This is a genomic window from Collinsella aerofaciens, from assembly GCF_039758815.1.
In the GTDB taxonomy this organism is placed as follows: domain Bacteria; phylum Actinomycetota; class Coriobacteriia; order Coriobacteriales; family Coriobacteriaceae; genus Collinsella; species Collinsella aerofaciens_BP.
The window spans coordinates 1-47,120 of the sequence record NZ_JBDMSK010000017.1 but is presented as its reverse complement, the minus strand read 5'-3'; the positions used below and the strand labels follow the sequence as shown (position 1 = coordinate 47,120).

General features: G+C 61.1%; 45 protein-coding genes. 35 read left to right on the top strand and 10 right to left on the bottom strand.

Features of this window, described 5'->3' with window-relative positions:
• Nucleotides 1-320: 320 nt before the first annotated feature.
• The 3 genes from ABHT90_RS07850 to ABHT90_RS07840 form a co-directional block, all read right to left on the bottom strand.
• Entirely contained in the window at nucleotides 321-1,361 is a 1,041-nt protein-coding gene (locus ABHT90_RS07850; RefSeq protein WP_117655361.1) for a Gfo/Idh/MocA family oxidoreductase, read from the bottom strand.
• Nucleotides 1,362-1,430: 69 nt separating this feature from the next.
• On the bottom strand, nucleotides 1,431-2,687 hold the full coding sequence (locus ABHT90_RS07845) for an MFS transporter (RefSeq protein WP_346982136.1): 1,257 nt from the start codon (nucleotides 2,685-2,687) through the stop codon (nucleotides 1,431-1,433).
• A gap of 85 nt (nucleotides 2,688-2,772) precedes the next feature.
• Nucleotides 2,773-3,654: an SDR family NAD(P)-dependent oxidoreductase gene (locus ABHT90_RS07840; protein ID WP_117734887.1), complete on the bottom strand. Its 882-nt coding sequence runs from the start codon at nucleotides 3,652-3,654 to the stop codon at nucleotides 2,773-2,775.
• A 233-nt stretch (nucleotides 3,655-3,887) separates the two neighbouring features.
• On the opposite strand from ABHT90_RS07840, the gene ABHT90_RS07835 reads away from it, so the two are divergent.
• Complete coding sequence (locus tag ABHT90_RS07835; protein WP_346982135.1) at nucleotides 3,888-4,766, top strand: LysR family transcriptional regulator; 879 nt, start codon at nucleotides 3,888-3,890, stop codon at nucleotides 4,764-4,766.
• 305 nt (nucleotides 4,767-5,071) lie between these two features.
• On the opposite strand, the gene ABHT90_RS07830 is transcribed toward ABHT90_RS07835, so the two are convergent.
• The 3 genes from ABHT90_RS07830 to ABHT90_RS07820 are packed head-to-tail and all read right to left on the bottom strand — an operon-like array spanning nucleotide 5,072 to nucleotide 9,324.
• Complete coding sequence (locus ABHT90_RS07830) at nucleotides 5,072-6,991, bottom strand: ABC transporter ATP-binding protein (protein WP_118267191.1); 1,920 nt, start codon at nucleotides 6,989-6,991, stop codon at nucleotides 5,072-5,074.
• Nucleotides 6,984-8,828, bottom strand: a complete 1,845-nt coding sequence (locus ABHT90_RS07825) for an ABC transporter ATP-binding protein (RefSeq protein ID WP_346978713.1) — start codon at nucleotides 8,826-8,828, stop codon at nucleotides 6,984-6,986. The genes ABHT90_RS07830 and ABHT90_RS07825 overlap by 8 nt, the downstream gene beginning before the upstream one ends.
• Nucleotides 8,821-9,324 carry a MarR family winged helix-turn-helix transcriptional regulator gene (locus ABHT90_RS07820; RefSeq protein ID WP_117800283.1) on the bottom strand — a complete coding sequence of 168 codons (504 nt, stop codon included), beginning with the start codon at nucleotides 9,322-9,324 and terminating at the stop codon, nucleotides 8,821-8,823. Before ABHT90_RS07820 ends, ABHT90_RS07825 begins: the two co-directional genes overlap by 8 nt.
• 326 nt (nucleotides 9,325-9,650) lie before the next feature.
• Here ABHT90_RS07820 and ABHT90_RS07815 point away from each other — a divergent pair, with 326 nt between their 5' ends.
• A complete protein-coding gene (locus ABHT90_RS07815) occupies nucleotides 9,651-10,475 on the top strand; it encodes a PfkB family carbohydrate kinase (protein WP_161194442.1) in 825 nt (274 codons plus the stop codon).
• Complete coding sequence (locus tag ABHT90_RS07810; protein WP_192934508.1) at nucleotides 10,468-10,797, top strand: TIGR04076 family protein; 330 nt, start codon at nucleotides 10,468-10,470, stop codon at nucleotides 10,795-10,797. The genes ABHT90_RS07815 and ABHT90_RS07810 overlap by 8 nt, the downstream gene beginning before the upstream one ends.
• A 132-nt stretch (nucleotides 10,798-10,929) precedes the next feature.
• Here the strand turns inward: ABHT90_RS07810 and ABHT90_RS07805 are convergent, their stop codons facing one another.
• A complete protein-coding gene (locus tag ABHT90_RS07805) occupies nucleotides 10,930-11,376 on the bottom strand; it encodes a low molecular weight protein-tyrosine-phosphatase (RefSeq protein ID WP_199574594.1) in 447 nt (148 codons plus the stop codon).
• A gap of 51 nt (nucleotides 11,377-11,427) precedes the next feature.
• Nucleotides 11,428-12,672: an MFS transporter gene (locus tag ABHT90_RS07800; RefSeq protein ID WP_346978709.1), complete on the bottom strand. Its 1,245-nt coding sequence runs from the start codon at nucleotides 12,670-12,672 to the stop codon at nucleotides 11,428-11,430.
• A gap of 152 nt (nucleotides 12,673-12,824) precedes the next feature.
• Between ABHT90_RS07800 and ABHT90_RS07795 the strand changes: the two genes are divergently transcribed.
• From ABHT90_RS07795 to prfA, 12 genes are all read left to right on the top strand, one after another.
• Nucleotides 12,825-13,772 carry an isopentenyl-diphosphate Delta-isomerase gene (locus ABHT90_RS07795; protein ID WP_346978708.1) on the top strand — a complete coding sequence of 316 codons (948 nt, stop codon included), beginning with the start codon at nucleotides 12,825-12,827 and terminating at the stop codon, nucleotides 13,770-13,772.
• A gap of 245 nt (nucleotides 13,773-14,017) precedes the next feature.
• Complete coding sequence (locus ABHT90_RS07790) at nucleotides 14,018-15,475, top strand: SLC13 family permease (protein ID WP_346978707.1); 1,458 nt, start codon at nucleotides 14,018-14,020, stop codon at nucleotides 15,473-15,475.
• A gap of 143 nt (nucleotides 15,476-15,618) precedes the next feature.
• A complete protein-coding gene (locus ABHT90_RS07785; RefSeq protein WP_117582984.1) occupies nucleotides 15,619-17,106 on the top strand; it encodes a UbiD family decarboxylase in 1,488 nt (495 codons plus the stop codon).
• Between the two features lie 33 nt (nucleotides 17,107-17,139).
• Nucleotides 17,140-17,718: a UbiX family flavin prenyltransferase gene (locus ABHT90_RS07780; protein WP_346978706.1), complete on the top strand. Its 579-nt coding sequence runs from the start codon at nucleotides 17,140-17,142 to the stop codon at nucleotides 17,716-17,718.
• A 92-nt stretch (nucleotides 17,719-17,810) separates the two neighbouring features.
• Nucleotides 17,811-18,674 (top strand): MerR family transcriptional regulator, encoded by an 864-nt coding sequence (locus ABHT90_RS07775; RefSeq protein WP_346978705.1) that lies wholly within the window; start codon nucleotides 17,811-17,813, stop codon nucleotides 18,672-18,674.
• A gap of 201 nt (nucleotides 18,675-18,875) precedes the next feature.
• Entirely contained in the window at nucleotides 18,876-19,745 is an 870-nt protein-coding gene (locus ABHT90_RS07770; protein WP_346978704.1) for a hypothetical protein, read from the top strand.
• Between the two features lie 79 nt (nucleotides 19,746-19,824).
• Nucleotides 19,825-20,718, top strand: coding sequence for an aldose 1-epimerase family protein (locus ABHT90_RS07765; RefSeq protein ID WP_346978702.1), 894 nt, complete (start codon nucleotides 19,825-19,827; stop codon nucleotides 20,716-20,718).
• Between the two features lie 278 nt (nucleotides 20,719-20,996).
• Nucleotides 20,997-21,923 (top strand): transporter substrate-binding domain-containing protein, encoded by a 927-nt coding sequence (locus ABHT90_RS07760; protein ID WP_346978701.1) that lies wholly within the window; start codon nucleotides 20,997-20,999, stop codon nucleotides 21,921-21,923.
• Between the two features lie 9 nt (nucleotides 21,924-21,932).
• Nucleotides 21,933-23,081, top strand: a complete 1,149-nt coding sequence (locus ABHT90_RS07755; protein WP_346978699.1) for an amino acid ABC transporter permease — start codon at nucleotides 21,933-21,935, stop codon at nucleotides 23,079-23,081.
• Between the two features lie 22 nt (nucleotides 23,082-23,103).
• The gene (locus tag ABHT90_RS07750; protein WP_346978698.1) at nucleotides 23,104-23,889 is read left to right on the top strand and encodes an amino acid ABC transporter ATP-binding protein; all 786 of its coding nucleotides are present in this window, start codon (nucleotides 23,104-23,106) and stop codon (nucleotides 23,887-23,889) included.
• Between the two features lie 72 nt (nucleotides 23,890-23,961).
• Nucleotides 23,962-25,377 (top strand): M20/M25/M40 family metallo-hydrolase, encoded by a 1,416-nt coding sequence (locus ABHT90_RS07745; RefSeq protein ID WP_346982134.1) that lies wholly within the window; start codon nucleotides 23,962-23,964, stop codon nucleotides 25,375-25,377.
• A 302-nt stretch (nucleotides 25,378-25,679) separates the two neighbouring features.
• Nucleotides 25,680-26,747, top strand: a complete 1,068-nt coding sequence (gene prfA, locus ABHT90_RS07740) for a peptide chain release factor 1 (RefSeq protein ID WP_346978695.1) — start codon at nucleotides 25,680-25,682, stop codon at nucleotides 26,745-26,747.
• A gap of 247 nt (nucleotides 26,748-26,994) precedes the next feature.
• Here the strand turns inward: prfA and ABHT90_RS07735 are convergent, their stop codons facing one another.
• Nucleotides 26,995-27,321, bottom strand: a complete 327-nt coding sequence (locus ABHT90_RS07735) for a hypothetical protein (protein WP_346982133.1) — start codon at nucleotides 27,319-27,321, stop codon at nucleotides 26,995-26,997.
• A gap of 36 nt (nucleotides 27,322-27,357) precedes the next feature.
• Between ABHT90_RS07735 and ABHT90_RS07730 the strand changes: the two genes are divergently transcribed.
• From ABHT90_RS07730 to ABHT90_RS07655, 17 genes are all read left to right on the top strand, one after another.
• A complete protein-coding gene (locus ABHT90_RS07730; RefSeq protein ID WP_346982131.1) occupies nucleotides 27,358-28,608 on the top strand; it encodes a N5-glutamine methyltransferase family protein in 1,251 nt (416 codons plus the stop codon).
• Between the two features lie 68 nt (nucleotides 28,609-28,676).
• Nucleotides 28,677-28,862 carry a type II toxin-antitoxin system HicA family toxin gene (locus ABHT90_RS10020; RefSeq protein ID WP_368156890.1) on the top strand — a complete coding sequence of 62 codons (186 nt, stop codon included), beginning with the start codon at nucleotides 28,677-28,679 and terminating at the stop codon, nucleotides 28,860-28,862.
• On the top strand, nucleotides 28,829-29,320 hold the full coding sequence (locus ABHT90_RS07725; RefSeq protein WP_346978691.1) for a type II toxin-antitoxin system HicB family antitoxin: 492 nt from the start codon (nucleotides 28,829-28,831) through the stop codon (nucleotides 29,318-29,320). Before ABHT90_RS10020 ends, ABHT90_RS07725 begins: the two co-directional genes overlap by 34 nt.
• A gap of 134 nt (nucleotides 29,321-29,454) precedes the next feature.
• Nucleotides 29,455-30,198, top strand: a complete 744-nt coding sequence (locus tag ABHT90_RS07720; protein ID WP_346978690.1) for an L-threonylcarbamoyladenylate synthase — start codon at nucleotides 29,455-29,457, stop codon at nucleotides 30,196-30,198.
• 13 nt (nucleotides 30,199-30,211) lie between these two features.
• Nucleotides 30,212-31,753, top strand: coding sequence for a glycerol kinase GlpK (glpK, locus tag ABHT90_RS07715; RefSeq protein WP_346982129.1), 1,542 nt, complete (start codon nucleotides 30,212-30,214; stop codon nucleotides 31,751-31,753).
• 123 nt (nucleotides 31,754-31,876) lie between these two features.
• Entirely contained in the window at nucleotides 31,877-32,524 is a 648-nt protein-coding gene (gene upp / locus ABHT90_RS07710; RefSeq protein ID WP_346978687.1) for a uracil phosphoribosyltransferase, read from the top strand.
• A gap of 282 nt (nucleotides 32,525-32,806) precedes the next feature.
• Nucleotides 32,807-33,118, top strand: coding sequence for a hypothetical protein (locus ABHT90_RS07705; RefSeq protein WP_118376864.1), 312 nt, complete (start codon nucleotides 32,807-32,809; stop codon nucleotides 33,116-33,118).
• Nucleotides 33,119-33,121: 3 nt separating this feature from the next.
• Nucleotides 33,122-33,925, top strand: a complete 804-nt coding sequence (atpB, locus tag ABHT90_RS07700; RefSeq protein WP_022094263.1) for a F0F1 ATP synthase subunit A — start codon at nucleotides 33,122-33,124, stop codon at nucleotides 33,923-33,925.
• 124 nt (nucleotides 33,926-34,049) lie between these two features.
• A complete protein-coding gene (locus ABHT90_RS07695; protein WP_022094262.1) occupies nucleotides 34,050-34,244 on the top strand; it encodes an ATP synthase subunit c family protein in 195 nt (64 codons plus the stop codon).
• Nucleotides 34,245-34,259: 15 nt separating this feature from the next.
• Complete coding sequence (atpF, locus tag ABHT90_RS07690; RefSeq protein WP_346978685.1) at nucleotides 34,260-34,862, top strand: F0F1 ATP synthase subunit B; 603 nt, start codon at nucleotides 34,260-34,262, stop codon at nucleotides 34,860-34,862.
• The gene (locus tag ABHT90_RS07685) at nucleotides 34,852-35,328 is read left to right on the top strand and encodes a F0F1 ATP synthase subunit delta (RefSeq protein ID WP_006235713.1); all 477 of its coding nucleotides are present in this window, start codon (nucleotides 34,852-34,854) and stop codon (nucleotides 35,326-35,328) included. Before atpF ends, ABHT90_RS07685 begins: the two co-directional genes overlap by 11 nt.
• Nucleotides 35,328-36,926 (top strand): F0F1 ATP synthase subunit alpha, encoded by a 1,599-nt coding sequence (atpA, locus tag ABHT90_RS07680; protein WP_035138794.1) that lies wholly within the window; start codon nucleotides 35,328-35,330, stop codon nucleotides 36,924-36,926. The genes ABHT90_RS07685 and atpA overlap by 1 nt, the downstream gene beginning before the upstream one ends.
• A gap of 5 nt (nucleotides 36,927-36,931) precedes the next feature.
• Nucleotides 36,932-37,840 (top strand): ATP synthase F1 subunit gamma, encoded by a 909-nt coding sequence (atpG, locus tag ABHT90_RS07675; protein WP_006235716.1) that lies wholly within the window; start codon nucleotides 36,932-36,934, stop codon nucleotides 37,838-37,840.
• The gene (gene atpD / locus ABHT90_RS07670; protein ID WP_346982128.1) at nucleotides 37,840-39,294 is read left to right on the top strand and encodes a F0F1 ATP synthase subunit beta; all 1,455 of its coding nucleotides are present in this window, start codon (nucleotides 37,840-37,842) and stop codon (nucleotides 39,292-39,294) included. Before atpG ends, atpD begins: the two co-directional genes overlap by 1 nt.
• A gap of 3 nt (nucleotides 39,295-39,297) precedes the next feature.
• Nucleotides 39,298-39,690, top strand: a complete 393-nt coding sequence (gene atpC, locus ABHT90_RS07665) for an ATP synthase F1 subunit epsilon (protein WP_006235718.1) — start codon at nucleotides 39,298-39,300, stop codon at nucleotides 39,688-39,690.
• A gap of 88 nt (nucleotides 39,691-39,778) precedes the next feature.
• A complete protein-coding gene (murA, locus tag ABHT90_RS07660) occupies nucleotides 39,779-41,062 on the top strand; it encodes a UDP-N-acetylglucosamine 1-carboxyvinyltransferase (protein ID WP_040359596.1) in 1,284 nt (427 codons plus the stop codon).
• A 12-nt stretch (nucleotides 41,063-41,074) separates the two neighbouring features.
• A complete protein-coding gene (locus tag ABHT90_RS07655) occupies nucleotides 41,075-42,310 on the top strand; it encodes an LCP family protein (RefSeq protein WP_346982127.1) in 1,236 nt (411 codons plus the stop codon).
• A 253-nt stretch (nucleotides 42,311-42,563) separates the two neighbouring features.
• On the opposite strand, the gene pepT is transcribed toward ABHT90_RS07655, so the two are convergent.
• On the bottom strand, nucleotides 42,564-43,811 hold the full coding sequence (gene pepT, locus ABHT90_RS07650; protein WP_346982126.1) for a peptidase T: 1,248 nt from the start codon (nucleotides 43,809-43,811) through the stop codon (nucleotides 42,564-42,566).
• A 120-nt stretch (nucleotides 43,812-43,931) separates the two neighbouring features.
• Here pepT and ABHT90_RS07645 point away from each other — a divergent pair, with 120 nt between their 5' ends.
• The 3 genes from ABHT90_RS07645 (at nucleotide 43,932) to ABHT90_RS07635 (ending at nucleotide 46,817) form a co-directional block, all read left to right on the top strand.
• Nucleotides 43,932-44,354: a metal-dependent transcriptional regulator gene (locus ABHT90_RS07645; protein ID WP_040359600.1), complete on the top strand. Its 423-nt coding sequence runs from the start codon at nucleotides 43,932-43,934 to the stop codon at nucleotides 44,352-44,354.
• A 10-nt stretch (nucleotides 44,355-44,364) separates the two neighbouring features.
• Entirely contained in the window at nucleotides 44,365-45,258 is an 894-nt protein-coding gene (locus ABHT90_RS07640; protein ID WP_346982125.1) for a homocysteine S-methyltransferase family protein, read from the top strand.
• A gap of 158 nt (nucleotides 45,259-45,416) precedes the next feature.
• The gene (locus ABHT90_RS07635) at nucleotides 45,417-46,817 is read left to right on the top strand and encodes a phosphoglucomutase/phosphomannomutase family protein (RefSeq protein ID WP_346982124.1); all 1,401 of its coding nucleotides are present in this window, start codon (nucleotides 45,417-45,419) and stop codon (nucleotides 46,815-46,817) included.
• The last annotated feature ends 303 nt before the right edge of the window (nucleotides 46,818-47,120 follow it).

Sequence of the window (47,120 nt, the reverse complement as noted above, 5' to 3'; positions counted from 1 at the left end):
TATTACGAGCTCCTGTGCGAATTGGAGAGAGCGCTCCCGCAAACTGCCTCTTGACAACTTATAGGAGCGTCGGTTTTTTATTTCGCGAAATTCGGTATGGTTGAGGGTGATCGGTTAAACGTAGTAGATAGGCACATTTCGTGGCGAACGAATCAAGCTAAGGTGCAAAAAGTCCCCCGTCCCAGAAAAATCATTGGCAACGTAGCAAAATGCCCCGCGGGCAGGAGGCTGCTCGCAGGGCAAAGAAGAGGGGTTTATTTGTGGCGGACCGAGGGGCAGGGGCCCGGCATGGGGTTTCTGCCGCGGCCTGTCCTAAGGTGCTACAGCTCGACGAGCTGGCCGGTCTCGGCGGCCTCCTTGATGGCGTTGAGAAGCGTGAGCGTCTTGACGTTGTCGGCGGGGGTTACGACGGGCTCGACCTCGCGGCGGACGACCTTCACAAAGTGCTTGAGCTGCATCTTGTGGGGAAGCGCCGGGTCGACGGCCGGGATCTCCATCTGCAGCGGCTTGTGCCAGTTGGAGGCGCCGTCGTAGGAGAACTGGTGCAGGCGGGGCAGCGATAGAGCGCCCAAGGTACCGCCAATAAAGTAGGCATCGGCGTCGAAGGGGCGGTACTGCGGGTCCTCGCGAGCGGTGGCTTCCCAGTTCCAGGGGCTGGCGGTGGCGTCGGAGATGGTCATGCTCGCAAGCGCGCCATCGGCAAAACGGACGTTGACCACGGCGGAGTCCTCGGTCTCAAAACCGCGGGCGGCGCTGGACTGCATGCCCTGGACGGCGACGGGCTCGCCCAGCAGGTAGCGGAGCAGGTCCACGTCGTGAACCAGGTTGACCAGAATCGGGCCGGCACCCTTCTTGCGGCGCCACTCGACATCGAAGTACTCGTCATTCTTATAGATCATGTAGTGGAAGCTCGACACGGTGAGCTTGCCCAGCTCGCCGGACTCGATGATCTCCTTGGCCTTGTTGACGAAGGGGTTGTGGCGACGGTGCTGACCCACGAGCACGGGCACGCCGGCGGTCTCGGCCTCGGCGGCGAAAGCCTGGGCATCCTCGAGGTCGTTGGAGATCGGCTTTTCGACCAGCGGCACGATGTTGCGCTTCACGGCCTCGCGGGCAACGCCCAGATGCAGGTCGTTGGGGGTGGCGATGATGACGGCCTCGGGCTTGACCTCGTCCATCATCTGGGCGGGATCGGTGTAAAACGGCACGCCGGCGGCCTCGGCCGTGGCACGGGCGCCCTCAAAGGCGTCGGCGATGGCGACGAGCTCGGCCTCGGGCTCCTCGGTGACAAAGCGGATGTGGTTGCGGCCCATGGCGCCGGCGCCGATAACGGCAATGCGGACGGGGTTGAGCTCAGACATTTCGACTCCTTAATACTGGTGACCGGTGGAATGCGACAAAGGGACTGTCCCTTTGTCGCATCGGTAAAACTAGGCGGACTTCTTCTTGCTGTCGGAGACCATCATGTAGACGGTGAGCACGACGGCGATGGCGGCAATCACAATGGCGCCGTAGAAGGACTGCTGGTAGGCGGCGCTGCCGGCCTCGGCGTGATACAGCACGGCGGTGATGGGCTGGCTGATCCAGGTGGAAGCGGCATAGCCCAAAAACATGATGCCGTAGTTGACGCCGATGTTGCTGGTGCCAAAGGCGCCACCGGTGAGCGGCGGGTAGATGACGAGCAGGGCGCCAAAGCTAAAGCCGAGCAGGGCGAGCGCCACAAAGAACATGCTCTGCGTAAAGCTCATCGACATGATGACGAGCGCGACGATGGTGACGACAAGGCTGATGAGCAGCGACTTGTAGGCACCGAGCTTGTCGATGATCTGGCCAAAGGACAGACGGCCGACCAGGTTGGCGCAGGTGTTGACGGAGACGACCACGCCGCCGAGGGCGACGGCCGCGGCGCTCGTGGGGTCGGCGAAGAGCTGGACAGCGGCGATGGAGGCAACCTTGCCCACGAGCAGGGTGCCCGCGGTGGCGGCGAAGGCGAAGGTGGCGATGAGGACCCAGAAGCGCGGGGTTTTGACCATCTCGCCCGGGGTGAGGTCGCCGAAAGTGCCGGCGTGCGCGCCGCCCTTGGGGGCCTCGAAGCCCTCGGGCAGCCAGCCGGCCTCGGGGGCCTTCAGGAACAGGGCGGAGGCGGCGATCGTCACAAAGAAGATGACGCCGAGTGCCTTAAGGGCGCCAAAGATGCCCAGGCTCGGGATGAGCAGCGAGGCGAGCACCGGGGACAGCACGGCGGGGCCGTCGGTCGAAGCGGCCAGGGTGATGCCGGAGGCGAGGCCCTTTTTGTCGATGAACCACTTTTGGCCGGTGGTGAGCGCGGGGTTGTAGCCCAGGCCGTTGCCGATGGCGGCGACGAGCGAGAACCACAGGTAGAACTGCCACGGCTCGGTGACGGTGCCGGACATGAACCAGCCCACGCCGTAGCACACGGCGGCAGCGATCACGACGTTGCGCGGGCCGATCTTATCGGAGATGCGGCCGGCGAAGATGCCCGTCACGGCCATGATGGTCTGAAAGACCGGGAAGGCCCAGGTAAGGGCGCTGGACCACTCGGGGTAGACGGCGAGCAGGTTCTTGGACACGACGGAGTACAGCGCGATGGAGCTGATGAAGAACATGGTGACGCACGCGGCGGAAAGCACGACGGCGCGACCCTTGTTGGAGTTGGTGGAAGCCATGGGACTCTTTCTAATCGATGCGGGGGGAGGGGAGGGGCAAACGCCGCTGAGGTGCTTGCCCCGCGCCCCTTTCTACCGGGTTGGTTTACTGGTCGGTCGGCTTGGCGACGCCGGACTCATCGGACCAAAGCTCGACACCCTTGTTCTTGAGGTAATTGTCGGCAAAGGCGCGGCGGCCGCCGGGCTTGGCGGTGAGGTCGCCCATCATGTTGGAGAAGCCGCCGTCGACCTTGATGGCGTCGCCGGTGGTAAAGTCCGAGCGCTTGGACGCCAGGAACATGACGGCGTTGGCGATATCGCTGACCTCGCCGATGCGGCGCGTGGCGATGAGGCGGCTGCGGCTCTTCTCGACCTCGGGATCGGCGTAAAAGCTTGCCGACATGGGTGTCTTGACAAAGCAGGGCTCGACGCAGTTGGAGCGGACGCCGTAGGGGCCCCACTCGGCGGCGAGCATCTTGGACATCATGTTGACGCCCGCCTTGGTGGAGCTGTACACGCCCGAGAACGTCTCGGGGGAGTGGCTGGCAACGGTCGAGATGTGCACCAGGCGGCCCTGGCCGGCCTTGATCATCTCGCGACCAAAGCGCTGCGAGGTGATGAAGTAGCCGGTGAGGTTGACGTTGAGCACCTGCTCCCAGTCGCTTAGCGGCAGGTCCTCCATGGCGGCGAAGCGCAGGATGCCGGCGGTGTTGACGAGAACGTCGACGCGGCCGAAGTTGGCGATGGTGGCGTCGACGGCAGCCTGAACCTCGGCCTCGTCGGTGGCGTTCATCTTGTAGCCCTCGGCGTGGATACCAAACTCGGCGGCGAGGTCGGCGGCTGCTGCCTTGACCTTCTCCTCGTCTAGGTCGAGCAAGACGACGTTGGCGCCGTTGCGGGCGAACTCGCGGCAAATCTCGACGCCCATACCGCCGAGCGCGCCGGTCACGGCGCAGACATCGCCCTCGAGCTTAAGCCAATTGCTCATAGGAACTTCCCTTCTTGTGCCTCCCGGTGGGTCGCTCCCATTAATCGACCCACGTGGTTTTCGCTGGTTATCGTATGCTTTGCATTTGCGCAGGTGAATTGCATATTTGTTAGAATGGCGTTAACCATAGGTTTACACTGTGCGATGCAGTTTATTCTCAATTGAGCGCATGACCTGCGAAAACAACCTCCTGTGGCACCATGTGGCCACGGGCGCGAAAACGGGAGATTGACGTGTACGATCGACGACTTGAGGCCATATCGGCCGCCGCGGAGCTGGGAAGCTTCTCGCGCGCGGCGGCAAAACTACGTGTGTCGACCCCGGCTCTCGTCAAACAGGTGTCGGGGTTCGAGGCCGAGTTTGGCATCACGTTGTTCGAGCGCTCGCATTCGGGCGTTAAGGTGACGCCGGCGGGTGCGCTGCTGGTAGACGATGCGCGCTCGATCATGCGTCAGTCCGAGGATGCGTTGCGCCGTGCCCGACGCGCAGCGGGCGATGGCGGCGCCGTGCGTCTGGGCGTGTCGATGATGTGCCCGGGGTGCCAAACGCTGTCGATGTGGCCGAGTGTGCACGAGCTGGAGCCGTCGCTGCGCTTTGAGATTGTGCCGGTGAGTGACCTCTACGATGAGCGCGAGACCGTCATGCGCAGTCTTGGTCGCGAAGTGGATGTAGTGCAGTCGAGTTTTTCGACCCCGCGCTGGGGCGACGCCTGCCAAAAGCTCCTTATCGTCAACGTACCGTTTTATATTGATGTGCCGCGCACGAGCCCGCTTGCGCGCAAGACGCGCATCACGGTTGCCGACCTGGAGGGCATGCGCCTGCGCGTGCTCCGTCACGGCAACGACGCTATGGACAGCCTGCGCATCGACCTGTTGGCCGACGGCGGCGTGGACGTGATCGACGTGGATAGCTTCGACTTTGCGCTCTTTAACGAGGCGGAGGAAAAGGGCGATGCGGTGCTCACCTGCGGAGCGTGGTCGGGCGTGCACCCGGCCTTTGTGGGCGTACCGTTTCTATGCGGTCGCGAGGTGCCGGTCTATTTGCACTACCCGCTCGAGCCCACCCTCCAAGTCCAAAAATTCGTCAACGCCATGGCCCAACTCCTCAACTAGCTCATTTGGCGCGGGTAGTCTTTTTGGGACGGGGCTTTTTTAGCTACTTTCGCCGCCCTGCCTGCGCACCCTCAAAGTAGTCAAAAAGCCCCGTCCCAAAAAGACTAACAAAACGAGGCCCTGGCCAAACGGCCAGGGCCTCACTAACCTTTATTCCGTTTTAAACAACGGGCTGATTGCGCGCAGGAGGGTGCCCCGGGGCGGCGGGGTATTTCCTCCGCGCGCAGTTTCGCAGCGAAGCGAGAATGTTTGAGCACGGAGGAATTACCCCGACGCCCCGGGGCACCCTCCGTCAGTAACCGTTCCTACTCCAGCTCAAACGCACCCGTGTACAGCTGGTAGTAGTACCCGCGCTTGGCGATCAGCTCGTCGTGGTTGCCGCGCTCGATGATACGGCCGTGGTCCAGACAGATGATCGCGTCGGAGTTGCGCACGGTGGACAGGCGGTGTGCGATGACAAACGTCGTGCGGCCCTCCATGAGCTTATCCATGCCCGCCTGCACGATGGCCTCGGTGCGGGTGTCGATGGAGCTCGTGGCCTCGTCTAGAATCATCGCCGGCGGATCGGCGACGGCGGCGCGGGCGATCGAGATCAGCTGGCGCTGGCCCTGCGACAGCTGTGCGCCGTTGCCGGTGAGCATCGTGTCGTAGCCGTCGGGCAGGCGGGTGATAAAGTCGTCTGCGCCCGCGAGCTTGGCCGCCGCGATGCACTCCTCGTCGGTCGCATCCAGGTTGCCGTAGCGGATGTTGTCCATCACGGTGCCGGTGAACAGGTTCACGTCCTGCAGCACGACGCCCAGCGAGCGGCGCAGATCGGCCTTGCGGATCTTATTGACGTTGATGCCGTCGTAGCGAATCTTGCCGTCGGCGATGTCATAGAAGCGGTTGATGAGGTTGGTGATGGTCGTCTTACCGGCACCGGTGGCGCCGACAAACGCGACCTTCTGACCCGGCTTGGCAAACACGGACACGCCGTGCAGGACCTCGTGGTCGGGGGTGTAGCCAAAGTCGACGTTGTCCATGACCAAGTCGCCGCGCAGCGGGACGTACTCGATCTCGCCGGTTGCGCGGTGCGGATGTTTCCACGCCCACATGCCGGTGTGGTGGTCAGCCTCCTCGAACTCCCAAGTCTCGGGGTTCACCTGTGCGTTGACGAGCGTCACGTAGCCTTCGTCGGCCTCGGGCTTCTCGTCGATGAGCTCAAAGATGCGGTCGGCGCCGGCGAGGCCCATGACCACGGCGTTGATCTGCTGTGAGATCTGGCCGATCTGTCCGCAGAACTGCTTAGTCATGTTGAGGAACGGCACCACGACGGCGATGGACAGCGCCATGCCCGAGATGCTCAGGTTGGGCACGCCCAGCGCCAGGAAAATGCCGCCCGCCAGTGCGACCAGCACGTAGAGCAGGTTGCCCAGGTTCATAAGGATGGGCATGAGGATGTTGGCGTACATGTTGGCCTTCTGGGAGACCTCGAAGAGCTTTTCGTTGCGCTCGTCAAAATCGGCCTCGGCGGCAGACTCGTGGCAGAACGCCTTGACGACCTTCTGGCCGTTCATGACCTCCTCGATATGGCCCTCGACCACGCCGAGCTCGGTCTGCTGCGCAATGAAGAAGCGCGCGGAGTTGGAGCCGAGCAGCTTGGTCATAAAGGTCATAAAGGCGACGCCGGCGATGATGACCAGGCACATCCACACGCTGTAGTACAGCATGATAAAGAACACCGTGACGATGATGATGATCGTCATGAGCAGGTTGGGCAGCGACTGGCTGATCATCTGACGCAGCGTGTCGATGTCGTTGGTGTAGTGGCTCATGATATCGCCGCGCTGGTGCGTGTCGAAGTAGCGGATCGGCAGGTCCTGCATGCGGTTGAACATCATCTCGCGCAGCTTCTCCAGCGAGCCCTGCGTGACGATAGCCATGGCGCGGTTCCAGAAGAGCGAGGACAGGACGCCGACGCCGTAGATGCAGGCGAGGGTGGTCACGAGCTGTGCGATCTTGGGCTGCGCGGCTTCCCAATCGCCCGACTGCCACGATTCGCCAATAATTTGCAGGGCGCTCTGCAGGAAGGTCGCGCCGATGGAGTTGATGATGGCGCAGAGCACCACGCCGGCGACGACGAGGGGCAAAAGCACGGGATAGAAGCCAAAGAGCGTCTTGATGAGGCGCGACATGGTGCCGCCCTTGCGGTTGAGCGCGCGCTCGGCGGTCGTTGCCTTACTCATGGGCCTCGCCTCCTTCCTGGGTCTGAGCTTGCGTTGCGGTCATGTCGGTGTTGTCTGCCGCCGTGTTCGCGTCGCCAGAGACGTCGTCGGCGTCTTGCGTACCTTCGGCAGACATCTTGTTTTGCGAGGTAAAGGTCTCGCGGTAGATCTCGCTCGTCTTAAGCAGCTCGTCATGGTTGCCGATCTGCGCGATGCGGCCGCCCTCCATGACGATGATGCGGTCTGCATCCTGTACGGAGCTAATGCGCTGGGCGATGATGAGCTTGGTCGTGTTGGGCAGATAGCTTGCCAACCCTGCGCGAATCTTGGCGTCGGTCTTGGTGTCGACGGCGCTAGTGGAGTCGTCCAGGATCAAGATCTTGGGGCGACGCAGCAGGGCACGCGCAATGCACAGGCGCTGCTTCTGACCGCCCGAGACATTGGAGCCGCCCTGCTCGATCCAGGTGTCGTAACCCTTGGGGAAGCCGTCGACAAACTCATCGGCGCAGGCCAGATGTGCCGCCTCGCGGACTTCCTCGTCGGTGGCGTTCGGGTCGCCCCAGCGCAGGTTCTCGGCGATGGTGCCGCTAAACAGCACGTTTTTCTGTAGCACCATGGCCACTTGGTGACGCAGTGCGTCCAGGTCGTAGTCGCGCACGTCCATGCCGCCCACGCGCACGGTGCCTTCGGTGGCGTCGTACAGGCGGGCGATGAGGTTAACGAGCGTGGACTTGGCCGAGCCGGTGCCGCCGATGATGCCGATGGTCTCGCCGCTCTTAATGTGCAGGTCGATATCGTCGAGCGCCTGGCGCTTCGCATGCGCGGAATACTTAAAGCTCACGTGGTCAAAGTCGATGGAGCCGTCGGCAACCTCGAGCACGGGCTCGGCGGGATCGGCGATCGTGGGCTCGGCGGCCAGCACCTCGGTAATGCGGTGCGCCGATTCGTCGGCCATGGTCACCATGACAAAGATCATCGACAGCTGCATCAGGCTCATGAGGATCTGAAAACCGTAGGTAAAGATCGAGGAGAGCTGGCCCACGTCGAACAGCGTGCCCTGGCTCGTGATGATGAGCTTGGAGCCCAGGTAGATGATGACGACAAACGCGCCGTTGACGCAGATGTTCATCATGGGGTTGTTAAAGGCGAGCAGCTTCTCGGCGCGGGTGAAGTCCATCTGGACGTCGCGTGCGGCGGTCGCGAACTTCTCCTTCTCAAAGTCTTCGCGCACATAGCTCTTGACCACGCGCATGCCGGTGACGTTTTCCTCGACGGACTCGTTAAGGGCGTCGTACTTGTGGAACACGCGCGAGAAGATGGGGCGCACCTTAAAGATGATAAAGAACAGTCCAAAGCCCAGTAGCGGAATGATGGCCAGGTAGACCATGGCGACGCTGCCGCCCATGATAAACGCCATGGTAAAGGCGAAGATCAATACCAGCGGCGCGCGCACGGCGATACGGATAATCATCATAAAGGCCTGCTGCACGTTGTTGATATCGGTGGTCAGGCGCGTGACGAGCGAGGAGCTCGAGAACTCATCGATGTTGGCAAAGCTGAACGTCTGGATCTTGTAGAACAGGTCGTGACGCAGGTTCTTAGCGAAGCCGCAGCTCGCATGGCTGCAGGTGACGCCGGCAGCGGCGCCAAAAGCAAGCGATGTCAGCGCGATGAGCACCAAAAAGCCCGCGGTGGGAAGCATCTCGGCCACGGTGGCGCCGTCTTTGATGGCATCGATCAGGTTGGCGGTGATAAATGGAATCAGCATCTCGCAGAGCACCTCGCCAAGCACGAGCAATGGCGTAGCAACGGTGACTTTCATATAGTCGCGGATGCTTCCCATGAGGGTTTTAATCATCCAGTTCCTCCCAGGTTACACGGATTTTCTCGAGCATTTCGGCGAGCTGCTCGCGCTCGTCGTGGGTGAGGGCACTAAAGGCTTGCTCTCTAAAGCGAATGCGGGCCGCCTGGTCGATGCGGGCGTTTTCCCGGCCGGTTTCGGTCAGGCGAATGGTGAGCTGCCGTCGATCCTTGGGGTTACGGCTGCGCTCGATGAGGCCGTTGAGCTCGAGCTTGGACAGGATCTCGGAAAGCGACCCCGGCTTGAGGTCAAAGTGCATGCCGAGTTCCTGCTGCGACATCTCGCCGCCGGGTTGCTTGGCCAGCAGGCAGATGATGGGCGCCTTGCCGGACACGCCTCCGCCATGAAAATGCATGTAATGGCCGCAAAAGCCCAGGCCGCTCAGGATGCGCTTGGCGAGTTTGTCTTCGGCGCTGACCGCTTCGGGTATGTCTACCGGTTGCGACGGGTCACCGCCAGGCTCATGCGGAAGGACGAGTGGTTCAACACACATATCTAAGCTTCGCTCCTTTCTTTAGTTAGGTAGTTGAATTGTTTTGTGCCTAACCAATTTAGGAGCACGGTAAATAAATGTCAAGGTACCAAACTTATTATGTTCGAGCGGCACTTAGGGACGTTCCTTATGTGCCGGCATTTGGGGACACTCCTTGTGTCGACTAGTCATTTAAGAACGTCCCCAACGACCAACTCCCTCCTTCCCGTAACCTTTCCGCAACAATTCGTCCTCTGCGGTGCCAGCGCCCGTTCACAACGTCCCCTGCGCTACACTTAGTCGCACTGTGGCGCTGCCGCGCCGCGCCCGAAACAAGGGAGACCCTCATGAAGAATACTCAGCTGCTGCTGGTTAACGATATGTGCGGTTACGGCAAGGTCGCGCTTTCCGCCATGCTGCCGGTGCTGTCGCACATGGGCTACCGTATCCACAACCTGCCGACGGCGCTCGTTTCTGACACGCTCAACTACCCCAAGTTCTACATCCACGACACCACCGAGTACGTGCGTCAAAGCCTCGCTATCTGGGAGGAGCTCGGCTTTGAGTTCGACGCCATCTCGACCGGCTTTATCGTGACCGAGGAAGAGACGCGCATCATCTCGGACTTTTGCCACCGCCGTGCGCAAAAGGGCACCAAGGTGTTCGTCGATCCCATCATGGGCGACAACGGCAAGCTCTATGCCGGTGTGCCCGAGTCCACGATCGGTCTCATGAGGCACCTGCTCGAGTGCGCCGATTACGCGGTTCCCAATTACACTGAGGCCTGTCTGCTCACCGATACGCCTATTGCAGAGCAAATCACGCCCGACGAGGCTCGCGTTCTTGTGAACGCCGTGCGTGAGCTGGGTGCCAAGTCGGTGGTCATTACGAGCGCCGTAGTCAATGGCACGAACGCGGTTATCGGTTACGACCATGTGGCGGGGGAGTACTTTACGATTCCCTTTGAGCTCATTCCGGTCTATTTCCCGGGCACGGGCGACACGTTCTCGGCGGTGCTCGTCGGCCGCGTTATGGCAGGCTGGAGTCTGCAGCGCGCGACGTTCGATGCCATGCGTGTGGTGGCTGAGCTTATCGAACGCAATGCCGACCAAGAGGACAAGTCGGCCGGCCTTCCCATCGAGGCCTGCCTGGACGTGATCGACCATGAGTAACATTGGCGAGGGCGGCGTCAAGCCTGCGGGCGAGAACAGGCCGCTCGGCGCGCCGCGTGGCAAGCGGCCGCGTATCCGCGTGAGCTGCGTGGACCAGCTGGGGACGTGCCGCTGCCACCACGGTCACAAGCCGGGCGACGTTTTTGACTTTGACCGCGATCGCGGCAAGATGTGCGCCATGGCCTGCCATGTGGGCTTTCCCTATATCGATATCCTGCGCTATGGCGGAACCGTGCCTGGCAACGAGCCCGGCACGGCAAAGTTCTGCTGCCCCGAGGTCGATACTCTGAACGTCTGGCTTGCCGAGATCGTCGACGAATAGGTGAGCGTGGATTTTCTCCCGTTTAGAGCGCACTTGAATGCTCAAAGTGGGAGAAAATCCACGCTCATTTTTCATGCGGGAGATTATCCACGCTCGTTTCGCGCCGAAGGCGTGGCCTGCGACCTCGCTTTCCTACAGCTGCTCGAGCATAGCGGCGCAACCGGCGAGCACGTCGCGGTAGGTGGCATCGAAATTGCCGGTGTACCAGGGATCGGCCACGTCGCCGGGGCGCCCGGTCCAATCGAGCAAGCGCGTAATCTTGCCGTCGGGGTCGTCGCCAAAGATGCGACGCAGGCCACGCGCGTTCTCAGCATCCATATAGACAATGTGGTCCCAGTTGCCATACTCTGCTCGACGCACCTGGCGGGCACGGTGCGCAACGACGGGAATCCCGACTTCGCGCAGCTTGGCGACCGTGCCATGATGCGGCGGGTTGCCGATCTCCTCAGTTGAGGTCGCTGCGGAATCGATGACAAACTCCGCCTCGCGCCCAGCGCGGCGCACGAGCTCGGTAAACACCGACTCAGCCATCGTCGAGCGGCAGATATTCCCATGACAGATAAACAGTACGCGTTGCATATGCGGTTTCCTTTCGATCGCCATCATCGAGCTCGAGTATCGCATCTGCGCTTACGCTCTCGCCCGCTTGCGCTCCCAGCGAGCCAACTTAATCGTCACCAGCGTAAGCGCCCAGGCCACAAGCGAGAACGCGGCACCAACCGCGCCAACGTAGGCAATGCCAACGCTGCTCACCACGGCGCCGCCCACTGCGGTGCCAAACGAAATGCCGACGTTAAACGCCATGGGTTCTACCGAGCTCGCGAGTACCATCGATTTGGGATGGCGGCTGCGCGCCACGTCCATAAAGTGCGTGATGCATGACACCGAGAACAGGTACATGAGCAGCGCTAGGCTAAAGACAAAGACCAGCGCGAGCGGCATGGTGTCGCCCACGGCAAACAGCCCGAGTAACGCCGCAGCTTGCAGCACAAACGTCACAAGCAGTGCCTTCATGCCAAAACGTGCGTCGATCCATCCGCCCAGGATGTTCGAGATCAGGCAGAACACGCCGTAGGCCATAAGCGTGGTGCTCGCCTGAACAGTGCCCATACCCAGCACCTGCTCAAGATAAGGCGTAACGTAGCCGTAGAATACATAGACCGAACCCACGCCAAACAAAAAGATAAGCATGCCGGTGATGATGCTCGGTTCGCGTAGCAGACCCGCCTGCTCGCGGAAGGTAGCGGGTTCGTCGGTCTGTCCGGCGCGCGGCATAAACGCCACGAGCGCTCCGCAGATCAAAACGGCAAAGGTCAGCGTACCGTACATGGCCACGTGCCAATCGAGCGTGTCGGCCACAAACTTGCCGATCGAAGTGACAAAGACCATCGCCACGGAAAACGCGCCGTACACGACCGAGATGGCAAGCGAAGTTTGCTGCGGGGACAGCAGCTCGGGGATGTACGTCACGCCCACGGCGAGCAGCGCGCCCGAGACGGATCCCAGGACAATGCGCGAGATAAAGAGCACCTGGAAGTTGGGCGCCAACGCCATGACCAGATTGCCGAGCACAAAGATAATGCTGTAGCACACGAGCAGCTGGTAACGACGGAAGCGCCCCGTGCTGAGCGCAAGCACCGGCGTCGCGATGGCGTAGACCAGTGCAAAAACGCTGACGAGCTGGCCCGCAGCGGCAAGCGATATGCCGAGTTCCGTCGCCAAGTCACTTTCGATGCCGATGACCACGAACTCGGAGCAGCCGAGCGAGAATCCCAGCAGCACGAGCAGCGCCAGGCAGAGCCTGGTGCGCGCGGGGGAGAGCGCGGCGGCGGTTGACTTACTTTTAGGCGTGGTTGCGGCGGTCAAGGTTGTCACTCCAATGTCGCATGAATAAGCGGGATTCAATCCCTGCAACTCTAACAGAATGTGTCAGGTGCCTGCCTCCTTTGTCGCAGGCTGCGCTTGCCTGTATAGTCGCAATACAGGCGAAGATGGTCTCAGGTACATTGCGGGCGACAGGAGATCCCATGGGTATGCACACGACAAAGGTTGTAGTGGGCGAGGGCAAGTTTGCGCTCGAGGCCCAGTTGACGGTGACGCCGCGAGGCATGGCGGTGTACGCCTGCTCGCCGGAGTTTGCGCACCTGGGCGCCACGGCGCAGGCCATTCCTCGCCCCGAGCCCGGCCGTACGGCGACGGTGAGCATCCTGGCCGTTCCGTGCCATCGAGACGAGATCCCGGCGCACGATATTGCGGCGGCGCTGGCCACGCGCTTTGGCGTGCCGGTAGTTGCAAGCACGGGTTTTCATGTGGAGAACGCGACCGCGGACGACTTGCGGCGCATGCTCGATACCACCAAGGAACTCATCGCCGCGCTCGAGGAGGCCGCAGCCCGCATTCTGCGCGCCGGCTGGGATGAGGGCGGCGCAGGCGCCGAGGTCGTGGCGGTCGATGCCGCGACCGGCGAGGCGCTTGGCCCCGTCGACCGCATCGAGGCCCATACCGGCGAGGGAATCCTGCATCAGGCATTTCTGACGCTTCTGGTCGAGGGCCAGGGCGAAGACGCGCGCCTGCTGCTCTGTCGTCGCAGTCCGCTCAAACGCCTGTGGGGCGGGGTGCTGGCCGATGGCTGTGCCGGCCATCCGCTCCCCGGGGAAGACGTCGCGGCCGCCACGGCACGTCGCATCAACGAAGAGCTTGGCATCACGCGCGAGCCCGATCAGCTCAAGCACCTCGGACACGTGGTGTACCGTGAGGACCACGGCGACGGCCGCTGCGAGTGCGAATGGTGCGAGGCGTTCGCAGCCCATGTTGAGCCGGGCGAGCTATGCATCAACCAAGAGGAGATCTCGGAGGTGCGCCGCGTGGCCCCGTCCGAGCTCGACGGCTACCTGCAGGGTCGCCCCGAGCAGCTGGCCCCCTGGCTTCGCGAGGCCCTCAGCGACCCATCCATCCGTACGGCCCTCGCTATGTAACAAAGGTACAGTCCCTTTGCCATATCCAAACCGTCACAACATTCGATGAAAATCTCGAAAACGAGGAAAAGCGTCGAATGATGTGATGGTTTTTTGTCCAGGGGATCGCTTCTCATCCAAAAAATCCCGCTTGACTGTATTGCAACAACACAGCGCAACGTAAGGGGTGTCCGATAACGGGCGCCCCTTTTTAAGTGGCAACGTGGCCGCGAATCCGGAGCGCCCCCAACAAGAAAGGTGGGGAGATGGAAGCGGAAAAGAAGGCGTTTAAGATCACCAAGCGCGAAATTGGCTTTGTGCTGGGTATCGTTGTCTTTTTGCTGGTGAAGTTTCTTCCTTTGGCGGAGCTGAGCTCGACGGTCGAGCTTACGGTCGGCGGTCAGACCTGTCTGGCGTTGACGCTCGCCACGGTGGTGTTCTGGGCGTGTGGCGTGGCACAGCCGGGCTTTGTGGGCCTGCTCTATTGCGCGCTGCTCGTTCTGTTCAAGGTGTGCGTGGACGACACGGGTGCCGCGAGCATCTCGGCGACGGTCGCCTCCACGTTTAGCTCGTGGACCAAAGCCACCATGTGGCTCGTCATCGGCGCCTACCTCATCGCCAGCGCGGTCAAGGAGTCGGGCCTGGGCGAGCGCATCGCCTATGCGTTTATGCTCAAGTTCGTGCGCGATGCCAAGTCGCTCATCATCTCAATCTTCGCGCTCACCTTTGTGCTGTCGCTGCTGATCCCGCATCCGTTCCCCCGCGCCTTCCTCATCCTCGCCGTCGTCTCGGTCATCGCCGAGTCCGCCGGCTACGGTGACGATGACCGCGGCAAGCTCGGATTCCTCGTGTTTGCCGCTGCCGCCCCGGGTTCCATGTTCTTCCTGACGGGCGACTCCACGCTCAACCCGCTTGTTGCGCAGTACAGCGCCGAGGCCGGCGGCATGAGCCCGTCCTTTATCGACTGGTTCCTGTACATGAGCGTGCCCATGCTGGTTGCGCTGCTGTGTACCCTGTTCTTGGGCCTCTTCCTCTTTAAGCCCAGCAAGGAGCTCGTCTACGATCGCGAGCGGATCGTGGCCAAGCAGGCCGCGCTCGGTAAGCTCTCCGTCAAGGAGATCCGCACCATCGTGTGGCTTGTCATCGCCATCGCGCTGTGGCTCACCGTCTCGGGCGATTACATCGGCTGGGTGACACTTGCCATCGGTGTCGCGCTCGCCATGCCCATCATCGGCGAGGTCCTTACCCCCGCCAGCTGGAACGCTGTCGACATCAAGTCCCTCATGTTCCTGACGGCCGCCATGGCCGTGGGTTCCGTGGGCGGTGCCACCGGCATGAACGCCTGGATCGCCGATGTCGTGCTTCCCAGCTCCGTGCCCGAGAACATCTTCCTGTTCGCCCTGCTTGTCGCCGCGCTCTCCATGATCATCCACATGTTCATGGGCTCGGTCATGGCCGTGCTCGGCGTGTGCGTGCCGGCGTTCATCAGCTTCGCGGCCGGCTCCAGCGTGAGCCCGCTCGCCGTGGCGCTCATCGTCTTCACGTCCATCAACATCCACTACATCCTGCCGTTCCACAACCTGCCGATCCTTATCGGCGAGGGCAAGGACGCCGGCGGCTACACCTCCAAAGAGGCTATGCGCATGGGCATTCCCCTCACTGCGGTCGTCTTTATCGTCGTGCTGGTCGAGGCCGCCTGGTTCCACCTCTTTGGCCTGATGTAAGCGGTCGAGCGCTTGGGCTGTAAGCAGCCGAGTGCTCGAACTGCGAGTGGCCGAGCGTCCCATCTATGAGCGCCGCGGCCCCACTACGTTACCCAGCCCGGCGGCATCCTCGCCGCCGGGCACTCTCCCGAAAGGAGCACGCTATGTCCACTACCGATGCTTCCCAGATCCACGACCTGCGCTCCGCACTCGACTTTTTGCGCAAGATGCCGGGCCAGCTGCTCGAGACCGACACCCAGGTCGATCCCGATGCCGAGGTTTCGGGCGTCTATCGCCACGTCGGTGCCGGCGGCACCGTTATGCGTCCGACCAAAGAGGGTCCGGCGATGGTCTTCAACAACGTCAAGGGCTTTGACGACGCCAAGGTCTGCATCGGCATGCTTGCCAGCCGCAAGCGCGTTGCCGCCCTGCTCGACCTGGATGAGGAGCACCTGGGCCTCGAGATCGGTAAGCGCTTCGAGAACCTGATCGCGCCCGAGCAGATCGCCGAGGGTGCGCACGTCGACTGCCAAGAGGTCGTGTACAAGGCGACCGACGAGGGCTTTGACCTGCGCAAGATCGTTCCCGCTCCTACCAACACGCCCGTCGACGGCGGCCCCTACATCACCATGGGCCTCGCCTACGGCACGAGCCCCGACGGCTCCCAGTCCGACGTGACCATCCACCGTTTCTCCTGCGTCGACAAGGACAAGCTCGCCATGTGGATTACCCCCGGCAGCCGTCACCTGGGCGCGTTCTTTGACGAGTACTGCCAGCGTGGCGAGGATATGCCCATCTCCATCTCCATCGGTTTGGACCCCGCCGTGTACATGTGCTGCGGTTTTGAGGCTCCCACCACACCGCTCGGCTTCAACGAGCTGCAAATTGCCGGCGCCCTGCGCGGCCACGCTGTCGAGCTTGCCGACTGCGTCACCGTTCCGCAGAAGTGCATCGCCAATGCCGAGTACGTGCTCGAGGGCTACCTCATGCACGACGAGACCATCAACGAGGACGTCAACGGCCACGGCTACGCCATGCCCGAGTTCCCCGGCTACACCGGCGGCGCCAAGGTCTGCCCGGTGATCAAGATCACCGCCGTCACCACGCGCGTCAATCCCATCATGGAGAGCTGCATCGGCCCTTCGCACGAGCACGTTTCCATGGCCGGCATCCCCACCGAGGCTTCCATCTACAAGATGGTCGAGACCGCCATCCCGGGCCGCCTGCTCAACGTCCACGCTGCCCCCTGCGGCGGCGGCAAGTTCGTTGCCATCATGCAGTTTAAGAAGTCGAGCAAAAATGACGAGGGCCGTCAGCGCAACGCCGCCATGCTCGCCTTCTCGGCATTCTCCGAGCTCAAGCACGTCATCCTTGTTGACGAGGATGTCGATATCTTCGATATGAGCGACGTGATGTGGGCCATGACCACGCGCTTCCAGGCCGACGTCGACCTCATCACCATCCCCGGCTGCCACTGCCACGTGCTCGACCCGTCCAACGACCCCGCGTTCGACCCCACGATTCGCGAGCACGGCATCGCCTGCAAGGCCATCTTCGACTGCACGGTCCCGTTCGACCTCAAGAAGAACTTCATTCGCTCGCAGTTCATGGAGATCGACACAGACAAGTGGGCCAAGGAGATTGCTTTCTAGTAAGTAGCCCTACCAAGTAGTTAAGGAGCCGTCATGCCTGAGTCTTCTGTCCGTCCCCGTCGCATTGTCGTTGGCGTGTCTGGCGCCAGCGGTGTCGCGCTGGGCCTTGAGTGCCTCAAATGCCTGCGTCAGGCCGGTGCCGAGTCGGCGCTTGTCGTCACGCGCGGGGGAGAGATTACCATCGAGCAGGAGCTCGGCATGACGCTCGACGAGTTTGCGTGCCATGCCGATGTGGTCTACGACAACAAGAACATCGGCGCCGCCATCGCAAGCGGCACCTATCCGGTCGACGGCATGATCGTGGCGCCCTGCTCCATGAAGACGCTCGCCGGCATCGCGAGCGGCTACAGTGAAAACCTGTTGCTGCGCGCGGCCGATGTTCAGATGAAAGAGCAGCGCCGCCTGGTGCTCATGGTGCGCGAGACGCCCTTCAGCGCCATTCATGTCGACAACATGGCGCGCCTTGCGCGCGTACCGGGCGTCATGCTCATGCCGCCCATGCTCACGTTTTACAACGGCCCCGCCACGCTCGATGACGCGGTGCACCACATCGCCGCCAAGGCGCTCGAGGCCGTCGGCGTGTCATGCGCAAACTATAAGCGCTGGTCATAGGCGTCTTTAGGGTAGGATACGAGTAGTGTTTGAGCCCGCTGCCCCTGTGGGCGGCGGGCTTTGTGCGCAAAAAGGATGTGTCGGGAGGACCTATGCAGACGGGCATGTATGCGATTAGCGAGATGGCGAGTTTGTTTAACGTTTCGCGCCAAACGCTCATCTACTACGACAAGATCGGCCTGTTTAAGCCCGCCGTGGTTAACGAAAAAGGCTACCGTTTCTATTCGCCCACGCAGATCCCGCTCATGCGTCTGATCTGCATGCTGCGCGACCTAGGGCTCGAACTCGATGAGATCGACCGCCTAGCCTCGACGTTCGACATTAGCGAGATGACCGACCACCTGCGCTCGCGGGTGCAGGCGCTCGACGAGCAGATTGCCGGGCTCAAAGCCGAGCGTGCGAGCGTGCAGGAGCGTCTGAGCTTTTACGACGAGGCAGTTTACTGGCGCGAGCGGGAGGGCAAGCCGGAGCTCAAGCAGTTCGAGCGCCGCTACGTGGTCTTTGAGGAGTTCCCGGGCGATATCGAGCGTGGCCGCTCGATGCTTCATCCCACGCTCATGCGGGTGATTTTGCGCATGCGTGCGTTGACGGGCACGCGCCCCATGCGTGGCTGGGGCGCCATGCTGCGTCGCGAGGCGCTGCATTCCGACGACCCCATTGCCGGTGCCGGCTCCTTTGCCGTGCTGCCGCGCGGTGCCGAGGAACTGCTGCCGAGCGATCCCGCCGAGCTGGCAGAGATCGGCATCGAAGTGCTGCCCGAGGGCACATACCTGTGCATGAGCCGCTGGGGCATGCCGTACGAACCCGAGGGCATCCGCGCCGTCGTGGCCTGCATGGACAAGCACGCGCTCCGGCCTATCGGCAACGCTTTCGACTTTTGCTACCTCGATACCACGAGCTACGACGAGTCCCACCAAGAGGACTTCTGCTGCATCCAAATCCCCGTCGCCCTCTAGATGTGACAAGGGGACTGCTCCTTCGTCACATTCGTGGTGTGGCTGCTGCCCAAACCGTCACAACATTCGATGAAAATCTCGAAAACGAGGAAAAGCGTCGAATGTTGTGACGCTTTTCCTGTCTGTGCCGGCGAGCTCCCGTGCCATCTGGGGGTATAAGGCTGGCAAATGTTTATTTGCGAGGCTTAAGGGGCGCCCCGTATGGATATCGATAACTTTGAATGGTGGTATAGCGAGGGCGAGGCTCCGGACGAGGAGTGGGACGCGCCCGCGCCGCGTGACGTGTCGAGCGACGAGGACGAGGCCGGCAACGATGCTGCTGTCGAGCCTGACGCCGCCTCCGATGCCGCCGAGCCCCTGACCTTTGAGCAGGCTTGGGCCCAAGCCGAGGCCGATGAAGCTAAGGCCGATGCCACGGCCACACTCGGTGAGCCGGCGGACATGTCCATCTCGCCGGCCAAGATCCCGCAGCCGCGCCATAACATCGACCCCGGCAGTACGGCATCCTTCAGCATTCTCGACGTGCCCTCGCAGGGTGCCCAAGCACCCGCGCCCACACGTCGCCCCGACCTGGCTCGCGAGGAGGACGCGGGCCGTCGCTCTCCGCTCGGCCCCATCCTCATCGCCTTCATGGCCGGCGTTATCGCATGCTCGGTAATTGGAAACGTCTGGAGCCATGTTGAACAACAACGAAAAGACGCCGCCAAGGTCGAGATGTCCGTCGAACAATCGCTCAGCCGCACGCGCTCGGTGCATGTATCGGTCGAGGTCAAGGACGGTGCGACATGGGACACCGCCCGCGGCGATAGTCAGATGCTCATCCACATCGTGGGCCGCACGCTCAGGGGGCAGGCGATTGACGAGTATCAATATGTCAACTCCGCTGGCGACGGCATCGAACTCAAGCCCGGCGACTACGAGCTCACGGTCGACGAGCCGCCCGTCGCCACCGATGGCACGCGCTTCCGCGCCTCAAAGCGCATGGTTCCCGTGAGCTTTAACTCGCAGGCGCCCGATACGGTCGACAGCACACCGCAGGGCGGATTCGACCTTTACGCAATCGCTCAATAACTGCGCCTGCCGCCTCACCTTGCCGCCAAGAGTGGCACAATAGCCCTCGACACTATTGTTTACTTTTGGAGGAAGTAGCATGTCCACCGTCACCACCATCAAGCGCGGCGGCCTCACCGCGGCCATCGATTCCATGGGAGCCCAGCTCACGAGCCTTGCCCTCGACGGCAACGAGTATCTGTGGCAGGGCGACCCGGCCTTTTGGGGCAAGCACGCGCCCATTCTGTTCCCCATCGTGGGATCGCTGCGCAACAACACAGCGACGTCTGCGGCTGGCACCTGCGAGATGCCGCGTCATGGCCTCGCGCGCATCGTCGAGCACAAGCTGGTCGAGGTCTCCGAGGACGGCTCGTCCGTCACCTACGAGATCACCGATACGCCCGAGTCGCTCAAGGCTTTCCCGTTCCACTTTAAGCTCAACATGACCTATGCCCTGACCGGCGACGCCACCCTTACGCAGACCTTTGCCGTCACCAATACCGGCGACGTGGACCTGCCGTTCTCGGTGGGCGGTCACCCTGCATTTAACGTGCCGGCTCCCGGTGCCGAGGACGAGACGTTCGAGGATTACGAGCTGGCATTTACCGAGGCTTGGACCAACGAGGCCCCCATCATCACGCCCGATGGCCTCATGACGTTCGAGGGTAGCTACAAGGCGCCCGATAGCTCTGACGTGCTGCCCATCACGCACCGCAGCTTCGATAACGATGCCATCATGTTCACCGATACCCCGGGCTCCACGCTCACGCTGCGTGGCCGCAAGTCGGGCCACGGCGTCAAGATCGACTTTGAGGGCTTTAAGTACATCGGCGTGTGGTCTGCCGCCAACGACGCCCCGTTTGTGGCGCTCGAGCCCTGGACCGGTCACACCACCATGGACACCGAGGACGACGTCTTTGAGCACAAGGTCAACACCATTACGCTGGCGCCGGGCGAGACGGACGTCCGCAGCTTTAGCGTCACTTTGCTCTAGAGGTTCCGCCATTCTGACGAACGGCGGACCAGTCGACGCTGCGCGCCACCCGGAGCGACAATTTGTCATTCAAAAGGCACGGCATGACCAGAAGGTCTATGCCGTGCCTTTTTCATGCCAACTTGTTCGCTCTGGGTGGCGCTCGCTGGCATTGTCAAAACATCGACGTTCCCAATGACTACCGTGTGTCTATTAATTTTTCGAGCTTGTGCTGCGCTGCTGGTCGCTGGCGTATCCTGTTAAGTCGTCAGCATACGATTCAACAGGGAAGGCAGATTATGCATTCTCCCCAACAGCGCGGCATGCAGACCCAGCCGGTATGCAGCCGTCGCATCTTTTTGGGTAGCGCTCTCGCTGCGAGCGCTTCCGTCGTCGCCGGCGCGCTCGCCGGCTGTCAGCGTCCGTCCACGCTCAAGGTGGTTCAGCCCACGACGGGCGGCGGTCGCGACGACCTGTCCGATTCCGTGATCGGCAAGGACAAGATCCGCATTGGCATGGAGGCGGCCTACGCCCCGTACAACTGGCAGGTTTCCGAAGCCAGTGAGTACACCATCCCCATCGACAACGTGCAGGGCGCCTATGCCGATGGCTACGACGTACAGATCGCCAAGATCGTCTGCAAGGCCCTCGGTGGCGAGCCCGTTGCCGTCAAGCAGAGTTTCTCGGGCCTTATCGATTCGCTCAACAACGGCCAGATCGACCTCATTATTGCCGGCATGAGCACCACGCCCGAGCGCGAGGAGTCCGTCGGCTTTTCCGATCCGTACTTTATCGGCTACTTTGGCCTGTTCGTAAAAGAGGGCTCGCCCTACCAAAGCGCGACCAAGCTCAGCGACTTTAGCGGCGCCACGGTGCTCGGCCAAAAGGACACGATGCTCGACACCGTCATCGACGAGATCCCGGGCGTCGTTCACAAGAATCCGGTCGATTCGGTGCCCACGGTGTTTTCGAACCTGCTGCAGGGCACCTGCGACGCCGTGACCTACAACACCGAAAACGAGAAGGGCTATATGGCCCAAAACCCGGGCATCGTGCCCATTCGCTTTGCGGAGGGCGAGGGCTTTAAGCAGGAGGTCACGTCAAACGTCGGCTGCCGCAAGGGCTCGGACAAACTGCTTAAGCTCATCGACAAGATACTCAAGGGCATTAGCCAAGAGGAGCGCGACCAAATGTGGGACGCGTGCCTCGATCGTCAGCCGGCATAGGGAGGCAGCATGAAAACCATCAATCGTCTGGCCTCCTTTATCAAGGCCGACCATCGCTATGTATATCTGGGCACGAGTGTTATCGCGGCGCTCGGCCTGGCGTTTAGCCAACGTAACCCCACGCCGCTGAGCTTCTTGGCGCCCACCGGAATCTTCCAGGACTGCCTTTGGGCGATTCTTTGGGCTTGGCTCGTCGTGTCGGCGGCGGCGCTGGTCACCAAACTCATGCACTGGAACGACTATCGCGAAACGTCGCCGTTTGCTTCCGAGCGCTTCCGTCGCGGCGCGCGCCTGGGCAGCTACGTCGTGGTCGCCATCGCGGCGATCTTCTTTGTCGACCGCTGCGTCATGTCATTTATCGACCTGGTGCAAGTGAGCATTGTCTCGGACTCCAACCCCAGCGACTTTTTGTCGAGCCTGGTCTACATGACCTACAAGAGCGGCGACTTCTTTATCCGCGGCATCGAGATCACCATCGCACTTGCGACCTTCGGTACCGTCATCGCCTTTTTCCTGGCACTGCTCTTTGTGTTCCTGCGTATTCAGACGTTCGATCGCGTGGACAACGACCTAGTGCGCTTCTTTAAGAGCATCGGCCGCGGCTTTGCGACTGTCTACTCCACCATCGTGCGCGGCACGCCCATGATGGTTCAGGGCCTGCTCATCTATTACGCGGGCTTCACCGTTTTGCGCGGCATGGGCTTCGAGACCGCCCAGGCCAACCAGATCTGGAGTACCTTCACCGCCGGCCTTGTCACCATCTCGCTCAACTCCACCGCCTACATGATGGAGGTCCTGCGCGGCGGTATCGAGTCCATCGATCCCGGCCAGGCCGAGGCGGCGCGCTCGCTGGGTCTGTCGCAGTGGCAGGCCATGCGCAAGGTCGTGTTCCCCCAGGGTATTAAAAACGCGATCCCCGCACTCACCAACGAGCTCATCATCAACATCAAGGACTCGTCGGTGCTTTCGGTCATCGGCGTGTTCGACCTCATGTACGCCACCACCACTGTCGCCGGCGTGTACTACCGCCAGATGGAGGTCTACTGCGTGGCGCTCGTGGTTTACCTGATCCTGACGCTCGTGGCGAGCCGCCTGCTCGAGGCCTTTGGCAAAAAGCTCGGCGCCGAGGCCCCGGCAACGCTGCCCAGCTCCAACTAGGCTCAAGACGAGGAGAATCATCATGGCAGATACCGCCACTACTGGCACCGCGGCCGCCGCACAGACCAATGAGCCGCTCATCCGCGTCGAGGGCCTGCGCAAGAGCTTCGGCTCGCTCGAGGTGCTCAAGGGCATCGACCTGTCCGTTAACCCCGGCGAGGTCGTTACCATTATCGGCGCCTCGGGCTCGGGCAAGTCGACCTTCCTGCGCTGCCTCAACTTGCTCGAGACCCCGGACGCGGGCCATATCTGGTTTCACGGCCAGGACCTTACGGCCGAGCGCTGCAATATCAATAAACTCCGCGAGGACATCGGCATGGTGTTCCAGGGCTTTAACCTGTTCAACAACATGGACGTGCTCGACAACTGCACGCTTGCGCCCGTCACGCTCAAAAAGATGAGCAAGGCCGAGGCCGAGAAGGTCGCGATGGAGCATCTGACGAGCGTGGGGCTCGAGAAGTTCGCGCATGCCGCCGTGGGTCGCCTGTCCGGTGGCCAAAAGCAGCGCGTGGCCATCGCGCGCGCCCTGTGTATGAATCCGCAGATCATGCTGTTTGACGAGCCGACCTCCGCACTCGACCCCGAGATCGTGGGCGAGGTACTCGAGGTCATGCGCAAGCTCGCTGCCGACGGCATGACTATGGTCGTCGTCACGCACGAGATGGCCTTTGCCCGAACCGTGTCCGACCGCGTGATCTTTATGGATAAGGGCGTGGTGCTCGAGGATGCCGCGCCGGCCGAGCTCTTCGGCAACCCCAAACACCAGCGCACTCGCGAGTTCCTCTCTCGCTATCTCGAGGACAAATAACCGACCGCAAACGCTTGCGTTGCAGGGCCGCTCCCGTGGGGCGGCCTTTGTCGTCACAATCGAAAGGATGGCATGGCCGAGGTTTGGCACTTCTTTGCGCATGAGGACGATTTTGCCGATATAGACGAGGCAGGCGCGTGCGAGCGCTTGGGCCGCGTGCTGTCGTTTCCGACCATCTCGAGCATGGATGCCGAGGCGGTGGACTGGCAGCCCTTCGACGACCTGCGCGCCTATATGCAGCAGGCCTGGCCGCACGTATTTGCGGCGGGCGAGGTCGAGCTTATCGACCATTCGCTGTTGGTGACACTTAGCGGTTCCGACCCTGCCCTCAAACCCGTCATGCTCATGGGCCACATGGACGTGGTCCCCGTGGTGCCCGGTACCGAGGCCGACTGGACGCATGCCCCCTTTAGCGGGCACGTGGACGACACCTATATCTGGGGCCGCGGCGCGATCGACATGAAGGACCAGGTCGCAGGTATTCTCGAGGCTGTCGAGTATGCGCTGGCGCACGGCTGGCAGCACGAGCGCACGCTGCTCCTGGCCTTTGGCCAGGACGAGGAGACAACGCAGTACGGTGCAGGCGCCATCGGCCGCGCGCTCGAGGAGCGCGGCATTGAGCTTGAGTACCTGATCGACGAGGGCGACTACCGCATCGTTTCGGCTGCCGAGTACAGCGCGGGCGAGGGTTGGCTTATGCATGCCGGCCTCGCGGAGAAGGGCTATGCCGATATCGTGCTCAAGACAAAGAGCGTGGGTGGACATTCTTCCAACCCCTACGGTGGCACATCACTCGAGGTGCTGAGCCGTGCTATCGCCACAATCTGCGATATCGAGTGGCCGACGCGCGTGACCGACTTGCTTGCCGCCCAGCTTGTCGAGTTAGGGCTCTACACGGCCGATGAAATTGCCGCCAACGGGGGCGCCATTGTCCGCGATTGCCTTGCCAGCAAGAAGCTCTATCCGCTGGTGACGACCACCTGCGCGCCCACGCAAATCGAGGGCGGCAGCACCGGCGCCAACGTAATGCCGCAGGATATGTGGGCCAACATTAACTTCCGCATGCTCGAGGGCACGAGCGTGGCCGACGTTGTGGCGCGCTGCCGTGAGGCAATTGCCGCAACGGACCTTGCCGGTCGTGTCGAAGTGGAGCTGGGCCCCGGCAGCTCCGAACCCTCGCCGTCCCCGCGCATCGGTGGTCCCGGCCTCGAGGCGGTTCGCTCCATCGCTGCCCGCTATTTCCGTGATCCAAAGGGGACGGAGGAAAATGGATCATTCGAGCCAGTGGCAATTGTGCCCTCGACCGTGATCGGTGCGACCGACGCTGCCAACTACCAGCACATTTGCCCTGAGTGCATTCGCTTCTCGGCCTTTGTGGTTGATGACGACGAGTGTGATCGCGGCGTCCACGGCACCAACGAGCGCATCACCCGCCGCGCCTACCTCCAGGGCATCCGCTTCCTCGTCGCTCTGCTTCAGACGCTCTAGAATGCGAAAAAGCGACAGTCCCTTTGCTAGCCGTTGGGTAGCCGTTGGGGACGTTCTTAAACGACTAGTCGTTAAGGAACGTCCCCAACGGCTACGTCCACTCATTCCGTGCGGGTTATATGCAGGTTTGCCTGCGCACGCTATCATGTATGGGTTAGACCGCAACTATGTACCCCATACGCGAAGGGATGCGCATGTATCTGAAGATCGACATGTTCTAGCCGGGCTTACCCCCGCAGTGGCGCCGCGCGCCCCATCAACTCTGCCGATTTTCACCTTCACGCATATAAAGGAGTCCCGCCATGCGCGACAAGCTCGAAAAGATCATCAAGGCCTACGAGGAGCTCGAGAAGAAGCTCTCCGACCCGGCCGTCGCCTCCGATATTAAGGAGTTCACGCGTCTCAACAAGGAGTACGCGCACCAGTCCGACCTCATCGCGGCCTCGCGCGAGTACATCGGCGCGCTCGATGACATCGAGGCCGCCAAGGAAATGCTCCGCGACACGACCGACGCGGACGAGAAGGAGATGCTCCAGATGGACATCTCCGAGAACGAGGCCAAGCTCCCCCAGCTCGAGGAAGATATCAAGTACATGCTCATCCCGAGCGACCCCAACGACGACAAGAATACCATCGTCGAGATCCGCTCCGCCGCCGGTGGCGACGAGGCGGCCATCTTTGCCGGCGATCTGTACAAGATGTACCAGCGCTTCTGCGAGTCGCGCGGCTGGAAGACCACCGTGCTCGACTCCAGCCCCAGCGAGGCCGGCGGCTTTAAGTCCATCGAGTTCAAGGTCGAGGGCGACCGCGTCTACTCCGTTATGAAGTTCGAGTCCGGCGTGCACCGTGTCCAGCGCGTCCCCAAGACCGAGTCCCAGGGCCGCATCCAGACCTCCACGGCAACCGTCGCCGTGCTTCCCGAGGCCGAGGAGATCGACGTTCAGATCAACCAGTCCGACCTGCGCATCGACACCTACTGCGCCTCCGGCCCTGGCGGTCAGTGCGTTAACACCACCTACTCCGCCGTGCGCATCACCCACCTGCCCACCAATACCGTGGTGCAGTCGCAGGAGCAGCGTTCCCAGATCCAGAACCGCGAGGTCTGCATGCAGATGCTGCGTGCCCGTCTGTACGAGATGGAACTCGAGAAGCAGCAGGCCGAGCTCGGCGCCGAGCGCCAGAGCCAGATCGGTCACGGCAACCGTTCCGAGAAGATCCGTACCTACAACCAGCCCCAGGACCGCGTGACCGATCATCGTATCGGCTTCAACTCCACCTACAACGGCGTCCTTCTGGGCGATCAGCTCGGCACCGTCATCGAGGCACTTGCCGCCGCCGAGCGAGCCGAGAAGCTGGCACAGGCTGTGTAGTGGGTTACGCGGTTTTACCAAACCGCGTAACAGCTCGACGCTGCAAACGCCCCCAAGCGGCAATCTGACGTTCAATCGTCGGTCGCGTACCAAAGTACGCTTCCCTCCTCTTTCACGTCACCTTGCTCGCTTAGGGGCGTTTTCGCTGTCCGCCCTCTACCTGCGGCGTTGCCTTGCTCCGGATGCGGGGTAGTCATTGGGGACGTTCTTAAATGACTAGGTTTGGTAAATTACTTTTCAAGTTTATTTAATCTGCTTTGTTAGAAATTAAGCTGTCTAACTGCTTAAAGTAATCAGCAGCCTTCATCTGCAATTGAAAATATTGCTCGAAAAATCGTTCAAGAAGTCGCGGGGTGATTTTTACCGCGTCGCGCGTCAAGTGATTTGGCAAGTTCTTGGTTAGATATTGGTCAGTTTTGGGGCAACTTTGCCAAAAGCTTGACGAATGCAGATTTAGACGTCGATGAATGAACATTTCAGGCAGGTTCCAAGCAAAAATCTGGGCTGATTCTCGATAATCGCCTTCAATTGTCCCTTGCCAAGCGCTGGCCTCGCGTACAATCTGCTCCGACATTCGCGCGCCGCCCGGCGCTTAAGAGGGGAGGGCCCCATGGCAAACGAGATTTGGGCCATCAAGCGTTGTCTCGAGTGGACCAAGGAGTATCTGGCCGAGCGCGGCGAGGAGCACCCCCGTCTTTCTGCCGAGTGGCTGCTGTGCGCCGCCACGGGCCTGGCGCGCATTGACCTATATATGCGTATGGACGAGACGCTTAACGCGGCTCAGCTCGAGACCATGCACGCGGCCGTTGTTCGTCGCGCTAAAGGTGAACCGCTGCAGTACATCACCGGCAGCACGCAGTTTCGCATGATCGACGTCGCGTGCGCCCCCGGCGTGCTCATTCCGCGTCCCGAGACCGAGATGCTCGTCGAGGAAGTCCTCAATTATCTGGATGCCGAGGTGCTGAGCCCCGAGGCTGCCGCTCGTCAGCGCGTTGAGCTGCCCTGGAACGATGAGGTTGAGGAGGCACGCAAGGCCGAGGCCGCGCTGGCAGACGAACGCGCGACCGCCGAGCGCCGTGCCGCTAACCTGACGGCCGCCGACGAGGCGGCGCTAGGTGGCGACGTATTGGGCAGCCGCGCCTATGCCGAGGAGCTGGCCGACCGCGAGGCCGAGGAAGCCGCCGCGCAGGCAGCAGAAGCCGAAGCCGCGGAAGCCGCCGAGCCCGAGCTCGACGAATACGGCATCGCCATCGAGGGTGCCGGCCAGGAGACGGCTTCGGCTCAGGATGCCGCTGCGCCTGCCCCAGCCGAGCCCCGTATCGCCCGCGTTCTCGAGGTCGGCTGCGGCACGGGCTGCATCTCGCTCTCCCTTGCCTGGGAGCGCCGCGGCCACGTTACCTGCACCGCCACCGATATCGAGCCACGCGCCATCGATCTGGCCACCAAAAACCGCGACGCGCTCGGCCTCACGGCAGATGAGGTTGCCTTTAGTCTCACCAACCTGGTGAGCTCCATTCCCCGCGAAGAGTGGGGCACCTTCGACGTGCTCGTTTCCAACCCGCCCTACATCCCGACCGGCGTCATGCGCTCGCTGCCGCACGAGGTCAAGGACTTTGAGCCCGACTTGGCGCTCGAGGGCGGTGCCGACGGCCTGGACATCTTCCGCCGCCTGCTCAATGCGGCGCCTTACATGCTGCGCGCCGGCGGCCTGTTTGCCTGCGAGCTCTACGAGGGCGCCCTCGATGCCGCGGCCGAGCTCTGTCGCCAGGCAGGCCTTTCGGACGTGCGTATCGTCCACGACCTCACCGATCGCCCCCGCATCGTCCGAGCCATCGTCACCGAGCCCAAACAGCGCCAGTAATATTTATTAACTGGTTAGCAAAAATTATAAAGTAGTTTATAATTAGGACGGCTGAAAGAGGTCGGCCCATGCAACCTCCTACCTTTCGGGAAATCATTGCCCTACTCAAGCACGATGGATTCGTGAAGGTCGCGCAAGTCGGTAGTCATGCTAAGTATGTTTCTGGTGACCGTGCTGTCACCGTGAACGGCTCTGGTGGTGATCGACCAAAGAAGGGCACGTGGGCAAGTATTCGTCGCCAAGCTGGATGGTAGTTGGAGGCAAAATGAGGCAGCGATTTACCTATGACTGCGTTCTCATAAAAGAAGACGACGGTTACTGCGCCAGCTTCCCGCAGATTCCCGGCGCCTTTGCCGATGGCGATACGCGCGAAGAAGCGATTGCCCATGCCACCGAGGCGCTGATGGCGTTTTTGGCCGACGATCTCAACAACGGTTTGACTCCGGCAGGGTACGAACGCTCGGCCGAGGTCGTGGCCCTTTCAGTCGAAATCGACCACGAGGGCGCTCGGGAAGCGGCGTGCCGCACATTTAAAGACGCAGCACTGGACCTCAAAGTCTCCGCTCCGCGGATCACCGCGCTGGTCAAAGCCGGAAAGCTCGATGTTGAACTCGTCGACGGTCGTCGGATGATAACGATAGACAGCATCGAACGTTACGCCGCCCAAGAACGTCACGCCGGAAGACCAAAGAAGTTCGTAGCTGTCCAATAACCCCCTCACTTTCACCGACTACTAGAGCCGCTCACCAAACCAACATGCGCTCTGGGCAAATAGGTTGAACGTTTCGTGCGAGAATGCCCCACAGTAAACAAACTTGCACTAGAGCGTAAGGGGCTGGCATACACATGCAGACGGTCTATCGGGTATACGAGGGAGCGCGCGAGCCGCATCGGCTTGCAGTCGAGCGCACGGCCGAGCTACTCGGTCGCGGTGGCCTGGCGCTTATTCCAACCGAGACGGTCTACGGTGTCGCCGTGGCGGTCAACGCCTTCTCGGATGCCGTTCCACAAGATACAAGTGAACCTCTGCCGTGGCCGCGCGATCCGCAGGCCACCGTCAACGGCGCCGCGGCCCCCGCCCTCGGTACCGGATATCGTCGCATCTTTACCCTCAAGCAGCGCGAGCTCACCCAAACGGTTGCCTGGCTGGTCGATGATGCCGAGGCACTCGACCGCTATGGCGTGGATATCCCTAACGAGGCCCGCGTGCTCGCCCGACGATGCTGGCCGGGCGCCCTGACTATCGTGGTCAAGGCGGCCCCCTGCGTGCCGACCTTTATGCGCGCCGCCGACGACACGGTGGCACTTCGCGCTTCGGCCTCGCCCGTGGTCCAAGCGCTCATCCGCGCCTGCGGCAGTCCCCTTGCCTGCACGAGCGCCAACACACACGGCGCGCCTTCGCCGGCAAGCTTTGCCGCCGTCGAGGGTCGCATCCTGGAGGGGGTCGATGTGGCTGTCGACGCCGGTGAGACCCCGTGTCGCGACGCCTCAACCATCGTGTCGTTTCAGCACGGCGAGCTCCGGATCCTGCGCCAAGGCGCGCTTCCCGCATCAGAGATCGAACGGGTCCTGTCCGACCCGATGCAATAGAAAGGTGTAAGCGATGTCGTTGAATCTAGGTAGCCTGGGTATGGAAGACGCCTCGTTTAGCTTTGGCGGTTCCTACATCATGGCGCTCGACTGCGGCACCACCTCGGTACTCGCGACCATCGTCGACGAGTACGGCTGCATCGTCGCCCAGGCGCGCCGTAGCGTCAAAACCAGCTTCCCGCGCCCCGGCTGGGTGGAGCAGGATCCCACGGAGGTGCTTGCCAGCCAGATCGGCGTGATGATGGAGGTTCAGTTTAAGAGCGGCATCCATTCTGACCGCATCGCCGCCATCGGTATCTCCAATCAGCGCGAGACCACGGTAGTGTGGGACCGCATAAGCGGCCAGCCCATCTATAACGCCATCGTGTGGCAATGCTGTCGCACCGCGCCTCTGATCGACGAGCTGGTTGAGCAGGGCGCAGAAGAGCTGGTGCGCTCCCGCACGGGGCTTACGCTCGACCCGTATTTCTCGGCCTCCAAGGTGCAGTGGATTCTCGATAACGTCGACGGTGCGCGTGAGAGCGCGGCGGCGGGCGACCTCATGTTCGGCACCATCGACACCTGGCTCATCTACAACCTCACCGGCGGTCAGGTCTTTGCCACCGACTACACCAATGCCAGCCGCACCGCGCTCTTTAATATCCATGCGCTCGATTGGGACGACGATCTGCTGGCGCTTTTCGACGTCCCACGTTCCATGATGCCCGAGGTTCGTTGGAGCTCGGGCGACTACGGCCGCGTCGCGAGCGACATCATGACCAACATGCCACCCATCATGGGCGTGGCGGGCGACCAGCAGGCGTCGCTGTTCGGCCACTGCTGCTTCCATCCCGGCCAGACCAAAAACACCTATGGCACGGGTTGCTTTATGCTCATGAACACCGGCGACGAGATCGTCGAATCCAAGAACGGTCTGGTCTCCACGATCGGTATCGCCGCGGACGGCAAGATCAGCTATGCGCTCGAGGGTTCTATCTTTGCCGCCGGCTCAACCATGAACTGGCTGCGCAACAACATGGGCATCATCTCGAGTGTGAGCGAGTCCGCGCAACTCGCCGCTTCGATCAACGACAACGAGGGCTGCTACTTCGTCCCCGCCTTCGCTGGCCTGGGCGCTCCCTGGTGGGACCCGCGTGCCCGCGGTATCGTGTGCGGCCTGACCGGTGCCTCGAGTCGCGCGACCATTGTGCGTGCGGCCTGCGAGTCCATGGCCTACCAGAGTTATGACGTGCTGCGCGCCATGGAGCAGGACGTGGGACTTTCGATTGAGCGCCTGTCCGTCGATGGCGGCGCCTCACGCAACGAGTTCATCATGCAATTCCAGGCCGACCTGCTGGATATCCCCGTGCTGCAATGCGAGACGGTGGAGACCACGGCAATCGGTGCCGCGTACTTGGCGGGTCTTGCCGTCGGCTATTGGGAAGACCTGGAAGAACTGGAGCAAAATGCCCAGATCGTTAGGACCTTCCTTCCCCACATGTCCGCCGAGCGCCGCGAGCAAAACCTTGCGGGCTGGCGTGATGCAGTCAGGCGCTCGCTCAGCATCGCACAGTAGGGCTGTGATGGGCTGCTCGATATAACAAACCGCTAAACTAATGCATGGCGTGCGGCGGCAACATTGCTTCGCGCCTTGTCAGCAAGGTCGTTTTGCGGCCGCAACGAAAGGGGCAATCAACCCATGACCGTCACCTACGACGCGTCCCGTGTGACGCTTGTCGACCACCCGCTCGTCCAGCACAAGCTGTCGATCCTGCGCGACAAAAACACCGGCACCAACCAGTTCCGCCAGCTTGTGCGCGAGCTCGCACTTTTTGACGGCTACGAGGCCATGCGCGACCTGCCCATGGAAGACGTCGAGGTCGAGACCCCCATCACTACCGCCACGTTCAAACAGCTTGCCGGCAAGAAACTCGCCATCGTGCCCATCCTGCGTGCGGGCCTTGGCATGGTCGACGGCATCCTCGACCTGGTGCCCTCCGCTCGCGTGGGCCACATCGGCATGGAGCGCGACGAGGTCACCCACGAGCCGCACGAGTATTACTGCAAGATGCCCAAGGATATCGACCAGCGCATCTGCCTGGTCGTCGACCCCATGCTTGCCACGGGCGGTTCGGCCGAGATGGCCATCAGCTACCTGCGCGAGCGCGGTGTCAAGGACATCTGCATGCTGTGCATCGTCGCGGCCCCCGAGGGCCTCAAGTCGCTGACTGAGAAGGATCCTGATGTGCATATCTATACCTGCGCCATCGACGACCATCTCAACGAGGCCGCCTACATCGTTCCCGGCCTCGGCGACGCCGGCGACCGCATCTTCGGCACGCTCTAGTCGCTGGGCTAAGACGGCCGCGGCTGCAAATACGAAGAAACGGTGCGCGCGGTCGAACAAAAGGCGACCGCGCGCACTCCTGTTAACGGACGTTTTGCCCTGCAGGGTTCGAGAAAAACGTATTACCGTACCTGCGGCATAAAGAAGGTCTTAAGAAAACGAACAGGTGCGTATTAACCGATGCTTTTTCGGTTGTACTTTAGCGATTGGCTCGTACAATAGTCACCAATGTTTGGCGGGAACTGTTCTGTGAGGCGTTAAAAAAGGAAAGTGAGGACGCCAATGTTTCAGATAGCCGATCTGCTCGCTATCGTTGCAGGCGCCATCGCGGGCGCAATTGCCTTCCTTCCCTTTGTCTTTACGCTCAAGCCGGTTCTTGACGATAAACAGAATGCGGACATGCTCAAGGGTATGGTGAGTCTGGCGGTCTCGGCAGTCGCCCTGCTCGTCTTTACCCTGGTTGTGTTTGCGTTGTTCGGAGAGGCATTTCGTATGTTCCTCCTGGGCGAGGCGATCGGCTTCGTGGCCTTTATGGCCGCCTGCACGGTTCGCGTCGCCAAGGCGCTGCGAGATCCTCATGAGGTCGAAAGGTAAGTCGTGGAAATTTTTGAAAAGCTGCCTGATGAGATTAATCATCTGGTCAGCGAGTTCAGCTCCACCCCTGTCGTGGGCGATCTGAGCTGCGGCATCACGCAGTACTCGTTTTGGCTGATCGTCTCCACGATCGTGCTCCTGATCGTCCTGGCCGTGTTCAAGAAGAAGCAGACCCTGGTTCCCAAGGGCTTCTTCGTCAACGGTTTCGAGTACATCATCGAGTACGTCGAGAACGATATCGGCAAGGGTGTCGTGGGTGAGAACTGGAAGAAGCACTTCCCATTCCTGTGCTCGCTTTTCCTGTTCATCCTGATCAATAACATGATCGGCCTGATCCCGGGAATGAAGCCCGGCACCGGCGCAATCGGCTCCACCGCCGCACTCGCCATTTTCGCCTTCGTGTACTTCATCTACTACGGATGCAAGGCTCACGGCGTGATCGGCTACATCAAGAGCCTCGCCCCGCAGGGCGTGAGCTTCCCGATGAACGTGCTCGTGTGGGTCGTCGAGCTTTTCTCGACCTTCCTGCGCCTCATCACGCTTGCCGTCCGTCTGTTCTGCAACATGTTCGCAGGACACGTGGTCATGGGCTCGTTTGCCATCATGGCGAGCATGTTCATGCAGCCGCTGCTTCAGCAGGTTTCCGCGGCCCACGCCGTCGGCGCCCTGCCTTCGCTGGCCTGGCTTGCCATCCTCATCCTGATCTATGCGATCGAGCTTGTGGTCGGCGCCATCCAGGCTTACGTCTTCACGGTCCTTACCGCCGTGTATGTCTCCGAGGCAGAGGAGGTCGCGGAGGAGGAGTAGTCTTCCGTTCGCGCCTTAAAGGTAAGGCAATTCGTTAAACCGCCGGTGCCCGTACCCATGGAGCCCGGCAGTTATAAAAAGGTTATCCTGCGTGAAATAAGACACGCACGACAAAGGAGGAATCGTGGGAGTTATCGGTTACGGTCTCGGTGTTATCGGCGCTGGTCTTGCTATCGGCCTGTCTGCTCTGGGTGCTACGGGTGCTATGGCCCGTCAGCCTGAGGTCCAGGGCCGCGTGTTCACCGTCTTCATCATGGGCTCCGCCTTCGGCGAGGCTCTGGCTCTGATCGGCTTCGTTGTCGCGCTGATCGTTAAATAGCACGGAGCGTCAAGTATGAATCTTTCATCCCAGAAGAGCGCGATCGCACTCTCCGCGTCCGCGGCCGCGCTGCTCATGCCGGTTTCCGCGTTCGCCGAGGACGGCGCCGCCGGTGCGGACATCCTCATCCCTAAGATGGCGGAGTTCATCCCGGCGCTTATCGCCTTCCTGATTATCTGGATCGTGCTGGCCAAGGTCGCCCTGCCGGGCATCATGAAAACCATGGAGGAGCGCGGCAAGAAGATCGAGGAGAGCCTCGACGAGGCCGAGAAGACCAAGCAGGAGGCTATCGCCAAGCGCGCTGAGTCCGACTCGATCGTCACCGACGCCCGTCGTCAGGCTGCCGACATCGTTCTCGAGGCCCGTAAGGACGCCGAGTCCGAGCGCGCCCGTATCATCGAGGCTGCTCACAAGGAGGCCGAGGAGATCATCGCCAAGGCCCATACGACCGTCGAGGACGAGCGCAAGTCCATCTACGCCGGTGCCGCGAACTCCATCGCCGACCTGTCCGTTGCCGTCGCCACCAAGATCGTGGGCGAGGCACTCGAGGACGAGTCCGAGCAGAAGAAGCTCATCGAGCGCTACATCCAGGAAGCAGGTAGCCTGAATGCCGACTAGCCGCTATCAGGACAAGGTACTCGAGACCTACGCGCGCTCCCTTTTGGAAGCCGCCAAGGCCGAGAACCATGTGTTCGAGGACCTCGAGATGATCGAGCGCCTGGCTAGCGCCAGCCCCGAGATCATCGCCGTGCTCGACACCATGTCCAAGCGCGACCAGCTCGACCTTCTTCCCAAGGTGGCAGCTGCCTTTAAGTATGTTGCCGAGGAAGACGAGGATGTAGTGGGCGTGACCGTCACCACGGCGATCCCGCTCGACGACGAGCTGCGTCAAACCATCACTAAGAAATGCGAGCAGGACTTCGGCCGCAAGGTATTCCTTATCGAGCAGGTCGACCCGTCTATCGTGGGCGGCCTGGTGCTCGAGGCCCGCGGCGAGCGTCGTGACATCTCCGTCAAGACGCAGCTGCGCATCGCGCAGGAGACCCTCGCAAACTCTGCTAATTCGTACGGAGGTGAAGCCTAATGTCCGAAACCCTCAATGCCCAGGATATCGCCAAGAAACTGCAGGAGCAGCTCACGAGCCTCTCCGCGACGGTCGATACGCATGAGGTTTCAACGGTCGACGAGGTAGGCGACGGCATCGCGCGCGTCTCCGGCCTCAAGAGCGCCATGGCAGGCGAGCTTCTGGAGTTCAAGAGCTCCGATACCGGTGAGACCGTCTTCGGCCTTGCCCAGAACCTTGACCGTGACGAGGTCGGCGCCGTTCTGTTTGGTGCCGTCGACTCCATCAAGGAAGGCGACGAGTGCCGCACCACTGGCCGCATTATGGATATCCCCGTGAGCCGTGCCATGCTCGGCCGCGTCGTCAATCCGCTCGGCCAGCCCATCGACGGCCTGGGCGACATCGTCGCCACGCACCGTCGCCCCATCGAGTTCAAGGCTCCCGGCGTCATCGATCGTACCCCGGTGTGCGAGCCGGTTCAGACCGGTCTGCTCGCTATCGACTCCATGGTGCCTATTGGCCGCGGTCAGCGTGAGCTCATCATCGGCGACCGTAAGACCGGTAAGACCGCCATCGCCATCGACGCTATCCTCAACCAGCGCGGCAAGGGCATGGTCTGCATCTATGTCGCCATCGGCCAGAAGGCCTCCACGGTTGCCAACATCCGCGAGACCCTCGCTCAGCACGGTGCGCTCGACTACACCATCATCGTTTCGGCCACCGCTGCCGATTCCGCCCCTATGCAGTACATCGCGCCTATGGCCGGTGCCGCTATCGGCGAGTTCTTCATGTACAACGGCGAGGACGGTAAGCCCGCCAGCGAGACCAACCCCGGCGGCCACGTGCTCGTCATCTACGACGACCTGTCCAAGCAGGCTGTGGCCTACCGTCAGATGTCGCTGACGCTGCATCGTCCGCCCGGACGCGAGGCCTATCCTGGCGACATCTTCTACCTGCACTCTCGTCTGCTCGAGCGTGCCGTCAAGATGTCCAAGAAGAACGGTTACGGCTCCATGACGGCTCTTCCGATCATCGAGACCCAGGACGGCGACGTCTCGGCTTACATTCCGACCAACGTCATTTCCATTACCGATGGTCAGATCTACCTGCAGTCCGAGCTCTTCTTCCAGGGTCAGCGCCCGGCAGTCGACGTGGGCATCTCCGTGTCCCGCGTCGGTGGCGATGCGCAGACCAAGGCCATGAAGCAGGTCGCCGGCAACCTCCGTCTGGACCTCGCTTCGTACCAGGAGCTCGCCGGCTTTACGCAGTTCGGCTCCGACCTCGACGAGGCTACTCAGAAGCAGTTGACCCATGGTGCCCGCATGACAGAGCTCCTGAAGCAGCCGCGTTACAAGCCGTTTGAGGTTGGCGAGCAGATCGTTACGCTGTTCGCTGGCAACGAGGGCTTCCTGGATGACCTGGAGATCGCCGACGTGCTGCCTTTCCGTGCCGAGCTCATCGAGTACATGGACAATGGCTTTGGCTCGCTGCTCGACAAGGTTCGCGCCAAGAAGATCGATGATGACACCAAGGCTGAGCTCTTGCGCGTCATCGGCGACTTCAAGCAGCAGTTCATGGCCAAGCACCATTCGGATGTTTCTGGATCAGAGGAGAACTAAGCCCCATGGCCAACCTTCGCGACATTAAGAAGCGAATCTCCTCGGTTACCACGACCAAGCAGATCACGCGTACGATGGAGATGGTCTCTACGGCCAAGATCCGTCGTGCCCTCGATCGCTCCAAGCAGGCCGAGCCCTATAAGGAGGCGCTGACCGACGTCATGTTGACGGTCGCCGGCGACGCCTCCTGTTCGGGCACCGATCCCATGCTGCAGAAGCATGAGAGCGTCAAGCATGGCCTGATTGTCGTTATTGCCTCGGACCGCGGCCTTGCCGGCGGTTTCAATACGACGGTGGAGCGCACGGCCGAAAAGCTCGCCGCTTCTTGGGCGAACGACGGCATCGAGTGCGAGATCATCGCGTGCGGGCGCAAACCGGCCACGTATTTCCGTGACCGCGCAAACGTCGTCATGCACTTTGAGGGCAACTCCTCCGAGCCCGATTTCAATCAGGCCCGCATGATCTCCTCTCATATCTGCGATGCGTATCGTGCCGGTGAGCTTGACCGTGTCGAGCTTGTCTACCACCACGCCAAGAACCGCGTGGATCAGGAGCTTCGCGTCGAGCATCTGTTGCCGCTCGACCCCGAGATGATCGCTATGGCCCACGGTCCGCGTAAGAACGAGACCGACGCCCCTAAGCGCATCTCGTCCACGTTCGAGTTCGTGCCCTCTCCCGAGCATGTTCTCGGCAAGCTTGTGCCGTCTTATATCCTGACGGTCATCTACCAGGCCCTGATCGATTCGGCGGCTGCCGAGCAGGGTGCACGCCGCAAGGCCATGCACTCCGCGACGGAAAACGCCACCGCGATCATCTCGACCCTTACCCGCACGTATAGTCGCGTGCGCCAGGCTTCGATCACGACCGAGATTAACGAGATCGTCGGCGGAGCCTCAGCATTGGAGGAACAGTAATGGCTAATAACACCGTACAGCTTGCGGTCGAGGAAGCCACCAAGAAGACGACTGCCGGTGATGGTCGCATCGTGCGAATCATCGGCCCTGTCGTCGACGTCAAGTTTGACGGCGCGGTGCCCCCGATCTACAACGCGCTCACGGTCGAGGCCGAGACCCCGATCGGCCATCTGAGCACGATCCTCGAGGTCGAGAGCCAGCTTCCGGGCGGCGTCGTCCGCACGGTCGCCATGTCCTCGACCGATGGCCTGCAGCGCGGCCTCATCGCCACCGATACCGGTGAGCCCATGAAGATGCCCGTTGGTCCCAAGACGCTCGGCCGCATTTGGAACGTCATGGGTAAGCCCGTCGACGGCAAGCCCATGCCCGAGGTGGAGGAGTTCTACCCCATCCACCACGCGGCGCCCCGCTTTGACGAGCTCACCACCAAGACCGAGATCTTCGAGACCGGCATTAAGGCCGTCGACCTGCTTGAGCCCTACATCCGTGGCGGCAAGACAGGCCTGTTCGGCGGCGCCGGCGTCGGCAAGACCGTTCTGATTCAGGAGCTCATCAACAACCTCGCCCAGGAGCACGGCGGCACCTCGGTGTTCACCGGCGTCGGCGAGCGTACCCGTGAGGGTACCGACCTTTATCTCGAGATGAGCGAGTCGGGCGTTATCGACAAGACTTGCTTGGTCTATGGTCAGATGAACGAGCCGCCTGGAGCGCGTCTGCGCATCGGTCTGGCCGGCCTTACCACCGCTGAGTACTTCCGCGATCGTGGCCAGGACGTTCTGCTGTTCATCGATAACATCTTCCGCTTCTCCCAGGCCGGTTCCGAGGTTTCCGCACTGCTGGGTCGTATGCCTTCTGCCGTTGGTTACCAGCCCACGCTGGCTACCGAGATGGGTGACCTCCAGGAGCGCATCACCTCGACCAAGACGGGCTCCATTACCTCCGTCCAGGCCGTTTACGTCCCTGCAGACGACCTGACCGACCCGGCGCCTGCCACGACGTTTACGCACCTCGACGCCACCACGGTTCTTTCGCGTAGCATTTCGTCGCTCGGTCTGTTCCCGGCTATCGACCCGCTCGCGTCTTCTTCGGACGCTCTCGATCCCTCGATCGTTGGCGAGGAGCACTACCGTGTCGCCGTCAAGGTCCAGGAGCTCCTGCAGGAGTACTCCGACCTTCAGGACATCATCGCCATTCTGGGTATGGACGAGCTGTCCGAGGAGCAGCGCCTTACGGTCAATCGTGCCCGTAAGATTCAGCAGTTCCTCTCGCAGTCCTTCCACGTCGCCGAGAAGTTCACCGGCAACCCCGGTGTCTACGTCCGCGTCGAGGATACCGTCCGTTCTTTCGCTGAGATTGTCGACGGCAAAGCCGATGACCTGCCCGAGCAGGCTTTCCGCTATGCTTCCACGATTGAGGACGTGCGCGAGCGCGCCCGCAAGATGGGGGAGAAGTAGGTTATGCGTATCCGCATCGTGTGCCCCGTGAGCTGCGCCTATGAGGGCGACGCTGCGTTTGTGTCGATTCCGTCCACGGATGGCGAGTTTGGCGTTCTGCCTGCTCACTCCAGCGAGATCTGCACGATCGACCGCGGTTACGTTCGCGTTTCCGATAAGGCCATGGGCACTGTCGACCACACGTTTGCCGTGGCCGGCGGCTATGCCCAGGTTGCGGACGATGTCGTGACCGTTCTCGCCGAGCGCGCTTGCGATTTGGCGACCGTCGATGCCGACAAGCTTAAAGCTGATATTCAAGGTTTTGAAGAGAAGCTGGGTAATTTGTCGGAGGATGATGCACGCCGCGCCTACCTCTATAATGAAATCGCATGGTGTAAGCTCAAGCTTGCCCAATAGTCAAACGATTTAGCGTTCGACCATTTGCGAACACATCATGCCCGGGATGGCCCAGCCACCCCGGGCATGCTTTTTGAAAGGGTAGACCTTGGATATTATCCGCGTTGAGGGTGGCCACGCCATCGGAGGCTCCGTGCCCGTTTCGGGCGCCAAGAACTCCGCACTCAAACTCATGGCGGCAACGCTTCTGGCGCCGGGCAAGACGACGCTGCAGAACGTGCCCGATATTTCCGATGTCCACGTGATGGGCAAGGTGCTCAAGGGCATGGGCGCTACGATCGATGTTCTCGACGAGCACACGCTCGAGATTGATACCTCTCAGGTCGATTCTTGGGAGGCCCCCTACGAGCTCGTTGCCAAGATGCGTGCTTCCACCGCCGTCATGGGACCCCTGCTGGGTCGCTTCCATCGCGCCAAAATTGCCATGCCGGGCGGCTGCAACCTGGGTGCTCGCAAGATCGATATGCACATTCTTGGTCTTGAGGCCCTGGGCGTTGAGTTCGATACCGCCCACGGCTACATCAACGCTAATGCGCCCCAAGGTCTGCGCGGTACCACCGTCACGCTCGAGTTCGCCAGCGTCGGTGCGACCGAGAACCTCATCATGGCCTCTGTGCGCGCACAGGGCACCACGGTTATCGACAATGCCGCCCGCGAGCCCGAGATCGTCGATCTCGCCAACATGCTCAACGAGATGGGCGCTAAGATTGTCGGCGCCGGTACGCCTGTCGTGACCATCGAGGGCGTGGAAGAGCTGCATCCCGTTACCCATCGCGTAGTGGGCGACCGCATCGAGGCCGGCACCTTTATCGTCGCCGGTGCGTTGATGGCCGACGATCGCGGTGTCGATGTCACGGGCTTTTGCCCCATTCACTTGGGCATGGTGCTCAAGAAGATGGAGCTTATGGGCATCGATTGCGAGCGTACCGACGACGGCGTCCATGTGAGCCGTGCCGAGCGTATCAAGCCGGTCGACATCCAGACGCTTCCGTTCCCCGGCTTCCCGACGGACATGCAGGCGCAGATTATGGTGCTCTCCGCCCTTGCCGACGGCAGTTCCGTTATTACCGAAAACATCTTCGAGAATCGCTTTATGTTTGCCTCTGAGCTGGTGCGCATGGGTGCCGACATTCGTATCGAGAGCCATCATGCCATGATCCATGGCGTCAAGGGCTTCTCGGGTGCACAGGTTACCTCGCCCGATCTGCGTGGTGGAGCGGCCCTCGTCGTAGCGGGCTTGATTGCCGACGGGACGACCGAGGTTTCGGCCATCCATCACATCAAGCGTGGCTACGAGCAGTTTGTCGAAAAGCTGCAGGCGCTTGGCGCGCATGTCGAGCATGCTACCGTCCCCGATCCCGTCATCTACTAATACAGGTTGCCTATGTTTAATAAAAAGCCCCTCGCGGATACCACCACCCGAAGACCCTCAACTGGTGCGCAGGCCAAGATCTACAGTCGCGATAACGTGGCTCGCTATTCCGAGCGCGCTCGCCAACGTCGTCGTAGCCACACGATTCGTCACGTCGCGCTCATTGTCGTGCTTGGCGTGCTGCTGAGTGCCACTACCGCTGCCGGCCTGTGGTTTGCCACCATTATGGGCAAGCTCGGCGATTCTAATGTCATTACTGACAATCTGCGTCGGGTTCTGGTTGACACCGATGAGGCAAAGGATCCGTTCTACGTGCTGCTTCTTGGCACCGACGGCCGTCCGGGCGAGGATACGTATCGTGCCGACTCGATTATCCTGGCACGCATCGACCCCACGCAAAAGCAGGCGACGCTCATTTCCGTTCCGCGCGACACCAAGGTCGAGTACAAGGGCGAGACCATGAAGATCAACGCCTGCCATACCGTTGGCGGCGCCGAGGCCATGGTCGAGGCGGTCAACGAGCTGTGCGGTGTTCAGATTTCCCACTATGCCGAGGTCAGCTTCGACGGTATGCAGGCGCTGATTGATTCGGTTGGCGGTATCGACATTAACGCAACCGATGATGTTGACGACCCCGAGCACCTGGATATTAAGATTACCGCTGGCCAGCAGCATATGGACGGTGCCACCGCCCTTACCTATGCCCGCTGCCGCTACACCTATGCCGACGGCGATTACACGCGCATGCGCCACCAGCGTCAGGTGCTTGGCGCCCTTGCCAACCAGATTCTCAATAACTTCGATGCCACGAAGATCTTTGGCCTGGTTAATTCGCTGTCCGATATGCTCGTAACTGATATGAGCGTTCAGGATATCGTGGCTACGGTCAACGCCATGCGCGGTATGGATGTCGACGGTATCTACTCGGCCAACCTGCCCTCGTACGCCGACGACAGCACCATGATCGACGGTGTGAGCTACGTCTTTGTCTACGAGGACGAGCTCAAGGAAATGATGGAGCGCGTCGATGCCGGCAAGGATCCCAAGGGTCCCAACACCATGGGTCTTTCCGACGGTTCCAGTTCTACGATCGGCGACCTGAACAACAACACGTCTGACGACTACGCAAACGGTACCGCAACTTCATCGGTCAGCTCTGACGATTCCGATGACTCAGGCGATTCGAGCGATTCGGACTACTACGAAGAGCCCACCGGCGACGGTAACGGCTACGAGGCCAACTACTAAGTTACGGCGTTTTACCAAACGCCGTAACGGCTCGACGCTGCGCGCCGCCCAAGGCGACAACTTGTCATTCAAAAGGCAGGGCATGACCAGAAGGTCAATGCCCTGCCTTTTTCATGCCAACTTGTGCGCCTTGGACGTTGCTCGCTGACGTTGGCTCAACCTGCGGTGCTGACTACTCCCTTTGCACCAAAAACCGCCCCGTTCTCGGTTTTGAGGACGGGGCGGTTTTGCTTACCTAGATTGTTCAAGTTCCCTATGCAAAGCGGGCGACGAGCTCCTGGAGCACGTCGGTCATCTTGACGAGCGAACTGACCGGGACGAACTCGTTGACGCCGTGATAGCAATAGCCGCCGGTGGAAAGGTTGGGGCAGGGCAGACCGCGGAACGACAGCTGCGCGCCGTCGGTGCCGCCGCGAATCGGCAGCACTTGGGGCTCAACGCCGCAGGCAAGGTAGGCTTCCTTGGCAACATCAATAAGCTCGGGATAGTCACGAACGATTTCGGCCATATTTCGATACTGCTGCTTAATCTCGACCGTTACGCGCTCCTCACCCAGACGCTGGTTGAGCATCGAGGCGGCGGCATCAACAAGGTCGAGTTTCTGCTGGAACTTGGCGGCGTCATGGTCGCGGACGATATAGCGCGCCGTGGCGTGATCGACGGTCGCAGATACACCCTCAAGGTGATAAAAGCCCTCGTAGCCTTCCGTATACTCCGGGCGCTGCACGTAGGGGAGCAACGCGTTGAAGTCGCAGAACAGATTGCCTGCGTTGACCATACGGCCCTTGGCGTCGCCCGGGTGGATGGACTGGCCCTCAAAGCGGATGGTCGCCTCGGCGGCGTTAAAGCACTCCCACTCCAGCTCGCCGATGGGGCCGCCGTCGACCGTGTAGGCGTACTTGCAGCCAAAGGTATCGATATCCAACAGCTCGGCTCCGTGACCGATCTCCTCGTCAGGGCAGAAGCAAATGCCGAGTGCGGGATGGGGCAGAGAAGGGTCCTGAGCGATACGCGCGACAAGCGACATGATCTCGGCGACGCCTGCCTTGTCGTCCGCGCCCAGAAGCGTGGTGCCATCGCTGCAGACCAGGTCCTCATCCGCGAGGTCGTTCAGGGCGGGAAGCTTGGCGGTGCTCATGGCAACGGGCTTACCGTCAACCGTGCCGCAGACCAGGTCGCCGCCTTCGTAGTGTACGATGTGCGGCTTCACGCCGGCGCCCGGTGCAACTTCGGTGGTGTCGAGATGGGCGATCAGGCCCAGGGCGGGCTTGTCCTCAGCGCCCGCACTTGCGGGGATATGCGCGCAGACATAGGCGTGCTCGGTCACGTGGGCATCTTCCGCACCAAGCTCGCGCAGCTCTTCAGCCAGCACGTTGGCAAGGTCAAACTGAACGGCGCTCGAGGGTACCTGGTCGCAGTTTGCATCCTCGGACTGCGTGTTGATCTGGACGTAGCGCAAAAAGCGCTCGAGGACATCGGGGTTTGTGGTGGTGTTTTCCATAAAGACCGCTCCAATCTTGGTCGTCGTGTGCAACAAGAACTCTAGCACGGTATGCCACGGCATACCGCGACGCTTGGATGGGGTAGAATCAGCCATTGAATGCAGAAGGGACGGAAGATCATGGATACGACAAATAGCTCGCGCGAACTACATCTGACGGTGGCGAACGAAGACTACTTGGAGTGCATGGTTCGCATTGAAAGCGAAGAGGGGGAAACCAACGGCGTGCGATCGGTCGACATCGCGCAGCGCCTTGGCGTCTCCAAGGCATCGGTCAATAAAGCGGTTTCGGCGCTCAAGGCATCCGAGCTTGTCGAGCAATCGCACTACGGCAAGGTAATCCTGACCGATCGCGGCCGCGAGGTTGGCACGGCTATCTGGTACCGTCATCGCCTCATCCGCACGTTTTTGGTTCAGGAGCTCGGTGTCGAATTTGAGCGAGCCGATTCCGAGGCCTGCATGATGGAGCATGCGCTATCCGAGGACACGATGAGCCGCTGGCTCGCCTATCTCGAAAAGCAGGGAATCAGCGTCGAGGAATAGCGGGATATATATGGATACGAGTTATTACAACCGCTTTGGTGCCGAGGAACTTACGCGCCGCTTGTCGAGCGAGACCTTGTTGGCGCAGGGCCCCATGGGCAGTGTTCTGTTGAGTGAGTACGATGCCGCCGATATTCCACCGGCGTTTTGGAATCTGGCAGAGCCGCAGACCGTTTCTCGTATCCATCGCTTGTATGTCGCCGCCGGCGCGCAGGTACTCATTACCAATACCTTTCAGGCATCAAGCTATGCCCTCAAGCACGACCAGATTGCGCCGTCCGTGGCGGAGGTCAATCGCGGGGCCGTCGACGATGCCCGCCAGGCGCACCCTCAGCTGCTGCTAGGCTCGATGGGTCCGATCGGTATTGAGTGGTTTGCCGAGGACTCTGCCGAGTTTCGTGAGATCCGAGGCATTGCGCGCGAACAGGCGCACGCCTTGCTCAATGCTGGTGTTGATGGTCTGCTGATCGAGACGGTGATGTCTATCCGTAATTTGCAGCCCATGCTTGCCGGGGCCCGAGATGCCGCTGGCGGCATGCCTGTCCTGGTGAGTTTTGTCGTTGATGACAAAGGCGACCTGTTGGGCGATGGCCTCAACATCGAGGCAGCCGTTTTGTACGCCGAAAAACACGGCGCAAACTCGGTTGGTGTTAATTGTTGTTCGCTTGCGGCCGCGAACGCGGCGGTGCCCAGGATGGTTGCATCGGCGACTACTCCCGTCACGGTGCGTCCTAACGTGGGCGATCCGGTCCAGACTCAGGATGGCCCCGTATGGCACGAGAACCCCGAAGCTTTCGCGCGCGCATGCATCGAATGGAGACATGCCGGTGCCGCAATGGTGGGCAGTTGCTGTGGAACCACGGCAATCACTACGGCAGCGATGGCCGAGGCGCTCGATATATAAAGGGCAAAACCGCTCCATATGGGGCGGTTTTTTTATTGCTTGCATGTCCTCGGCAGCATTTGCCCAAATGGTGAATGCTGGTGCCGGTAGGTTGCCGAGTGTGTATCGCGGGTATACCTCATGCGTACCATGATCCAAACACTGTGAGGTGTCTGCGCGTGTGCGCGATAATTCATTTTGGAACTGACGGTTGGCGCGCTCGCGTCGATGAGGACTTCACTGCCGATAACGTTGCCCGTATCGCCGATGCCGTCGGCGAGTTGTGGCAAAAGACCAATCCGGGCAAAACGGTATATATAGGGTTCGACACTCGGCCCCTGGCGCGCGAGTTCGCTGAGCTTGCGGCGGGTGTGCTAGCAGCGCACGGGCTAGACGCCGTGCTCGCTTCGCGACCTGTTCCGACCCCTGCCCTTACGTGGGCGGCGGCTTATGACGGTGAGGCGTGCGGCGCGCTCATGGTGACGGGGTCCCATCATCCGCAGGGTTATCTGTGTCTCAAGATTCGCATGGGTGACGGCTCGACCGCCAACCAGGATGTCATCGAAGAGCTCGAAGAGACCATGGCTCCCGAGCCAATGGGGATCGAGGGGCAATATCGCACCGCGGATATCATTCCTGACTATATGCAAGCGGTGGCATCGTTTGTCGATGCCGAAGCCATCCGCGCCGCGCACCTGCGCGTGGTTGTTGACCCCATGGGCGGCGCAGCCCAGGGCTATCTAGCCGACTTGCTGCGCGAGCTGGGCGTTGAGGTGCACGAGATTCACGCCGGGCAGGCGCCTGACCAAGAAGATATCTGCCCCGACCCCGTTGAGCCGTGGGTGGACGCTTGCGAGCATACGGTTATCGAGGACGGAGCTTGCGCTGGCCTGGTGACCGACGGCGACGCCGACCGTATCGGCGCGGTTGACGAGCGCGGCAGATATATACATCCGCATCAGATCATGGCGCTCGTTTTGGGCGACTTGGTTCAATTTCGTAATTTGGAGGGGCGCGTCGTCGTCAATCTTTCGTGCTCGACGCTCGTGCGTCGCATTGCCGAGTCGCTTGGCTGCCGCGTGACCGTCAAACCAGTCGGTTTCAAATATATAGCGGCAGAGATGAAGAAGGGTGGCGTCCTCATAGGCGGCGAAGAAGCCGGTGGTATCGGCATCGCCGCGCATATGCCCGAGCGCGATGGAATCCTCGCCTGTCTGATTCTGTGTGAGCTTATGGCAAAGACGGACGCGCCTTTGGGCGTTCTGGTCGACCAACTCGAGGACAGTTTTGGTAAGACGAGTTACGGTCGACGCGATTTGCGCCTTGAGGCCGAAGATGCCGAAACGTTACGAACCCTGCTGCCGGGCGTAAACCCCAAGTCGATTTGTGGCAAGGTGCCGCAAAACGTTAGTCATATGGATGGCTTGCGTTTAGCATTCGAGGATGACACGTGGCTGCTGGTCCGTCCTAGCGGGACCGAACCAGTGGTGCGCGTCTACGCCGAGGGGTTCTCGGTGGAAGAACGTGATGAGTTGCTCGATGCTGGCTGTGCTTTAGCTAGGGGAACGTATCCGCTTTAACCATGAGACTGCCTTATATAAAGAGATGCTCGGTGAGCGGTAGTTAACGGCTGGCAAACGTTAGTCGGATCCCAAATTGTGTAGGAAATGTGTACGCCCAGATTCCCGCCCCCGGCGCCCCTCCGGTCTGGCAATATATCTCCTTGCCGCGCGGCCCGGTCGGACCGGATCAGCCGCCAGGCGTGCACCTTGAGAACCGGATACTGCGAGGATGGACACACCAGTTGTGTCGCATCCGGGCAGACATCGAACCATTTGAAATGGTCTAACTTGGATTTGTTTTTCGCAAGGCCGCCGAGAGGC

Bases quoted from the DNA above. Each gene is read 5' to 3' on its own strand.
- ABHT90_RS07850 (WP_117655361.1), bottom strand. From the start codon at position 1,361: ATGTCTGAGCTCAACCCCGTCCGCATTGCCGTTATCGGCGCCGGCGCC.
- ABHT90_RS07845 (WP_346982136.1), bottom strand. From the start codon at position 2,687: ATGGCTTCCACCAACTCCAACAAGGGTCGCGCCGTCGTGCTTTCCGCC.
- ABHT90_RS07840 (WP_117734887.1), bottom strand. From the start codon at position 3,654: ATGAGCAATTGGCTTAAGCTCGAGGGCGATGTCTGCGCCGTGACCGGC.
- ABHT90_RS07830 (WP_118267191.1), bottom strand. From the start codon at position 6,991: ATGAGTAAGGCAACGACCGCCGAGCGCGCGCTCAACCGCAAGGGCGGC.
- ABHT90_RS07825 (WP_346978713.1), bottom strand. From the start codon at position 8,828: ATGATTAAAACCCTCATGGGAAGCATCCGCGACTATATGAAAGTCACC.
- ABHT90_RS07820 (WP_117800283.1), bottom strand. From the start codon at position 9,324: ATGTGTGTTGAACCACTCGTCCTTCCGCATGAGCCTGGCGGTGACCCG.
- ABHT90_RS07815 (WP_161194442.1), top strand. From the start codon at position 9,651: ATGAAGAATACTCAGCTGCTGCTGGTTAACGATATGTGCGGTTACGGC.
- ABHT90_RS07810 (WP_192934508.1), top strand. From the start codon at position 10,468: ATGAGTAACATTGGCGAGGGCGGCGTCAAGCCTGCGGGCGAGAACAGG.
- ABHT90_RS07805 (WP_199574594.1), bottom strand. From the start codon at position 11,376: ATGCAACGCGTACTGTTTATCTGTCATGGGAATATCTGCCGCTCGACG.
- ABHT90_RS07795 (WP_346978708.1), top strand. From the start codon at position 12,825: ATGGGTATGCACACGACAAAGGTTGTAGTGGGCGAGGGCAAGTTTGCG.
- ABHT90_RS07790 (WP_346978707.1), top strand. From the start codon at position 14,018: ATGGAAGCGGAAAAGAAGGCGTTTAAGATCACCAAGCGCGAAATTGGC.
- ABHT90_RS07785 (WP_117582984.1), top strand. From the start codon at position 15,619: ATGTCCACTACCGATGCTTCCCAGATCCACGACCTGCGCTCCGCACTC.
- ABHT90_RS07780 (WP_346978706.1), top strand. From the start codon at position 17,140: ATGCCTGAGTCTTCTGTCCGTCCCCGTCGCATTGTCGTTGGCGTGTCT.
- ABHT90_RS07775 (WP_346978705.1), top strand. From the start codon at position 17,811: ATGCAGACGGGCATGTATGCGATTAGCGAGATGGCGAGTTTGTTTAAC.
- ABHT90_RS07770 (WP_346978704.1), top strand. From the start codon at position 18,876: ATGGATATCGATAACTTTGAATGGTGGTATAGCGAGGGCGAGGCTCCG.
- ABHT90_RS07765 (WP_346978702.1), top strand. From the start codon at position 19,825: ATGTCCACCGTCACCACCATCAAGCGCGGCGGCCTCACCGCGGCCATC.
- ABHT90_RS07760 (WP_346978701.1), top strand. From the start codon at position 20,997: ATGCATTCTCCCCAACAGCGCGGCATGCAGACCCAGCCGGTATGCAGC.
- ABHT90_RS07755 (WP_346978699.1), top strand. From the start codon at position 21,933: ATGAAAACCATCAATCGTCTGGCCTCCTTTATCAAGGCCGACCATCGC.
- ABHT90_RS07750 (WP_346978698.1), top strand. From the start codon at position 23,104: ATGGCAGATACCGCCACTACTGGCACCGCGGCCGCCGCACAGACCAAT.
- ABHT90_RS07745 (WP_346982134.1), top strand. From the start codon at position 23,962: ATGGCCGAGGTTTGGCACTTCTTTGCGCATGAGGACGATTTTGCCGAT.
- prfA (WP_346978695.1), top strand. From the start codon at position 25,680: ATGCGCGACAAGCTCGAAAAGATCATCAAGGCCTACGAGGAGCTCGAG.
- ABHT90_RS07735 (WP_346982133.1), bottom strand. From the start codon at position 27,321: ATGTCGGAGCAGATTGTACGCGAGGCCAGCGCTTGGCAAGGGACAATT.
- ABHT90_RS07730 (WP_346982131.1), top strand. From the start codon at position 27,358: ATGGCAAACGAGATTTGGGCCATCAAGCGTTGTCTCGAGTGGACCAAG.
- ABHT90_RS10020 (WP_368156890.1), top strand. From the start codon at position 28,677: ATGCAACCTCCTACCTTTCGGGAAATCATTGCCCTACTCAAGCACGAT.
- ABHT90_RS07720 (WP_346978690.1), top strand. From the start codon at position 29,455: ATGCAGACGGTCTATCGGGTATACGAGGGAGCGCGCGAGCCGCATCGG.
- glpK (WP_346982129.1), top strand. From the start codon at position 30,212: ATGTCGTTGAATCTAGGTAGCCTGGGTATGGAAGACGCCTCGTTTAGC.
- upp (WP_346978687.1), top strand. From the start codon at position 31,877: ATGACCGTCACCTACGACGCGTCCCGTGTGACGCTTGTCGACCACCCG.
- ABHT90_RS07705 (WP_118376864.1), top strand. From the start codon at position 32,807: ATGTTTCAGATAGCCGATCTGCTCGCTATCGTTGCAGGCGCCATCGCG.
- atpF (WP_346978685.1), top strand. From the start codon at position 34,260: ATGAATCTTTCATCCCAGAAGAGCGCGATCGCACTCTCCGCGTCCGCG.
- ABHT90_RS07685 (WP_006235713.1), top strand. From the start codon at position 34,852: ATGCCGACTAGCCGCTATCAGGACAAGGTACTCGAGACCTACGCGCGC.
- atpA (WP_035138794.1), top strand. From the start codon at position 35,328: ATGTCCGAAACCCTCAATGCCCAGGATATCGCCAAGAAACTGCAGGAG.
- atpG (WP_006235716.1), top strand. From the start codon at position 36,932: ATGGCCAACCTTCGCGACATTAAGAAGCGAATCTCCTCGGTTACCACG.
- atpD (WP_346982128.1), top strand. From the start codon at position 37,840: ATGGCTAATAACACCGTACAGCTTGCGGTCGAGGAAGCCACCAAGAAG.
- atpC (WP_006235718.1), top strand. From the start codon at position 39,298: ATGCGTATCCGCATCGTGTGCCCCGTGAGCTGCGCCTATGAGGGCGAC.
- ABHT90_RS07655 (WP_346982127.1), top strand. From the start codon at position 41,075: ATGTTTAATAAAAAGCCCCTCGCGGATACCACCACCCGAAGACCCTCA.
- pepT (WP_346982126.1), bottom strand. From the start codon at position 43,811: ATGGAAAACACCACCACAAACCCCGATGTCCTCGAGCGCTTTTTGCGC.
- ABHT90_RS07645 (WP_040359600.1), top strand. From the start codon at position 43,932: ATGGATACGACAAATAGCTCGCGCGAACTACATCTGACGGTGGCGAAC.
- ABHT90_RS07640 (WP_346982125.1), top strand. From the start codon at position 44,365: ATGGATACGAGTTATTACAACCGCTTTGGTGCCGAGGAACTTACGCGC.